This is a genomic window from Rhodococcus sp. MPR-R1B, from assembly GCF_058793255.1.
Genome location: NZ_JBXAFO010000017.1, coordinates 1 through 55,856, shown reverse-complemented (window position 1 = coordinate 55,856; position 55,856 = coordinate 1). Strand labels below are relative to the sequence as shown.

Genomic DNA, 55,856 nt, shown 5'->3' with positions numbered 1-55,856 from the left:
GAACGGTGCGTCGGGCAGGGTCACGGGCTGTCCGGGTTGCAGACGCGCAACGTGCATCGCGGCGTACTTGTTCTTGATCCGGATTGCCGAGTGATCGGCGTACGCGTCCATGCCCGACGCGACGGGAACCAGTCCACCGGCAAGCAATTCGGCGTCGATCTCCAACTGCTCGTATCCGGGCGTGATTCCGGCCTCGTCGGGGACGACCCACATCTGGATGAAGTGAACCGGGTCGCTGTGCTTGTCGGAATGCGCACCCGCCACGTCACCGAGTCGCCACGAATCGTTCTTCTCCGAATGCAGGATTCCCGTTCCAGCGCTCATCCGCTGGGCGAGACCGGGGTAGATGACGCCCGAATGCCCCATCGAATCCTGATGTACGAGAGAACCTCTCAGTACCCAGGTGACGATCTCCATGTCCTGGTGCGGGTGGGTGTCGAATCCCATTCCGGGCGTGACGATGTCGTCGTTGTTGACCAGGAGAAGACCGTGGTGAGTGTTCTTCGGGTCGTAGTGATTGCTGAACGAGAACGAGTGCTTCGAGTCCAGCCAGCCGGCATTGGACTTGAAGCGATCCCCGGATCGACGGATATCGAGGTTCGGCTGAGACAGAGTGGAGGTCATGGTGTGCCTTCCGAATGGTATGGGGGAGAGCAAGTTTTCAGAGGACGTGATTGCCGTACATCTCACCGAGTGGGTCTGCGATCAGTTCGAGTCGAGCGCCGTCGGGATCGCGGAAGTACAGCGAAACCTCACTGTGCTCGATCAGTTCGACGCCGGCCTCGGTCAGTCTGGTACGTAGCTTCGCCCACTTGGCAGGTTCGACGCTGATCGCGATGTGGTGGAGGCCGCCGAGTACTTCTTGGTACGGGCCCACGTCGAGTCCCGGGAAATCGAAGAAGGCCAGGAGGTTCCCGTTGCCGATGTCGAAGAAGAAGTGCGAAGACCCGGGATAGTCGCGGTTCTCGATCAGCTCGGTGAGAGGGAAGCCGAGGAGATCTTGATAGAACTTCACGGTTCGTTCGACGTCGCTGCTGATCAGGGCCGTATGGTGCAGGCCGCGTGCGGTCGATGCGGGTCGTTTGTCGGCGGGGAGCAGATGTCGATCCCTGATCTCGGCCCGGCGTTCCTCGAACTGCACTGCGTTGTTGTCGCTCATAGCGCCCGCCTCTCGGTTGAACCTTCTCTTCGAACAGGTAGTTGACTGATCAACTACATTGAGAATAGATCATTTGATTTCGTTGTCAACTACTTCGGATATGCTGGTGTCATGGAATCGACGCGGTGGTTGAGCGACTCGGAGCAAACGGCCTGGCGGGCGTATCTGGACTCGACGCGACTGCTGCAGCGTGTGCTCGATCAGCAGTTGGTGCGAGACTCCGACATTTCCTTCACCGATTTCGAACTGCTGGTCGCTCTCGCCGAAGCGCCCGGCCGGCAACTGCGCATGAGTGAGCTCGCCGACGCTGTGATGGCTACCCGAAGTGGTGTGACCAGGGCCGTAAATCGATTGGTCGGTGCCGGGTGGGTGCGCCGGGTCGAGTGTGTCGACGACAAGAGGGGCGCTAATGCGGAGCTGACCGACTCGGGTGCCGAGAAATTGGCGTCGGCAAGCCCGGCGCACGTGGCCGCTGTACGGGAGAGCATGTTCGACCTGCTGAGCCCGCGAGATGTCGAGCGGCTGGGTGTGGTCTTCGGTGAGATGCGTCGGCACCTTCTCGAGGCCCAAGCAAGTAATTGACAGAGCAACGGCCCATGTCACGTAGTTGGTGAGGGCTGCGAACGGACTGCCATCATTGTCTGGTGACCCGTATTCGTATGTTCGCAACCGACCTCGACGGCACCCTGCTGCGCTCCGACCGAACGATTTCGGCGCGCACCGCGCAGGCCATGGAGAACGCGCGGCTCGCGGGGATCGAAGTTGTGTGGGCGACGGCCCGGGCCAGGCATTCGGTACACACGTTGGCGAGCTCGTGCGGATTTCGCGGTAAAGCTGTGTGTGCCAACGGAGCTGTCATTCTCGACCTGGCGGACGGGACTCCGGAGATCGTCGACACCGTTTCGATCGAAACATCTTTGGCTGCAACAGCTATGGAGCAGGTTCGTGCTCTGATTCCTGGCGTCGTGTTCGCGAACGTCGGACCCACGCAGTTCTTTGCCGAGCCGGAGTATGCCGCTCTGTGCGAGTTCGCGGACCATCACCGGCACCTGCACGAGATGGTGCTCGCCGATACGCTGCCGCTGGACGTGGAGCCGATGGTCAAGATCGTGGCCCGGCATGCCGAGGTTCCCAGCGCCGACCTGTACCGAACTGCGGTCGCTGCGGGCATCGAGGGTGTGGAGTTGACCCACTCCGGGGCTCCGTACATGGAAATGGCTGCAGCGGGCGTCTCGAAGGCCAGCGCTCTCGCGCAGTTGTGCGCGATCGACGGCATCGACGCGTCGGAAGTGGCCGCAGCCGGTGACGCCTTCAACGACGTTGCGATGCTGACCTGGGCCGGAACAGCTCTGGCGCCGGCCAACGCCAGAACCGAGGTCATCGAGCTCGCCGACCGAATTTTGCCCACGAACGACGAGGACGGCGTGGCGAGCTACCTCGAAGAGTTGGTTGCGGGGCGCTAGTTCAGCTGCTGACGGCCTTGGGTCCGGTGCCGATACCGACTCCGCAGTCCGTCATGAATTCGGAGAAGACACGGTCGAAGCGATCCGGGTAGTCAAGGTGCGGGAAATGTCCGGCGCGCTTGAAGATCTCCACCCGCCCCAGCGGTAGTTCGGCGCGAGCGTTCTCGGTGTGGGCGTTGGGGATGATGGTGTCTTCCTCACCCCACACCAGTAGTGCCTGCAGATTCTTGAAGTTGGCGAAATGCGGAGTGGCATTGACGGTTTGACCGTTGTAATTGATGACCGATCGTGCCGTCGCCAGAAATGCCTGACGCGTCGACGCGTCCGACACCGAAGCAAAGCTCTTACGGGCCTCACTCGCGCTGGCACCGAGCTTGAACAGGCCGATCTTGTTGAAAAGTCCGAGCGCTTTGTCTGTCACGTCGGTCAGCGTCCGGGACGCGAGGACGGGAAGTACCAGTTCGCTGCCGGGCAGAGTTGCTGCACGCAGGAGTGGGCTCACCTCGGGGCCGAGTCCGCCGCTGGCTACCAGGCACAGCCGCTCCACACGCTCGGGGAAGAGATACAGTGTCTGCATCGCGATCCCACCACCGAGGGAGTGGCCGACGAGGGTGGCCGACGGAATGTCGAGGGCCTCGAGGAGGTCACGCACAGTGGCGGCGTGAGCGCTGAGTGAGTAGTCGCCGGCAGGCTTGTCCGACGCACCGTGTCCGAAGAGGTCAGGAGCGATGACACGGTAGTGGCGCGAGAGTGTCTCGATCTGCGGCTCCCAATTGGAGTGCGCGCCCAGTAGGCCGTGAATGAGCACCACAACGGGGCCACTGCCTTGGTCGACGTACTTGAGCTGGTCGCCGTGCAATACAACCGTCTGCAATTGGTCGGTTGCCATGATTGAACCTTTCGGAGCCGCCAGTGTCTGTGGCTGCTCGCGTGTTGTCGGACCGCACCCGCCCCGACGCGGATCCACGGGTATTTGTGACCGGGAGTAACCCCAGTTCCCTCAGTATGCCCACCGCGGGGCCCGATGTCGTCGCCATCGGGCGTGTTGTGACGAACCGTGAGCCGTCGGCTGAGGGGAGACGTACAACTCACCGCCGCGTGTCGGCGCCGCTGATCAGGCGAAATCGACCAGTTTGCCGAAAGTGAGGTTGATGTCCCACGGTGTGACGCCCCACGTCTCGATCGCTGATACCGCGAAGATTCCGGCAGCCTCGATGGTGTCCTGTGAGGCTGGTGCCGAAACGGAAACGCCGGTTTGTCCGCTCGGAACCTCCGGCCAGACGCCGGTTCCGGCGGGCGCGGGGGTGGCCTCCATGACCGCGTTGGCCAGTCCCGATTCGTCGACGGTAGTGAAGAGGCAGTTCGGCTCGTGGGGGGAATCCCACCCGCCGAGTTCCGCGAGCCAGAATTCGCCGCGTCCAGCAGCGGAGATCGCTATGGACGCGAGTACCGATTCGAGATCTTCCCAAGCGTCGCCGGTCGGGGAGGACGCGTCGGTGAGCTTGAACGGTGCGGCAAGTGCAGTGCTGTCAGGGGAAGCGAAGCGCGGCTGCACAGTGAGGGCCTGGGTCTGGGTATCCAGAAACGCAACCTCTCGGAACTTGTTGTCCGGCAGGGTCGTACGGGCTACGAGACCGCGTCCCAACAGTGCGCCGAGCGCCGCGGGATCGTCGACGCTCCACAAGCGGGTCTCGTCCTCGGACCAGGTGCGAATCATTCCGCCGACGACGGGACTGATCAGCACGGGCTCGAGGTTCGTAGTGCCTGTTGACTCGCTCACCGCTGGCTCCCCACCGCACGTCGTACCGCCGGACGGGTTCCCGGCGGCCAGTTAAGTATGCCGCCTCGCTGCTGTGCGCCTTTGTTAACCGCCGGGGGTTAATAAAGGCGCACAGCAAGTGGTCACATATGCGTGCCGCCGTCGATGCGGATTTCCGTTCCGGTGACAAACGAGCCGTCCTCGGAAGCGAGCATCGCGATCACGCCGGCGACCGCGGACGGGGGAGCGAAACCCTCACCGATTGCCGGGGCCAGCTTGCCGAGCAGCGTGAAGTCGATGTCGGCCGGGAAGCCGGGATCGGAGGTCATGCCCGAAGCGATGCTGCCGGGTGCGACGGCCACGGCGCGAAGGCCCTGCTTGCTGTACTCGAGTGCAAGTGCGTGCGTGAAGGATTGGATTCCACCCTTCGACGCCGCATATGCCGTCATGTACGGGTGGGCGAAGGTCGCCGATGTGGAACTGAAGTTGACCACGACGCCTGCTCCGCTTTCGAGCAGTGCCGGCAGGGACTCCCTCGTCATGAGGAATGTTCCGGTGAGGTTGACCCCGATGACGGTGTTCCAGAAATCGAGTGTCATCTCGTGGGTGTGCGCGGAGCGCAGAATGCCCGCCGCATTGACCAGCACGTCGAGCCCGCCCAGAGCCTTGATCGCAGCGCCGACCTGTTCGCGAACAGACTCTTCGCTGGAGATGTCGACCTTCACCGTGGTCAGGCGATCGGAGTGTCCTGCGTCCTTCGCGGTGTTCAGCGTCTGTTCGAGGCCGGTCTCGGAAATGTCGGCGGCGACGACGGTGCCACCTTCTGCCAGGATGCGGGCAACGGTGGCCTGGCCGATTCCGGATCCAGCGCCGCTGATGAGGACGCGCTTGTCGTCGAATCGATTCACGAGAAAACTCCGGTCTGTGGGATGGACAGCTGTCTGGTGACCGATTCTGCGCGATCCAGAGCTATTAATCTGCTGGGCATTCCACTGACTGGGCACCAGTGGTGCTTGTCCGCTCGCAATCCCGAGCGAACAAGCACCGACGTCTCCTAGAGGCCCGCTGCCCGCGCGAGGCTCGGCAGGTAGGTGCTCGGCTGACCGAAGAGCTGAGCGCTGCCGTGTGCACGCTTGAAGTACAGCTGAGCGTCGTGCTCCCAGGTGATTGCGATTCCGCCGTGCAACTGAACCGCTTCGGAGGTGATCTGCTGCAAGGCTTCCGAGCAGTAGACCTTCGCCACTGCCGCGTCGTCCGCCGACTGCGTCGCCACGGCGGCGTACGTCATCGACCTCGCCGTCTCGACCAACGTGTACATGTCGGCCATCCGGTGCTTGAGGGCCTGGAAAGAACCGATCGCGCGACCGAACTGCTTGCGCGACTTGGTGTATTCGACGGTCTGCTCGACGATCGCTGCGGCCGCTCCGACCTGTTCAGCAGACAAGGCGATCAGAACGACGGTTCGGATCCGATCGACCAGATCTTCGGACCACTCCAGTGGCCGACCACGAACACCGGAGAACGTGACCTCCGCCAGCGTTCGCGTCGGATCCATGGTGGGGACGCGTCGGCGGGAGACGCCTTCGGCCGCTGGATCCACTTCGTAGAACCCGTCGGCCGTGAGAACGAGCAGGGTGTCTGCGACGTGTCCGTCGAGGACGTACGACGCCGTGCCGGTCAACGCGTCTTCGGTTGCCTCGACGCCGAAGGTGCTCCAACCCGCGGCACCTGCCCAGCACAGAGCGAGCGTGCTCTCGCCGGACGCGACACCGGGCAGCAGTCGCGAGCATGCGTCGTTGTCACCGGAAAGCAGCAGTGCCTGTGCGGCAAGAATCGCCGAACCCAGCATCGGTGACGGGGTCAGCGTGCGGCCCAATTCCTCCTGGACCACGTGTACTTCGCCCAAACCTGCTCCGACGCCGTCGAACTCCTCCGGAATCGCCAACGCGGCGACGCCGATCTGCTCGCACAGCTTGCTCCACAAAGCGGCGTCGTAGCCGATCTCGGTGGTGATGGCGGCGCGGACGGCAGCGGAGTCGGAATGCTTGCTCAGGAGATCGCGTACCGATGCGCGCAATGCTGCCTGGTCTTCGGTGTCGATGCTCATGATGCAACCAGCGCTTCGACGACGCGTCCGCGATGCTCGGACGGTGTGCCCCACGCGGTGAGCAGCGCCCGTACCTTGGTGAGCCACAAGGAGAGATCGTGTTCCATCGTGTAGCCGATGGCGCCGTGAACCTGGAGTCCGACGCGAGCGGCCTTGTACGCAGCATCCCCGCACGCGACCTTGGCCGCAGAGATGTCACGCGAGGCGTCGGCCGACTGATCGCGAACCGACAGGGCGGCGCCGTGCAGCAGGGGGCGAGCCATCTCGAGGGAGACGGCAACCTCGGCCAGGTGGTGCTTCATGGCCTGGAACTGTCCGATGACCTTGCCGAACTGCTTGCGCTGCTTCGCGTATTCGGTGGTGACCTCGAGCAGTGTCTGTCCCAGGCCCTGCAACTGCGCGGCAGTGGCAAGAGCGCCCATGTCGAAGGCGGCCGAGAAGTCGGCGGAGCCCAGTGATTCGCCGGCGGAAACCTCGTAGAGCTTGCGGGAGAGATCCACCGATGCCTTGGCTTCGCCAGGGACGCCGAGTGATACGGCACCGTCCTGCGCGAGCAGAACCAGATCCACAGCATCGGCGTCGAGCGCGAACGGTGTGCGCGGGGGAGCTGCGACGGTTGCCAGCGAACCCTCGGCGAGAGCAGAGAGACGTTCCGGTGCAACGGAAGCCAGGAGCGTCGGCGCCACGGCGATCGTTTCGACGACCGGTCCGGGTACTGCGTGCCGACCGAGCTGTTCGAGCGCAACGACCAGGTCGACGGCGTCGGCGCCGAGTCCGTCGTGCTCTTCGGAGATGACGAGACCGTTGACGCCGGTCTCGGCGAGGCGCTGCCAGAGCTTCTTGCCCGGCTCGGTGTCACCGTCGTTCCACGAACGGATGACGGCGGGCATGTCGGACTTGGTCAGCAGTGCATCGATGCTTGCAGCGAAGTCCTGGTGGGAGGAGTCGAGCGCGAATCTCATCGGTCCGCCTTCGGTAGGCCGAGCAGACGCTCAGCGATGACGTTTTTCTGAATCTCGTTGGTGCCTGCGTAGATCGGGCCGGACAGGGAGAACAGGTATCCGTCCATCCAGTTGTCGGCCAACTCAGCTTCAGGGCCCTGAAGTTCGAGAGCAGTCTCGTGGGTGGCGATATCCCACTCGGACCAGAAGACCTTGTTGATCGAGGATTCGGCGCCGAGCTGTCCACCGTCGGCCAGACGGGTGACGGTGCCGAATGTGTTGAGTTGGTAAGCGCGAGCGCCGATCCAGGCGTCGGCGACCTGGTTGCGCAGAGCGCTGTCGTCGGTGCGTCCGCTGGACTTGTACAGCTCGAGCAGGCGGTCGACGGTGGCGAGGAAGCGGCCGGGGCTGCGCAGCGAGAGGCCGCGCTCGTTGCTCGCGGTGCTCATCGCGACGCGCCAACCTTCGTTGACGTTGCCGATCACACCCGACTCACCTGGGTTGGCCGGGTCGTCCGGAACGAAGACGTCTTCGAGGAAGATCTCGGCGAAGCCGGGCTCACCGTCGAGCTGATCGATCGGGCGAACGGTGACACCCTTCGACCGGAGGTCGAACATGAAATACGTGATGCCCTTGTGGCGCTGCGCATCCGGATCGGAGCGGAACAAGCCGAAGCCCCAGTCGGCGTAGCTGGCACGCGAGCTCCACGTCTTCTGCCCGTTGAGCAGCCAGCCGCCGTCGACCTTCTTCGCACTCGAACGCAGGCTAGCGAGGTCGGAACCGGATTCGGGCTCGGACCAGGCCTGGGCCCAGATGTCGTCGGCACGAGCCATGCGCGGCATGATGCGAGCCAACTGCTCGGCATTTGCATGCTCGAACAGTGTGGGAGCCAACAAGAAGATGCCGTTCTGGCTTACGCGGCCGGGCGCGCCCGAGCGGTAGTACTCCTCCTCGAAGATGACCCATTCGAGCAGGGACGCATCGCGTCCGCCGAGTTCCTTGGGCCAGGAGACGACGGCGTAGCCGGCATCGGCGAGTGTGTGCTCCCACTGACGGTGCTCTTCGAAGCCTTCGGCGGTATCCATCGACTTCAGGGGAGTCGCGGGCACATTCGCTTCCAGGAACGAGCGAACCTCGTCACGGAATGCGGTTGTGGCGTCGTCGAATACGAGATCCACTAGTTTGTTCCTTCCTGCGGTGCGCGAGCACTGGCAGCCATAGCTTTGGCGTCGAGACCACCAAGCGAGTCTTTGCCGACTTCGGCGTTGTGAGCGTGAGCGAAGTGATGCAGACCGAAGACGGAGTCGATGCCGTTGCGCATCCCCATCTGATCCTCGCACTGATTGACGGCCTTCTTGGTCAAAGCCAGTCCGAAGCGCGGCATCTCGGCGATACGTCCGGCGAGCTCGAACGTCTCCTTCTCGAGATGCTTGCGGGCGACGACGCGGTTCACCATGCCGATTTCGTATGCACGTTGCGCGGTGAACCGATCGCCGGTGAAGAGCATTTCCTTGGCGAATCGTGAACCGACCATCCACGGGTGCGCGAAGTATTCGACGCCGGGGATGCCCATGCGGACAACGGGATCGGAGAAGAAGGCGTCGTCGGCCGCGACGATCATGTCGCAGACCCAGGCGAGCATGAGCCCACCGGCAATGCAGGCGCCTTGGACCATCGCGATGGTGGGCTTGGGGATCTCCCGCCAACGGCGGCACATGCCCAGGTAGACCTCCATCTCGCGGGCGAAACGCTGGTCACCGCCTGGCTTGTCGACGTGATCCCACCACATGGTGGCCTTGTTCTCGTACTCGACGTGATGGTCGCGTCCCGGAGTTCCCAGGTCGTGTCCGGCGCTGAAGTGAGGTCCGTTGCCTGCCAGGACGATCACCTTCACGTCGTCGTCCTCGACGGCGCGCTGGAATGCCGCGTCGAGGGCGTACGTGACCACCGAGTTCTGGGCGTTGCGGTAGTCGGGTCGATTCAAGGTCACGACGGCGACCGAGTCACGAACCTCGTAGGTCACGACGTCGGCTTCGAAGGGAACGGTCATGATTGTTCCTCGCGCAGAACCGTTTTGAGGACCTTGCCCGAAGGGTTACGGGGCAGATGATCTACGAAGCGCACCTCGCGGGGCACCTTGAAGCCTGCGATCTTCTCCTTGAGGAAAGCGATCACCGACTCTTCGGTGAGGCCGGCACCGTCGAGTTGGGCGATGTAGACGCGGCCCACCTCTCCCATCCGGTGATCGGGGATGCCGATGGCAGCAGACTCGTGGACGCCGGGCAGGCGAGCCAACATGCCCTCGATCTCGGCGGGGTAGACGTTGAATCCGCCGCTGACGTACATGTCTTTCAGACGGTCGGTGATGTCGAGATAGCCACGCTCGTCGAGGGTTCCGACGTCTCCGGTGTGCAGCCAGCCGTCGGCGTCGATTGCCTTGGCGGTGGATTCGGGGTCGTCGAGGTATCCGAGCATGACGTTCGGTCCACGAAGCAGGATCTCACCCTGGTCGCCGATCTTGACCTCGAAATCGGCTGTCGCGCGGCCGGAACTGGTGGAGACGGTGACCGGGTCGTCGTCGGTGCGGCACATGGTCGCGACCACTGCCTCGGTCAAACCGTATGCCGTGAGGACGGCGTCGAAAAGCTCTGCTTGCATGCGCTCGACGAGAGCAACCGGCACGGGTGCTGCGCCCGTGATCGCGATGCGGAGCGAGGACAGGTCGTATTCGCTGCGGCGGGGATGATCGAGGATGGTCTGGTAGATCGTCGGGGCGCCAGGCAGGATGCTGATCTTCTCGCTGCTGACCAATGCGAGGGTGTCGTCGATGTTGAAGACGGACACCGGCACGATCGTCGCACCGTTCAACAGGCAGACCAGGATTCCGGCCTTGTACCCGAAGGTGTGGAAGAACGGGCTGATGATGAGGAAGTTGTCGTCGGCGGTGACCTCGGCGCATTCACCCCACGACTTGGCGACAGCGATGGACTGACGATGCGCGGTGATCGCGCCCTTGCTGCGCCCCGTGGTGCCGGAGGTGAAGAGGATGTCGCTGACGTCGTCTGGCTGCACCTTCGCAGCACGCGCGTCGGCTTCGGTGCGGGCGGCGTCGGTGGCGAGCGCGAGGAAGTCCTCGAACTCGATGACGCCGTCACGGTCGTCGTCCCCGTCGATCGGTACCTGGATGACGGTGGGGATCCTCAGGTCCGGATTGGCGTCGAGCAACTGCTGGTACCGGTCGGCCTTGAGGAACGTGCCGACGACCACCAGGGCAGCTGCGTCGACGCGCTCGATGATGTCGAGTGCTTCGGTGCCGGTGTAGCGCGTGTTGATCGGGATGATGGCTGCGCCGGCGTACTGAGCGCCGAGCAGGGCGATCACCCAGTGGTACGTGTTGGGCGCCCAGATGACGACGCGGTCGCCTGCCTTCACCCCACGGTTGATCAGTGCGCCGGCGAAATCGCGGACGCGCTGATGTAGCTGTGCGAAGGTCAGTCGGGTGTCGCCATCGGCGATAGCCGCGCGCTCACCGAACTCCTCGGCGGCCCGGATGAGGGCTGATGGGATGGTTCTCGGTTGTTCGGTCACTGGACTCCTACCTGACACGCTACCTAGCAAGTGCTTGGTAGGTTATCTTACATATGTGGACCAGAGCGAGAGCCCGGACGGGCAGATGACGGACGACGAGTTTGCGGCCACGGTCGCGCAGTGGTTGGCCGAGAACTTGACGGGCAAATTCGCCCAGCTCAAGGGTAAGGGCGGCCCCGGCAGTGAGCACGAGTTCTTCGAGCAACGACTCGAGTGGGACAAGCACCTCGCAGCGTCGGGGTGGACGTGCCTCGGGTGGCCGAAGGAGTTCGGCGGGCGGGGAGCAAGCATCTCCCAGCAGGTCATCTTCCATCAGGAGTACGCGAAGGCCGGTGCGCCCGCTCGCGTCAGCCACATCGGTGAAGAGCTGCTCGGCCCGACGCTGATCGCGTACGGCACCGACGAGCAGAAGCGCCGATTCCTTCCTGGCATCAACACGGTCAGTGAACTGTGGTCGCAGGGCTACTCCGAGCCCGGCGCCGGTTCCGACCTCGCGAACGTCTCCACGACCGCACGCCTCGAAGACGGCAAGTGGATCATCAACGGCCAGAAGGTGTGGACCTCACTGGCTCACGTCGCGCAGTGGTGCTTCGTGGTCTGCCGCACCGAGGTGGGCTCCAAGCGTCACCAGGGGTTGAGCTTCCTGCTTGTCCCGTTGGATCAGCCCGGTGTGACAGTTCGGCCCATTCAGCAGCTCACCGGCACATCGGAGTTCAACGAGGTCTTCTTCGACGACGCCGTCACCGATGCCGATCTGGTGGTCGGGGAACCCGGCGAGGGCTGGAAGATCGCGATGGGGCTGCTCACCTTCGAGCGCGGTGTATCCACGCTCGGACAGCAGATCGGATTTGCCCGCGAGCTCCAAGGCGTCGTCGACCTGGCGAAAGCCAATGGCAGTGACCAGGATCCGCACATTCGCGAAAAGATCGCCCGCGCGTGGGTCGGACTGCGCGTGATGCGCGCCCACGCGATGCGCACTCTCGACGCGGTCGACGCCGGAACCGGTGGCGGAGAAGCGTCCGTCGCAAAACTGTTGTGGGCCAACTGGCATCGTGATCTGGGACAGCTGGCGATGGACGTGCAGGGTGCGTCGTCGTTGGTTGCACCGTGGGCGGATTCCGAAGGCAATGCCTCGGACATTACCGATCCCGAGCACCTCGAGCTCGACGAATGGCAACGCCTCTTCCTCTTCACCCGCGCCGACACGATCTACGGCGGCTCCAACGAAATTCAGCGCAACATCATTTCCGAGCGCGTGCTCGGTCTTCCCCGAGAGGCCCGTTAATGTCTGACACCAAAGCCGCGTCCCCGCTTTCCGTTGCGCCGGAGGAAACCCCGGGCCACGGACTGCTCGCGGGCAAGAAGGCGATCATCACCGCCGCAGCCGGAACCGGCATCGGTTTCTCCACTGCGCGCAGGGTGCTTCTCGAGGGCGGCGACGTTCTCGTCTCCGACTTCCACGAGCGTCGACTCGGCGAGACGGTGGAGAAGCTGAAGGCCGAATTCCCCGGTCAGCAAGTCGAATCGATCATCTGCGATGTATCGAGCACCGAGCAGGTCGACGCGTTGTTCGTCGGCGCCGCCGAGAAGTTGGGACGTATCGACATCGTCGTCAACAACGCGGGCCTTGGCGGCGAGACGCCCGTCGTCGACATGACGGACGATCAGTGGGATCGCGTTCTCGACATCACACTCAACAGCACCTTCCGTTCGACGCGCGCCGCCCTGCGGTACTTCAAGAGCGTTCCCCACGGCGGTGTTCTGGTGAACAACGCGTCCGTTCTCGGTTGGCGCGCGCAGCATTCCCAGGCGCACTACGCCGCAGCCAAGGCCGGCGTCATGGCGCTGACTCGGTGCAGCGCCATCGAAGCAGCGGAGTACGGAGTCCGTATCAACGCGGTCTCGCCTTCCATTGCGCGTCACGCGTTCCTGGCGAAGGTCACCAGTGAGGAACTGCTCGACCAGTTGGCTTCCGGTGAGGCCTACGGCCGCGCCGCGGAGGTCTGGGAGATCGCAACGGTCATCGCGATGCTCGCCAGCGATTACTCCACTTACATGACCGGCGAGATCGTCTCCGTTTCTTCGCAGAGGGCCTAGCGTCCCCGTGCGCGGTTAAGGAGTCCCTGGACTCGCTGACCGCGCACAGGGGAAGGCCCTGGATAGGATTGAATACATGACGCCACCTCGAAATTCCGACGAATCAAACGGCAAGTCCGGGCGCCGCGACGAGCTGCTCGAGATCGCGGCGGGGCTCTTCGCCGATCGCGGAGTGCGCGCGACGACCGTCCGCGACATCGCCGACGCCGCCGGGATCCTGTCCGGCAGCCTGTATCACCATTTCGATTCCAAGGAGTCGATGGTCGACGAGATCCTGCACCAGTTCCTCGACGAACTCTTCGGAAAATACCGCGAGATCGTCGCGGCGGGGTTGGACAGTCGCGCGACGCTCGAAGCACTGGTCGTGACGTCGTACGAGGCCATCGACGCCTCACATTCGGCTGTGGCGATCTACCAGGACGAGGTCAAGCACCTCGTCGGGAACGAGCGCTTCGCTTACCTGGCCGAGCGCAACACCGAATTCCGGGACCTGTGGGTCGGCGTCCTCGAAGCCGGCGTCGCGGACGGGACCTTCCGCTCCGACATCGACGTCGAATTGGTCTTCCGCTTCATGCGCGACACCGTGTGGGTCGCGGTTCGCTGGTACCGCCCGGGTGGATCCCTCTCGGCGCACGCCGTCGCGGCTCAATATCTCGCGATCGTGCTCGACGGGCTCTCCGATCCGGCCACAACTTCAGACGCTATTGCTGAATCAACTTCAAGAACTATTGCTGCACAACGAAACTAGGAGCTAACGCTATGTCCGAGGTTTACATCGTCGACGCCATTCGCACACCGATCGGCAAGAGGGGCGGCGCGCTGTCCGGCGTGCACCCCATCGATCTCGGTGCGCACGTCGTCAAGGCACTGGTCGAGCGCACCGGTATCGACCCCAGTGACGTCGACGACGTGATCTTCGGTTGCGTCGACGCCATCGGCGGCCAGGCCGGCAACATCGCCCGTATGTCCTGGCTCGCAGCGGGATTCCCGGAGCACGTTCCCGGGGTGACCGTTGACCGTCAGTGCGGTTCGAGCCAGCAGGCAGTGCACTTCGGCGCTCAGGCCATCCTGTCGGGCACTGCGGATCTGATCGTTGCCGGCGGCGTTCAGAACATGAGCCAGATTCCGATCTCGGCAGCGATGATCGTCGGTCAGCAGTACGGATTCGACACGCCGACTTCGGGTTCGGTCGGTTGGACCGAGCGCTACGGTGACCAGGAAGTCTCGCAGTTCAAGGGCGCCGAAATGATCGCCGAGAAGTGGGACATCAGCCGCGAAGAGCTCGAGAAGTGGGCCCTGCAGAGCCATGAGCGCGCCAAGGCTGCAATCGCCGCGGGTCGCTTCGACAACGAGATCGTTGCCATGGGCGACGCGACCGTCGACGAAGGACCCCGCGAGACCAGCCTCGAGAAGATGGCGACGCTCAAGGTTCTCGTCGAAGACGGACGCATGACCGCGGCAGTGGCCAGCCAGATCTCCGACGGTGCGAGTGCGCTGCTGCTGGCGTCGGCGGAAGCGGTGGAGAAGTACAACCTCAAGCCCCGCGCCCGGATTCATCACCTCAGCGCACGCGGCGACGACCCGATCTTCATGCTCAGTGCGCCGATCCCGGCCACGAAGCATGCTCTCGCGAAGGCCGGCCTGAGCATCGACGACATCGACATCGTCGAGATCAACGAAGCTTTCGCCCCGGTCGTCCTGGCCTGGATCAAGGAAATCGGCGCAGATCCGGCCAAGGTCAACGTCAACGGCGGCGCGATCGCACTCGGTCACCCGCTCGGCGCGACCGGCACCAAGCTGATGGCAACCCTGCTCAACGAACTCGAGCGCACCGGCGGTCGTTACGGCCTGCTGACCATCTGTGAAGGTGGCGGCACCGCGAACGCGACGATTATCGAGCGGCTCTGACGCCTTGCTGTGCGCCTTTATTAACCGCCGGCGGTTAATAAAGGCGCACAGCAGTTAGTTGTTCGGCACATCCGCAACCTTGATGTCGAAGTTCGCACTTTCACCGTCAACGCTGGTCACGGTAGCTGTGACGTCGTATTCGGTGCCCTGCTCGGTCAGGATGCACGTGATCGATGCGCCGACTTCGGCGTCGAGGTTCTCCGGACACGTCACGTCGTCGGGTGGCTCGCCGATCTTCTCGGCTAGTTGAGTGGAGATCTGACTTGCGACTTCGGACTTGTCCACTTGCGGCGTCCCGACGCTTGCCGAGCAAGCTCCCGTGGCCAATGCCGCCGAGAGTAAGACGATTCCCACTGCAGGCCTCTTTGTCATGTGAACTCCCAGGGTGCGCCGGTGCTCGCTGCTGCCACCTCAGGGATTACCGCATTCGGGACTGTTTCAACCGAGTTGCGCGACGCAGTTTTGCGAGGTCAGCGTCGGCGGACCGTCAAGTTGAAGCCTTCGGGCATCAGGGTGAGCCGTTCGGCTACCTTCAACTCGTAGTCCGGATCGGCCTCGATCGTGTATTTCTGCAAGATGGTGCCCAACACGAGGACCGCTTCGTGAATAGCGAATTGTCTTCCGATGCAGGCGCGTTCACCTGTTCCGAACGGCTTGTACACGTGCGCCGGCCTGGCTTTGATGTTGGCGGGCAGGAAGCGATCCGGATCGAACGCCTCGGGATCGTTGCCCCACACCGGATCACGATGAAGTGAGGGGATGAGCACGAGCATCCAATCGCCCTTCTTCATCGGATACTTGCCGACGAGCGTCGTGTCTTCGAGCGCCGCGCGCCCGTAGGCGGGAGCGGTCGGCCACAGACGCAATGATTCGTCGAGGACGCGTCGTACGTATCGAAGTTTCGCGATCTTCTCGAAGGCGGGCTCCTCGCCCTCCCATACCTTGTCGACCTCGGCTTGCGCCTTGGCCAGCACGTCAGGGTTTCGTGACAGGTAGTACAGCGCGAACGACAATGCGCCGGAGGTCGTTTCGTGTCCGGCGACGAGGAAGGTCACGACCTGATGGCGGATGTTCAGTTCGTCGATACGGTTGGGATCGTTCTCGCGTGCCGCCCGCAGCATCAGTTCGAGAAGATCTTCGGGCCCCGGTTCGGTACTTGTCCGCCGGGCACGGATCACTTCGTCCACAACCTCGGCCATGTACGCCTTGCGGACCTCGTCACGTTGATCGGCGCGACGTGCGAGCACTCGCCCGAGGGCGGTCGACTTCAGGAACGTCGTGCGCTGCGAATGGGAGAGTGCGCCGACCATTGCCTTGACGAACGGATGCTGTTCTTCACGTTCGAAGGAGTCGAACGAGTAGCTGAATCCAGTGCGTCCGATGGTCTCCAGCGTCAGCTTGGTCATGTCTGCGGAGACGTCGATGGGGGAGTCACTTTCACGACTGTCCCAATGGTCGACCAACTCGCCGGCCACGTCGAGCATGGTGCGGTGGTACGAGCGCATCGCAGTCTGGCTGAACGCCGGTGCCAGGAGATTGTGCGCCTTGCCCCAGTTGGGTTCGTGGTTGTACGCCGTGAACAGGCCGTCGCCGCCGATTCCGCGGAGTGCTTTGACTCCAGGTGCAAGGTGCTTCGCGAACCGGGACTCGTCGGACAGTTCTGCCACCATGTCCGCGCCCGAGGTGAAGACGAAGCGATTTCCCAGGACATTTCTCTCGAAGATCGGGCCGAGTTCGCGGCCGATGCTCACGGAGTTCTGCAGCGGTGTCCGGATATTGATCCCGAGAACGTCCCCGAGGACCGGCAGGCGCCAGGCCGGATGCGGGATCCGAGCATCGGTCGTCGCCTCTGGAGTGGTGTCGACGCTCATTGTGTGTCCCCCGGGGTGAGATCGCTTACTGAATTGATGTCTAGTACGCAAAGTACGCCTTACTGAATCGGTGTCAAGTAGTAATCTGACTTGCCTATGGTCGCACCACGAAAACGCCTGGACCGAGAGCAGCGGCGCACGCAGTTGCTCGATATCGGCGCGCAACTTTTTGCCGATCGCTCGTACGAGGATGTGTGGATCGAAGAGGTCGCCGAGATTGCGGGCGTCTCGCGCGGGTTGATGTACCACTATTTTCCGACCAAGCGAGACTTCTTCGCCGCAATCGTCGAGCGCGAATCGCAGCACCTGCTCGAGGTGACCGCACCCGACGCGACGCTACCGGTGCGCGAACAGGTGGCAGCCGGGTTGGACGCCTACTTCGCGTACGTGAAGTCGCACAGCAGGGGAGTGCGCGCCATCAACGTCGGGACGCTCTCGGCCGAGGCCGGTATCCGGGCGATTGTCGAGCGCGAACTCGAACAGCAGCAGATTCGAATCCTCGATGCACTGGGATTCGAGGGCGAAAGAAGACAGCTCGCTGCCGTTGCAGTTCGGGGATGGATCGCGTTCGTCCGAGCTGTCTGCCTCGACTGGCTCGATCAACCTTCCATACCGCAGGAAGAGTTGAGAGTGATCTGTCTGCGGACCCTCTCCGGAGCGTTGGGCATCGACCTCGAAACGTGAAAAGCCGACCGCGCGGGAGCGGCCGGCATTTCCACGGACAAGGCTGATCAGTCGAGCGTCGAATAGAGATCGTCCCAGCCCTTGGCGACGTACATGTTGGTGTAGATGGACCCGTAGTACGTACTTCCTTGCAGAACGGTGACGTTCCCGGCCTGCACAGCCGGAAGTCGTTGCCACAACTTGTTGTCCGAGAGTTGATCGAAGGTGGTGTCACTGCTGTCGGTGACAGAAACCATGAACGCGTCGCAGTCTTGCAAGCGATCCATCTCTTCGATGCTCAGTCGTCCCTGATTGTCGAAACCGGTTGTGCTCAATGTTCTTCCGCCGATATCGGCGAGCGTCATGTCGGTGGGTTGACGATTCTTCTTACCCGTTTCCTCCGACACGGGCAGGCTGTCGATGTAGATCGTGGCCTTGTCCGGACTGTAGGACAAGCTTGCGACGGTTTTGCCCGCGATCGCCGAAGCGTGTCGAGTGCGAATGTCGGTGATCAGAGCGTCGTAATCGGTGATCAGGCGATCCATAGTGGGTGTTCGGCCCAGCCAATCGGAGAGCCGGGTCAGGTTCTCCCGCCACGTCTGCTTCGATTCGGTCGTCAGGACAGGAGCGATGGCTTGGAGCTTTGCAGCGGGCCAGTACTCGTTGTCGGCGTTGACGCAGATGATGAGATCGGGTGCGAGTCCGAGGATCTGCTCCAGATTGGGCTTGTCGCTGAGGTATTCGGCCGAGCCGTCGGCGGGAACCCACTTGGTGACGGGCGAGATGTTGTATCCGAACACCGGTAGTTCCAGGGCAATGGCGAGCTCGAGGTCGGTTCGGGCGTCGACGGCCAAGACCCGCTTCGGGTTGGTAGGTATGTCGTAGGTCCCCAACGGCGTGGTGACGGTGCGCATTTGAGCGTCATCATCGGTACCTGAACCGTCGCTGGAACTGCAGGACGACAGAATAGTTGCGACTGCTGCCATCCCGGCTCCGATGCCGAATTGACGACGGGTAAGTGCGTCGACTAGCTCTTGCCAGACGCGTTCGTCCGGCACGGTAGGTGTGTTGGTCAGCATTTTTTCGATACCCTTCGGTCTGAGTCCGTATCGATCGTAGGGTTGGCGATACCAGATCACCTATATCGAAAACCGCCTGATATTAGTCGATTTCGGCCATGGTCCGTGACTTTCGGGTGATGGCGGCGCCGAAGGCTGCAGCGAGCGGGAACATCAGAACGCCGTACACCGCGGCCGGCACTGCCAATTGCACGTTGTCGAGGAGACTGACGGCGATGGTGATCGCCAACGTGCTGTTGTGGATGCCGATTTCCATGGAACTGGCGATGGCCTGACGATCCTCGATGCCGAATATCCGGGGAACGACGTAACCGATCGAGAGGCTCAGTAGGCAGAACAAGGCAGCGACGACGCCGATGTCGACGAGATAGTCCGCGATGTTCTCGCGCTCGGAAACAACCGTTCCGACGATCACCAGTGCCAGAACCACCGCGGATCCGATGCGGACGGGCTTGTCCATGCGCTCGGCAAAGGCGCTCGAGCGCAATCGAACCCACATTCCGAGGGCGACAGGAATCAGTACGACGGCAAAGACCTGAAGTACCTTCGTGAACTGCAGTCCGAGGGTGCCGTCCGCGTCCCCGGGTTCGAAGTAGCCCAACGCGAAGTTGGTGATGAGCGGAAGGGTGACCACCGCTATCACCGAATTGACCGCAGTGAGTGTCACATTGAGAGCGACATCGCCGCGGAACAGATGGCTGAACAGGTTTGCCGTGGTGCCGCCCGGTGATGCGGCGAGGAGCATCATGCCGACGGCGAGCAGTGGGTCGAGGTCGAACAACGTGACCAGACCGAAGGCCGCGGCCGGGAGCAACAACAACTGACAGATCAGGGCAATCGAGACGGCTTTCGGCGCTTTTGCCACGCGGGCAAAATCTCCGACCGTCAAGGAAAGCCCGAGGCCGAACATGATGATGGCGAGTGCGGCGGGTAGGCCGACGGAGGTGAGTGCAGAGTCCATGAGTTAGTGGCTACTTCCAGTCACTGGGGGAATTTCACTGAAACTACCGTGATGCCCGGATCTGCGTGGCAGTTTGGATACATTGATGTATCGAACCGTGACGGCGTCGGTGAGCAGGGTTATCGTCGAATTATGTGCCGAAACATCACTGAACTTCGTGGACTCGAGCCCGCTGCTACGCCGGAGGAGATCGAGGCGGCCTCTCGCCAATACGTACGTAAGGTGAGCGGAATAGCCAAGGTGTCCGACGCGAACCGAGACGCCTTCGAACAGGCGGTGCGTGAGGTGACCGAAACGACGACGCGCCTGCTCAGTGCGTTGCCGCCTCGCAGACAGCCACCTCAGACCGTCCCTCCGTTGCGTCGCCCGGAAGTACAGGCCCGGATCGCTGCTCGTTCGTCCTGACCCGAGTGGATCTCACAGATATCGACGTATGGGACGTCGAAGCCTTGGATCAACTGTCTGCTGGGTTGGAAGGCGTTCTGGTCGCTCACCGCGTTCGAGACATCCGTCGACGGCTGGATACGCTGCGCAAAGAGGCCGTCGCCGACGACTTGCATATTCGTCAGGATGGGACCGTCTCTGCTGTTGCGCCCATCGCCGACGGTCACCCGCTCCACGTGCACGCCCAGTTGCTCGAGGTCGCAGTTCGAGAACTGATCGGTGAGGCACTGCTGGTCAGCGCGGATCTTCATCATGCGTTGTCTCTGCGGTCTCAGGTCGGCACCGACCTCCGTGACAAAGCTGTGCGTGTGGGGGAGGAGTGGCGAGCGTTCAGCCCTGATCGGCAGCGTCAGATGTTGCGTCATGCACCAGGCCTGATCGCCAACCTCGACGGCATTCCTGCTGCGATTCGCAGCCCGGCCAATCTCGATCGAATTCAATCGGAACGAGCACGGCTGCAAGATGATTCAGTCCGAATCTCGCAAGAACTTCACCGCGAGTTCTTCGGCGGCAGACTGAGTAACACCGGGGCGGGCCAGTGGTACGCCGAACGCAAACTCGAGGATCTGGACGCGCTCGACGAGTTGTTTCGCGCCGAACCTGATCGACGGTTACTGCTCATGGACATGCGCTCGGGCGAACGCGGCTTCGCTGCAATTGCGATCGGTGATCCGGACACAGCGGATCACATCTCCGTGACGATTCCCGGACTGAACACCAACGTCAAGGACTCGATGCGCGGAATGGTCGGAGAGGCAACGCGATTACGAGCCGAGGCGATGCGGCAACTCGAACTGGCCGGCCGAAAGGAAAGCGTGGCCACCATCGCCTGGATCGGATATGACGCGCCACAGGTGATCGGGCCGGGAAAGTTCGACATCGGTCGGGCCAGCTTCGACGTCAGTCGATCGTCCAAAGCAGGCATAGCCGCCGACGCATTGGGTAGCTTCTTTCACGGTCTTCGTGCCGCGTCGGTCAACGACGGAGTCCATATCACCGCGTTGGGCCACTCCTACGGATCCCTCGCGACTTCTCTTGCGCTGCAACGCGGGGCAAGCGCAGCGGTCGACGACGTGGTGTTCTACGGTTCACCCGGGGTGCGAGCCAAGGTGGAGTCGGACCTCGGTATCGCCGACCGGCACGTCTACGTCATGAAAGCGGAAGGCGACAGTATCGCGGGGTTCGGCCGTTTCGGTGGCGATCCGACGCGCACCGAGTTCCATCGGTTGTCCACGGCCGAGGGGATCACCCCGGATGGAGTGAAACACGAGCGGGCGTTCGGGCATGCGGAGTACGCGAGGACAGGGGACAACGGAGAACTGCGGATGTCGGGATACAACCTCGCGGTTGTGGTTGCCGGACTGCCGGAGTTGGCCGTTATGGCCTGACCTGCTGACTTACAGTGGCACTCATGCGTCTGAGGCATTCGGCCAGGGGGTTGGTCGTTGACGACCAGTCCCGTCTTCTGCTTTACCGACTCATCGCGCCCGGGGGCGGGCTGACGGTCTGGTGTCCTCCGGGCGGAGGCTTGGAAGGAGACGAAACCCCGTCCGAGGCGCTCGCGCGCGAATTGGACGAGGAGATCGGCTTGCGCGACTACGGCGCAGCCACCCATGTGTGGCATGAGGAGATCCGTGATCCGGCGATATTGCCGGGTTGGGGTGGTGCGATCAACGACTACTTCCTCGTGCCGGTGGCGACCGCATTCGAGCCCTGCGGGTCGTTGGGGCGCGAAGCGCTGGCCGCCGAGCTGGTCGAGCACTTCGAGTGGTGGAGTGTTGACCGCCTTCTGTCACACAATGGTCGAGAAGTGTTCGGGCCACGCGATTTACCCGAACGATTTGCACGCCTGGTCAAGGATGGGCCATCGAGTGCGCCGGATCGATTTGTTCGGTCGCCGTGAGGGATGCGAGGTAGCGATTGAAAACGAACATTTCGGCATCGAAACACGGCTACGCTGGGGTTATGGAGCACTACGTGCGTAAGGACCCCATCCCGTACGCTTCTACGGCTGCGCCGGTCAGTTCTCACAACCGGTTGGCAAGGACGGCCCAAAAATTGTGGATGGCTCTCCGAGGGCTGATGCGTGATCGGAAGGCGAGTCGGTACACCTCGCTCGCTCCGCGTCATCCCGACGGATCACGTACCGCCGTAATGTCTTTCAACAGCAGCGGCGGAGGGGCCGGATCAGGCGGGGCATGAAGGTCGCTAGTGCGACGCTGCCCGGGGCCCGTCGAATTCTCGACGAACACCGGGCAGTGACGCACTACTCGAACTGGGGTCAGCGGAGGTACTGTCCGCACACCGGCCACGCGCCGGCGCCCTGACCGGCAAGGACGTTTTCAGCAACGCGGACCTGTTCTGCCTGGCTGGCGTTGGCGGCGCTGCCCGCTCCGCCGTAGGCCTCCCACGTGCTCTGGCTGAACTGGAGTCCGCCGTAGTAGCCGTTTCCGGTGTTCGCGGCCCAGTTGCCCGAAGATTCGCATTCTGCGACACCCGACCAGTCGTGGGTGGCTGCGGATGCGGTGCCTGCGCTCAGTCCGAGGGCTCCGGCTGCGAGGGCTCCGGCTGCGGCGACAGAGGCAAGTGCACGGGTAACGGTGGTCTTGGTCATTTTCGGTAAATCCTCTCGAGTCCCGCCGACGGAGGACGGTGACCGTCTCAGCTCCGCTCCCACCACTAGGAATGTTGTCGAGTCCGAACCGCGGGGTGGGACGGGCGGTGGCGATTCGGTAATGCCCGGTTGATCGGGCTGTCACCAACCATAAGAGATGATTACGGATTGGTCACGGGTCGGCGTGTCGACACATGTTTGTGCAACAGAAATGCATCAAAGAGTGTTTTCCCAGGTCGCGTGGCGATATGCCACCTCTCCCGGCGTTACATAAACGAGATAAAATGTGATGCAAGTCACCTGAAACGCGCCTCGACGGCGTCGATATGCGGCGGATGTGACACTCGATAAGCCCGGTTTGTCGGCTTTTCGACCCGGTTTCAGTCGTGCTGGAACCCATGTCCAGCCGTGATCTGTTGTCGACCGACCGGCCCGATTTGCCTGTAGGGCAGCAGAATTGACAACGAATAACGCGCCGCTGGCTCAGACGAGATTCTTGCTCGCCTTGATCCGGCGGCGAATGTCGCGCATCTGAATGGTGTTGCCGGCCTGACGAACGGAGCGTGGGATGAACCTGTTGACGAACGACACGAAAATGAAGAGGTGTTCGAACCGGCGGCGGTCGTCTTCGGTCCACTCGAGATCGAGTTGGTCGCGGTAGATCGGTGGAAGGAATCCGACCGTCAGGAACCGCAACAAGTTTCGGAACACCAGGCGTATCGGCCACGCGATCATCTGTAGGTTGACCAAGTCGATCAGGTACTGCTTGGTGCGTTCGTCGATGACGACGCGTTCGCAACCGAGGTTCCAGTAGCGCTCGAAGTCTGCACGTGTGGCCGGCCACATCTCTTCGGTGACCTGCAGCGTCGTTCCCAAAGTTGACGCGGACTTGTAGAACGACTCCGCCTGTTCTTCGGACATCTTGCCGTGCAGCAACTGATGACTGTCTTCGAAACCGATGAACAGGCATGCAGCAACCCATAATTGGAGTTCGCGATCGAAGGCGTTGTACTTGACCGGGCTGTTCGCATCCGACTTCACATGTCGGTGCACCGAGTTCACGGCCTCGCGGTAGGCCTTTCGCTCTTCCGCGTTGCCCAGGATTGCGACCGTCAGGTACTGCGTCGTGGTTCGTGCGCGCTTCCACGGATGCGCTGTCAGAGCACCCGATTCGACCTTGCTCTCCATGACGCCGTACGCCACCTCGGGCCAACCGAGTTGCAGGATGACGTTGGCAGCGGCTCCGGCGAACGACCAGAAATCGAGTGCGTCGGTGATGTGTGCGGGCTTACGTGCCCACCGTCTACGCTCGGCCGTGATGGTGATGCGTGTCTGATCGGTGCGAAGCGACGACTCGGACTTTTCCGAATCCAGGTAGTGAGTGGGCATGGATCTTCCTCCGCGTGTGGTGAGTTACTTGGTCTCGACGTTGCTCACGAGCCACCGGTCGTCCGAGCGGACCAGGGACACGACCATGCGGTACTTCTGTGTGTTTCCCTCTGGCGCTGCGACATTCTTGGCTTGTTGGTCGACGAACACGAGCACCTTGGCCGACGAATCGTCCAGTGATCCGATGCCGACGTCTGTCGCCGTCGCGCTCGCCTGGCCTTGGCCCCCGGCAACGACTTCCCTCAGGGAATCCACCATCGTTCGGTAGGTGCCGGCAAACTCGTCGGTCGACATCGAGGCGATGGTGTCCTTGTTGACATCGAGGTTCTGATAATCGAAGGAGGACATGATGGTCGAGTAATCCCGTGCGGTGTCCAAAGCCTCCTGCCGCAGCGTGTCTTCCTGATTCGCCGAGTACATCTGGAATCCGAGCACCGCCAATGCTGCGACCAGCGCTACCGCCATTAGTGAGATCAATGCGTTGCGTGGCTCCTTCAGGCGGTGAAGTAGCGACGGAGAAGTCGGATGTTCGGCCACCTCGGCTTCTGTCTCGTCGAGTAGTGCGTTGTCACCGTGTGCCATTTCCCAGTCCTTCCAACATCAATCTCCAGTAGTTCAGGGCGTCGACTCCGGTCGGGACGAGAATCGGATCTGCGACGACGGGCGGTCCGATCGGAGTGCCCGGGATGGTCGAGTTCTGCAAACCGAGGTCGTTCGGACGCGGAGCATTCTGTGCTCCGCGTTGGACGAGGTCGTCGGCGGGGGGACAGTACATCGCCAGACTCGGACTGGTGGGAGACAGATCGCCGACCTCACGCCGAGGGGTGTCGTAGTTGCAGACCGGCCCCTGGGTCGCAACCAAGGCAAAGTCGGCGCGATCGCCTTTGACGATGGATGCCAGTTTGGCGAGACCTTCAGGAATCGTGACAAGTCCGGTTTCCAGGGCCTCTGTGCGGTCGGAGATGATCGGTGCGACAGTGACGAGATTGGCCAGGACCGCTCCGAAAGTGTTGTGGTACTTGTCGAACAACTGTTGAGCGCTGTTCAGGGCGGCGGGCGAATGATCGGTGAGGTAGATCAGCACCGGCGCATTGGATTCGAGTTGTTCGGTGAAGTTCTTGGCAGCTGCCATTCCCCGGACGAACGAATCCGATTGTGTCGCCATGGAGTCCACCAACGTGGAGGTTCGCGACAGCAGCGCAGCGAGTTCGGCCGACTGGTCGTTCAACTGCGCCGACATGGTCCCACCGTTGTCGATCATCGTCGCCAAGCTCGGGCCGAGCCCGTTGAACGAATTCCCCAGCTCGGTCCCGATGTCGCTGATCGCTTGTGGATCAATCCCTTCCAAGACACCGGACGCCTGAAGCATCAACTGGCTCATCTGGACCGGTTGCTGATCCGCGGGCATGGGGATCTCGTCGCCGTCCCTAAGATACGGGCCGTGGTCTGTGTTGGGGTAGATGTCGACATTCTGAATTCCGGCTGCGGTCCCCATCGTCACCTTGGCGACGCTGTCGGTAGGTATCTCGGTGTTGTCGTTGAGTGAGAGTTCCACCCGAGCCGTGCGGGTGCCTGCGTCGAGTTCGACTTCACTCACTTTCCCCACCTGTACGCCGCGATACGTGACGACCGTGCCCTTGGTCAGTCCGAAGGCGTCGGACATGTTGGCGTGCAGCCGGATTTGACCCCCGAAACCCTGAGGGCCGACCACGTAGACGATCCCGAAAGGGATGACCACAGCAGCGATCAGAGCGAACAGGACAAGTTGAACAAGCGCAAGGCGACTCAACGCGGACCTCCCTGAAGTAGATCGGTGAGAGTTCCCGCTGGTGCGATCGATTGACCGGCCATACCGCCGCTCCAGAGCTTGTCGATCGTTCCCGGAATATCCAGGGCGCCGTCGAAAACGAGGTAGTCACCCTGCACTGCACCGGTGAAGTTTTCGAGCAACCCGTTCATGTTCGTCAGCGTCTGGCCGATCTCCGAGTTGAACGAATCCAGAGTCCCGACAACGGTCGACGCATCGTGCAGCATCGCGTCGAGGCCGTTGGGAGACGAGTCGAGAATGGTGTTTGCGTTGGTGGCGAGCTGAACGGTCGAGTTCAACAGGCTCGCAATCTGATCCTTCTGTCCCACGAGAATCGACACCACCTGTGGAACGGAATCGAGGTAGTTGTCGACAACTACGCGTTGGCCGGCCAGTTGGGAGGAGACCCGGGCAGCGAGGTCGACGGCCTCGTCGAACTCGCTGCGGTGACTGCTTGCCTCTGCCATGAGCGAGGTGAGGGTCTCGGTCAGAGAACGAACTTCACCGGAGCGCCCGGAAAACGCGGTGTTCAGCTCGCGCACCACGGTATCGAGTTGGTCGATGCCGCTTCCGGTCAGAACCGTGCCGAGGGTGGCAAGCGCACTTTCGACCTGCGGACCGATCTCGGTGCGAGACTCCGGAATTGTGTCTCCGTCGCTGAGCGTGGAGCCGGACGGAACTTCCGGCACCAAGAGTCTGATGAACGGATTGCCAAGTGCGGACGGGAGTTCGACGGAAGCTTCGACGTTGTCGGGCAATGGCGTCGCGGCGTCCAGACTCAGAGTCACATCGGCTCCGACGACATCGGCTGACAGCGCGGATACTCTACCGATGACTTTCTGGCCGCTGCGGACGTCTGCTCCCAACACCAGGCCGTCGGCGCCGGCCAGCTGCAGCGCCACGTTGTACGCGTCACCGTCGGCCGAACGACCGAGGGGTAGGTCTTGAATGCCTGCGCTACAGCCGCCGAAGGCGAACACGGCCGCAGAACCCACACCGATGATCGCGATACCGGCGATTATTCGAACTGATTGCCGCGTCAATTGCCACCTCCGGGGACGGCTCCGCCGGAAATCGCGGAGGCGATGCCGAGCGGATCAGAAGTGCTGAGGGGGAAGGAAATCGGATTCGTGAACCCGGCTCCGGTGCAGATCGGCAACTTGTAGGTGTCGCACAGCGGTTTCGCCACCGCGAACTGAGTCAATGCAGTCGAGACGTTGAGCCGAATGCGCCCGCGCTGATCAGGACCGATTGTCTGGGAGAGGTTCTGCATCATCAACGGCACCAGGTCCATGAACTCGGCGAGGCCGGGTTCTTTGGCAGCCAGAGTGTCACCGAGAACTCGCACGTTGTCGGCTATGGCACCGACATCATCGCCGTGAGTTGTCATGAAACTGTTCAACTGGTCGAAGACCACCTGCAGATCCTGCAGAGGCTGTGAGATGTCCATGTTCTGGCTCGCCCATTGATCACCCAGGACGCCGAGGTCGCCGACAAGTTCGTCGAGGCTGACCTGCCGTGCGTCCAGAGCATTCATCAAAGTGTTGAGATTGTCGACAAGGGCACCGATGTCTTCCGACCGAGCGCCGACAACTCCGGTTGCTGTGCTGAGGTTGCGAATTGCGGTGTTGAATTGATCGCCCTGGCCCTGCCACCCGGCGGCGCCGCGGCTCACGAGATCGCCGAGATTGCCCCCATCCCCGGCAAATGCGTCGGCCAAAGTGCTGACGCTTCCCATCAAGCCGTCGAAATCTATGGGGGAGTGGGCACGTTCGACCGGAATCTGGTCGCCGTCTTTCAGTGTCTCTCCGCCGGTGTACGCCGGGCCGAGTTCGATGTGTCGATCGCTGATCACCGATGGATTGAGGACATAGGCCGAGGCGTCGGCGGGCAGGTCCACGGAGTCGGGCATCGACATCGCTACTCGAACAGAAGTTCCGCGAGGTTCCACCGACGTGACCGTCCCGACGCCGACTCCGAGGACGGTGACCTTGCTTCCCTCGTAGATTCCGCCGACGTAGCTGAAATCGGCGTAGACGGTCTTGGACTGATCTGTTCGTCCGAATATGTACCAACCGGGCAGGGCGATCGCCAAGGTCACTACCAGCATGGCCGTGACGGCTTTTCGTGTATTCACTTGCAGCCCTCCATGATGCCGAGCGCGCAGAGCAGATTGTCCGGGATCACGGCCGCCGGCGCGTTGACGTCGGTCCAATTGCCGGTGCCGGTTGAATCGGTGACCGAACGCAGCGCGGAAGGAAGACGAGTCAACAGCAGGTCGATCTGATCTGCGTCGTTCTTCAGCGTGGTGGTGACCGCGACGAGGTTGTCGGTCATGGCTCCGAACTCGTCCTGACGATCGACGAAAGTGGTGGAGAGCTTCGAGATGATGATTGTCAGGTTGTCGACCAGCTGAGTCAGTGCGTCCTTGCGCATCGCAAGAGTTCGAACGATCGTCTGAGCATTGGCCGCAGTACCGACGATCGAATCGGTTTGTGCCGCAGCCATGTCCGACAGCTCACGAGACATGATGAGAATCTGGTCGATCTGTTCACTGTTCTGCGCGAAAGCCGCCGAGGCGCCGCTGATTCCGGCCAGAGCCCGGCCCACCTGATCGGAATCAGTGGGAATCACCTGCGAAAGGGTGTTCATCATGGACTCCATCGCCTGTAGGTCGACGCCTGTTGCCGCAGTGGTGGCATCACTGCTGACGTCGTCGAGGCTGTACGGCACGGTTGTGCGGGAGAGCGGGATGACCCGCGCCTCGGAGTCGTCGACCACTCCGGCCGGCACGATCTCCAGGTAGCGCTTGCCGAGGACCGTCTTGAGCCTGACCGTCGCCGTGCTCTGGTTTCCCAAAGGCTGGTCCTTGTCCAAGCGGAAGTTGACGACGACGTGGTCGCCGGCAAGGTCGATCGAATCCACTCGGCCCGCGGGAACCCCGGCCACGTAAACCGGATCGGTGTCGGAAAGCCCGCTGGCATTGGCTAACTCGGCTGTGTATGCCGACGTGCGTACGTTGTACCAGAGCTTCGGAATGCCCAAGGCGGCGCCGAGTCCCACCACCAGAACGAAGATTCCGAGACTGCCCAGGGCGAGAGCGGTGCCGCTACCGCTGCGACGGCGATCCCCTTTGAACAGGAAGAGCATGATGCCGACGAACACGTCGATCAGCTTGACCAGGAACATCATGAGCACACCGGCGAGTGTGTCGGACCGAAGATGTTGGCTTCCATGTCGCCTGCCTTCAGAGTGAAATTGCACAGATACAGGCTGATGAAACTTCCGTAACTTCCGATCCGGTTGGCGGCGTCGGCGAACTGGGGAAGGTTGACGAGAAGTCTGTTGAACTCGTCGGTGCTCGCAATCCAACTCCCGGTGACACTTTCGAGTTGTTGCACGGTCTGACCGAATGCACCGTTCGACCCGGCCATGATCTGAGCCAACGACGAGACAGTGCGGTTTCCCTGATCCAAGAGCGAGACCAGTTGATCGTTCTGCCCGACGACGGAAGTACTCAGATCGTTCAAACCGTCCAACAGACCGACCAATTCGGGTTGACGCTCGTCGACGGAGGTGAGAAGAGTGTTCATGTTCGTGAGTAGTTGCGCGAAGACGTCCTGACGGTCGACCAGGCCGGAACTCATGGTCGCGATCTGGTCGAGCAGGGTGGTCATTGCCTGGCCCTGGCCGTTGAAGGTTTCGACAAAACTTCGCGTGAGCGTGTTGACCTGCTCGGGCTGCAGCGCGGCGAACAACGGTTTGAACCCGTTCATCAGGGCCGTCAAGTTGATCGGCGGTGTTGTCTGCGCCAGCGGTATCGTGTCACCTGGTTCGAGCTGTCGTGCGGATACCGTTGTTGCGCTGTCGTCCTGCGTCAGTGCCAGATATCGAGCACCGAGCATGTCGCCGTAGCGCACGGCGGCACGGACATCCGACTCGAGGGAATATCGCGACTCGATTTCGACGTCGACGATCGCCTTGCTCGTCCCGCCTCCGTTGTCGGCGAACGCAACCGAGTCCACGCGGCCGATACGCACACCCGACATGGTGACCGGGTTGCCCGGGTTGAGTCCTTCGACGTCGGTGAACTCGAACGAGTACGAATCGGTGCTTCCGCGAACCGGGACCGACAACGTGTTCGCCACGAACGACGCGCAGGCGACGCCGGTGAGACAGAAGAGTGACAACCGAATTACCTGGCCAGGACGGACCTTCACGGGACGGTCACCTCGTTACCTCTGACCATCGGCCCCAACATCAGTGTTGTTGCCGGGTTGGGGGTATCCGAGGGTTCCGGCGATCCGCCCAGTAGTTGATCTTCGAGGTACCGCAGGGGGGCCGCTTCGGCTACGCCGCCCACGACCGGGGCACTGACGGGTTGTTCAGGCGTCAGGTTGGAGCCCGAACACTGTGCTCCGCGCGAGTCACCGTACTGCGGGCAATCATCACCCGTGTATGGGAGCGGTTCGGCGAACGTGGCAACTGCTGTGATGTCGAACTTTCCGGTGGCGAAGACTCGAGCGCCCGCGGCGCCGAACGTACTGGCATTGGCGAGGGTGGAACGCAGTCCTCCGGGATTGGCCGCGGTGGTTGCGAGTATCTTTCCGGCGGAATCGATCACAGTGATGATGTTTCGGTTGTTCGCCCCGACAAAATCGTCGACGGTAGCGGCGAAGACTGCGGCCGCGCCGATCGAGGACTCGAGATTCGCTCTGTTGGCGACCATGTCGTTCGAGACAGTTGTGGCGGCTGCCAAGGTATCGAGAATGTCGGGGGTCGCACGGTCCAACGCGTCGACGACCGACTTGAATTCGGGTGTCGATTCGAGGAATTGGTGTGCGGCGGGTGTCAGTACGCCGGACGCGGCACTGAGATTGTCTATCGTGGTACCGATCTCGGCTCCGTTTCCGTCGAGTGCCTGGCCCAGCGCAGTCAGGGCTGTCTGCAACTTCTCGGGCTGCATCGCAGTGAGGACGCCCACCAACTTGGTGTACACGTCGTAGAGCGCAACGGCTTCGGGACCGTCGTCCATGTGGATCTCGTCTCCGTCCGCCAGAGTCGTCTGGCCCTGCTCATTCGGACTGTCCACGAGCTGCATGTAGATGTCGCCGAAGAACGTGCGTGGAACAACGCGAGCCACCACGTCAGCGGGAATCTTCGACGCGTCATCGGTCTGAATCTGCAACTGCACAACGGATTCGGCGGTTCCTGATTCGATTTCGCCGATTCGGCCGACGTTGACGCCGTGGTACCGAACCGGAGCTTCACCGCTGATGAGACCGGCTGTGGCTGGAACAGCGACGAAGATGTCGGTGCTCTGCTCGAGATTTCCCGAACCGCGTAGAACCATTGTCACGGCGGCGGCGACGGCTACGACTATGGCGATCGCGCCGCGAAGGGCGTACACGATCTTCGTGCGTGTAGTGAGTCTGTCCACGGCTCAGACCCCCATTCCCGGGATCTGGGGCACGAGGCCCCACAGCGCGAAAGTCATCAGTACGTCGAGGATTCCGATCGCGAGGATCGCAGTCCGGAGCGCGCGCCCGGCCGCTTGCCCGACGCCGGCCGGACCACCGGAGGCATAGTAGCCGTACGCGCAGTGAACCAGCGCGACAACAGCGGCGAACACCACGGCCTTGAGACCCGAGTACAGGAGATCCTGCGGAGAGATCGCCAGATGGAAGAAGTAGTCGTAAGTACCTGCCGATGCGCCGTTGAAGAACACGACGACCAGTCGGGTCGAGAGGTAACTGGCCAGGAGTCCGATCATGTAGATCGGGATGACACAGATCATGGCAGCGATCACCCGGGTACCCGCGAGGAAGGGGATCGATCGGATCGCCATCGAGTCCAGCGCGTCGATTTCGTCGGAGATACGCATGGCCCCGATCTGGGCGGTGAAACCCGTTCCGACCTTGGCGGCCAACGCGATCGCGACGACAACAGGGGCCAGTTCACGGGTGTTGGCAACCGCGGACAGCATGCCGGAGAGCGAGGTCATCCCGACAAGCTCGAGGCCCCGGTGGGTCTCGACGCCCAACATCATCGCCGCGGCCAGCGACATCGCGAAGACGATCCCGATGGTGCCGCCGCCGGACAACAAGGAGTTCGTGCCGAAGCTGACCTCGCTGATCTGACCGAGTACATGCTTGCGGTACTTGGTGAGCGCAAAGGGGATCGATGCGATAGTGCGGACGTAAAAAGTGACGTGTTGACCGAGGGAGACGAGGCCGTCGCCCGCGGTTCGCAGGGGTCTGCTCGCTTGACGTGCTCGAACACGGAGATCGACGAGCGACATCAGAATTCACCGACTGCCGGGACGATTACGGTGTAGAGCGCGGACAACACTGTGTTCACGATGAAGACGAGCGCGAACGCGATGACCACGGCTTCGTTGACTGCGTCGGCAACGCCGCGTGGGCCACCTTTTGCATGTAGACCTTTGAAGGTGGCGACCAAAGTCGAAGCGATGCCGAAGACCGCAGCCTTCACCAAAGCCATGACGAAGTCGGAAGATCGCCCGTACTGACTGAACGTTGCCATGAACGTTCCGGCCGGAAGATGCTGGACGTAGATGTGGTACAGGTAGCACGCGATCACACCGCCGAAGGTGACCATCGAACACAGTGCAAGGGAGACGATCACTGCCGCAACCAATCTCGGTGCGACGAGGCGCTCGATCACGTCGATGCCCATCACTTCCATCGCGTCGATCTCTTCCCGGATCTTTCGTGAACCCAAATCCGTGCAGATCGCCGATCCTGCGACACCGGCCATCATCAACGCGCACACCAGCGCCGCGGCCTGACCGACGATGATGAAAGCTACGACAGCTCCGGAATATCCACCGGCTCCGATCCGGCCGGCCAGTTCACCGACCGAGACGGCGATGAATACACCGATCGGAATCATGAGAAGCAGCGACGGGCCGGTGCTGACGCGACCGATGAACAGGGTCTGAGTAACCGTCTCGTGCAATGAGAGTCGTCTGCGCAGGATTGCCGTGAACAGGCCGAAGAGTGCCTGAACCGAGAATCCGATCAGATAGCCCCCCTGTAACGCTACGTCTCGCACCGGGCCCTTCGCGGCTGGCAGCTCGTACGTCATCTAATTGAATTCCTTTGCAGATCAACAGTGTTCGGCACGGAGTTCGAACTGTTCGAGCGCTGGCGGTCGAGCGAACTGCCTGTGAAGCATCTCACACATATATGTGTCCAAGCAAGCATTATGTGAACCGAAATTCTCGTCGAACTGTCAGCCCTGTTGACCGAGTTTCCTTCATTGACGTGGAGATATCGGAACTGTTCATATCGACATCCTGTGTATGTTTACGAATATTCCGAATCTGTCAGTCGGATTGCTTCGTGGATGCGGGCTGGATGCTTCGAGCGGTGACCCTACCCACTGCTGGTGGCCACAGGCAACGTTTTGTTAACGAAGATTCTCGGTGGAAGCAACGGGGGAGGTGGCGAAGGGCGAGTGATGTGTTCTGATCAAAGTCAGCGTTACCTGCATGTATGAAACTCTAGACGCGCGATGTGCTGAAATCGGTGTACGAGTTTTCAGAATCATGCTTATGCTGATTCTCGTCTGATGAGCAGGCGGATCGAAGTGCTTTGTGCGTGAGGGCTGGAGAGTGGGGTACACGGTGAGCCTGAACGATCAGTTCGTCGACGCGCAGACGTCGAATGGGATTGTTCGGCAGCCGAGGTCCGACTCCGTCAAGAGGCGACCGAAGGACCGCAAGGCGCAGATCGCGGCTGCAGCGGCAATCGCGTTCAGTGAGCGCGGATATCCTGCTGTCAGTGTCGACGACATCGCGTCGGCGGTCGGTATTTCGGGTTCGGCGCTCTATCGGCACTTTCCGAACAAGTACGCGATGTTCCGCCACGCGGCACTGGAGTTGACCGGAGCGCTCGCCAGTGCCCTCGATGCCGTTTCGGTTGCGCCTGCGGCAACCGATGCGCAGCGGTTGCGCGAAGATCTGATTGCAGTGATACGAACGACGATCCGCAATCGGCGTACGGCCGGAATCTATCGTTGGGAGAGCCGGTTTCTCGACACCGATGATCGGAAATCCGTTCGAGCGCAAGCCAGTACGGTCAATCGCCGAGTAGCCCGGTATCTTTCGCGCTCCGAACCCGCGATGACGGCGAGGGACGAGACCCTTGTCGTGGCAGCGATGTTCAGCGTCATCGGCAGTATCACCGTCCATAACCTGTTGATGCCCCAGCGAGCGATGGAGAAGGTTCTGCTCGACGCGTGTCTGGCGATAGATCAAGGTGAGGGTGCAATCACCGCTAGCCGCTTGGAGCAGTCCTCGTTACCTCGAACCGTGACCACGAACAAACGTGAACGTCTCTTGCAGGAAGCCGTGCGCCTCTTCGACTCTCGCGGGTATCACGACGTCAGCATCGAAGAGATCGCCGCGGCCGCCGGCTTGAACGCGTCCGGTATGTACCGCTACTTTCCCAGCAAGGCAGAGCTTCTCGGCGCCGTGTTCTATCGAGCTGCAGATCGCTTGGACTTGGCGACGGCAGCGGTCTTCGACTCCGCGACTTCGCACGAACAAGTGCTCCGGTCACTGTCGGCGATGTACGTGGAGTTGTCGTTTGCACAGCACGAATTGATGTCGGTCTACTTCTCCGAGATGAACAACCTTCTGCCGAGTCATCGAAGCGATCTGAAGAATCGCCAGAAGCTTTACGTGGTCGAATGGGCGCGAGTGCTCGGCGAGATTCGTCCTGAGCTGTCGGCAGTAGAGGCGAAGTTCGTAGTTCACGCTGCGCTCAACCTGGTCCCGGATGTCGGCCGCATGATGAAGTTCGACGCTGCCGCAGAGAACGCGGCCATGTTGCAGGTGTTCATGTCGGCAGTACTGTTCGGCCGTCGGGCTTCGGCCGCCTGAAGCGTGTCGGTGAGTGTGCGTAGTCTGGCCCACTATGAGCGAAGTCGTGTCACTGGCAGTTGCCCGTCGCATAGCGCTTGCCGCTCAGGGATTCGGCAAATCGCATCCCACGACGGTGACGCGTCGCAATCTGGTCGGCGTGATGGACCGGCTGCAGGTGCTGCAGATCGACTCGGTCAATGTCTTCGAACGCAGTCACTACCTACCCGTTTATGCGCGATTGGGCGCCTACGACAAATCCAGACTCGATCAGCTTGCCTTCGCCCCCGGTTCGGGATACCTCGAATACTGGGGCCACGAAGCAACGTTCTTGCCGGTGGACATGTGGCCGTTGTTCCGTTGGCGGATGGACCAGTTTCGCGCCAAAGCGTTGAGTGACAAGGACGGGTGGGCTTCCGATCGGAGTGTCTTCCTCGATTGGTTGCGGCAGGAGTTGCGCGACAACGGTCCGATGGCGGCGAGCGAGATCGAACACGAGGCGAACACACGGCGCGGTCCGTGGTGGGGGTGGTCCGACGTGAAGGTCGGGCTGGAGACGCTGTTCCGTTGGGGCGAGGTGGTCTCGGCGGGGCGCGCCGGTTTCGAGCGTCGTTACGGCCTGGCCGAGCAGATGCTTGCACCCGAGATACTCGACGCACACGTCGAGCGGTCGGAGGCGATACGCGAACTGGTGCTGCGGGGTGTGAAGGCACACGGTCTCGGCACCCTCGACGACATCGCCGACTACTTTCGTCTGCCCAGCGCAGAAGCACGAACGGCATTGCAGGAACTCGAAGATGCCGGCAGTGTGCGCCGGGTGTCCGTCGACGGCTGGGAGCGTCGAGGCAAGGCAAGGGAGGTGTGGATCGATCCGCGAGCGAAGCGTCCCAGGTCCATCCGTGCGGAAGCGTTGTTGTCACCCTTCGACCCGGTAGTGTGGGCACGCGATCGAGCGTTGCGGCTCTTCGACTTTCACTACCGGATCGAGATCTACACTCCGGCGCACAAGCGAGTTCACGGATACTACGTGCTTCCGGTCTTGATCGACGACAAGATCTGTGCCCGAGTCGATCTGAAGAACGACCGTCAGAACCGTCGACTGCTTGTCCGCGCGGCGTGGGCCGAACCCACCGCGGACGCCGACACTGCGCCGCGGTTGGCGGAACTCCTTCGGAGAACTGCGCATTGGCAGGGCTGCGACACCATCGAGGTGGAGAACAAAGGCACGTTGTCTCAGCAGTTGGCCGCCGCCATGAGGTGAGCCTTCAAGGCCGCGAGGGAGATTGTCATTCGGGAACGGTTATCCGCCCGTCGATTGCGGCCCTGCTGATGGAATCTCTCAATGCGGAACAACTTGCGGATCGAACTCTCGGCGTCCCAGGGTCCGCGCGGTACTCCAAACACGCGGTACGCGAATCTGATCGCCACTGGGTCGACGTGTGATGCCAGCTGTTCTTCTCCACGAGGACGTATGTTCCGCACCGCTCGCAGTCCAGCGGTTCCATGGTCATTGCCCTACTCCTGTGGCGGCCCTGCGTGCGATGTTGTCAGCGACTTCCTGCTTCCACACTTCGATGGGTTTGCTTGTGTCCATCTCGAATTCGAAACGGTCGACCATGTCCGGGGTGATGTCGGCGACGTCCACGTAGAACTGTTCGTACCAACGGCGTAGTTGGTAGACCGGGCCGTCCTCGGTGCAGAGCAGTGGATTGTCGATACGGGTCTTGTTCTTCCAGATCTCGATGTCCTGTTCGAATCCGACGCCGATGTACCCGATCATTGCGTCGACCAGTTGATCGGCGAACTCGGCGGGCATCTCTGCGGACTTCTGGACGGTAATGCCGTACATGAGTACGAATTTGTTCGGGCTCACCGGGTAGTGGCAGTTGATCAGCACCGAATCGGTCGTGAAGTTCTCGTAGACGTAGCGCAAGTCGTCGATCATGAACGACGGTCCGTGGTAGGCCGCTGTCGAAAGATTCGACACCAACTTCGGTACGTCGGGGTCGGTCCAGGTCACGATGTCGTCGCGGTTGATGCCGCTCTGCTCCTGGATGGCGACGTGTCCTTCGAAGACGTTCTTGAAATAGGTGGGGAACGAGAAGTGCACGTAGAAGAAGTGAGCCATGTCAACGACGTTGTCGACGATTTCTCGGCAGTTCGTATCGATGACTATCGACTTCCAGACCCAATCGGTCCACTCGTGCTCCGCAGACTTGATGATCGGTATAGCGACTTCGGCAAGAGGCGGATTGCCTTCGGGGTCGTGCCAGACGAAGAGCAGCCCGTCTTGTTCGAGCGCAGTCCAAGCGCGGGTCTTGGCAAGCGGGGGGACACGTCGAGCATAGGGAATCGCGGTGCACTTACCGTTGCCTCCCCACCTCCAGTCGTGGAAGGGGCACGCGATCGAATCGCCCTTGACCGTGCCCTGACTCAGGTCGCCGCCCATGTGACGGCAGTACGCGTCGAGGATCTTCAGTTCGCCATGCGAGTCGGAGAAGACGACCAGTTTGGTACCGAAAGCTTCGACGGAATGCGGGTTCCCGTCGCTGTAGTCCTTGGCGAGGCCGAGGCAGTGCCATCCGCGGGCAAATCGAGTGGGAGGTTCTCCCTGGTCGATGATGCGAACCTCTTCCGATTCATTGACATCCGCAATTGTCATGTTCTTCCTTTCGTGAGTGCACCCGGTGGGCTGGACCGAGCGACGTTGTACGACAGTCGAAGGGGTGTGAATCTCTGGGCAAGTCACATACGTTGCGACGAGATGTTGCCGCCGTCGACAACCAATTCCGTTGCGGTGATGTAACTTGCTTCGTCGGACAGCAGGAAGCGGACAGCGTGTGCGATTTCCTCCGGGCGACCGAGCCTGCCGAGGAGGATGCGTCGTTCGAATGCCCCGTCACCCAATGCGTCTACGGTCGGCTGAAGCAGAGGGGTCAGAATCTGTCCGGGAGAGACACAGTTGATCCGAATGCCGTCCGGGCCCAGTCGGTCCGCCAGCGATCGGACCATCGACAACATCCCACCCTTTGCAGCGGAGTAGACAGGGTTGATTGCATTGCCCAAAGTTGCGTTGATCGAAGCGATTCCGACTATTGCCGAACCGGGATTGGCCGTGAAATCAGGCATCAACTGTTGAACCAACAGGATGAGCGGACGTAGATGGGTGTTGATACCCGTCTCCCACACGTCGAGCGTCACTCCTTCGAGGGATCCGATATCGACGACCCCGGCGGAGTGAACAAGTCCGCCGATGGAGGGAAGTGAGGAACGGGTTGTGGCCAATGCGGCCGCGTAGTCGTCCGCTCTCGTGAGATCGATTCCCACTCCGATGGCGTCGATGCCGAATTCGGAGGAGATCACTGCTGCCTGATCGACCGCTTTTGCCTCGTCGATATCCCAGAGAGCGACTGGTCGTCGGATCGCCGCGAGCGCGCGGGCGGAGGCCAATCCGATTCCGGATGCGCCGCCGGTGATGATCACGCCTGTCGACGGGGATGAAGCATTCATGTGTCCTCCTGATTTTGAAGCGTTCTGCTCGGCGCCGCATGATCTGATGGGCTCCGGTCATCACTGTGACGAGGGATGGATTCGGGCTCAACGAACATGACCGATCATCGGTATAGGTGCTGGTGAGAGCCCATGCAGATGCATCTCCCGCTGCGTGGGAAACGTACTGGCGTCGTGTGTCCACGGAAGCTCAGATGGGCGGAACGAATGTTGGCTGCCGAAGCGGCGGGCCACCGGAACGGAGACATCGATGTTGATCGGACCGATCACCGAAGAGTCCATCCCCATGTCAACTCTCGACAGACTGTCGGTGGTGGTGGACTGCTTTCGTGACGCGCCTCGGCTGACATTGGGGGAGGTGGCGCGCCGAACCGGGATTCCGCGATCGTCCGTGCACCGGATGCTACTGAAACTCGTGAGGATGAACTGGCTACGCCGCGAAGGACTCGAGTACGAGATAGGCGACAAGCTAGGAGATCTGGGCGCGCTCTCGCTGTATCGAAACAAAGTGGATCGAGTGGTTACGCCCCTACTTCAGCAATTACATTTCGTGACTGGACACGCCGTGCACCTCGGGGTGTTGGAAGGAAACCATGTGCGCTACATCCAGAAGATCGGGAGCCTGATGGTCCCCGACCTTCAGACTCGCGTCGGCTCACGTATCCCAGCGCAAGCGTCGACCATCGGGAAGTCACTGTTGAGCGCCGGTCACAGATCGGTGGCATCGTCGCACAACGCCAATGGCGTTCGCCAACACGCAGTTGCGTTCGGAATCTGCAATTCCGGGATGGGCTGTATCGGCGCGCGAATCGGGGTGCTCGACCACATGCCAGTAGGTCTCTCGATTTGTGGGCCCTTGATTCGCGGCACGATAGACAAGAGGAACGCCGCTCCCGTACAGATGGCGGCAGCAGCGATCTCGCAGTATTTCGGAATGATCGACGGGTTCGAGCAGGAGAAGACGGGATAGTCCGACAAACGCAAAGAGCGCGCCTCCTCCGACTCCGCGTAAAGCGCAGTGGGGGAGACGCACTCGGATGAATCTGCGTCAGCGAAGAGCCGCAAGCGCGTCGATACGCTTGGCCGCGTCCTCCATGATGTTCTCGATCAGTTCCTTGCAGCTGGGCAGATCGTTGATCATTCCGACAACCTGACCCGAGGCAAGCACGCCGGCTTCCGTATTGCCCTCGACCAGTCCGGCCTTGAGCAACATCGGTGTGTTGGCTGCCATGATGATCTGCATCAGCGTGCGGTCACCCGACCGCTTCATCGCGAGACCGTCCTTGGCGAGGGTCGACCACTTCATGCCCGTCATGGCCTTGAACTTCGTGGCATTCTTGGCCGCGGCGATCAAACCGGTTGCATAGCTGGAACCTTCGAGGCTGTTGACCAGGTCGGTGTTGAGCACACGATGAGGCATGCCGTCGACCTTGCGGGAGACAGTCGTATCCGTCAGTCCGCGCTTGAGATACTCCTGTTTGACGGAATCGGGCACCGAAGAGTCGCTGGTGAGAAGGAATCGCGTTCCCATCGCGACACCGGCAGCGCCGTACGCCAGTGCGGCAGCCAGCCCGCGGCCGTCGAAGAATCCGCCACCGGCGATGACCGGAATATCGACCGCGTCGAGAACCGAGGGGAGAAGCAATGTCGTGGCCACACCGCCGGTATGGCCACCACCTTCGCCGCCTTGGACGATGACGGCGTCCGCGCCCCAGGATGCAACCTTGACCGCGTGCTTCGCGGCACCGATCGAGGGCACGACGACGATGCCGTGGTCCTTGAGCTTGGCGATCAGTTCCTTCTTGGGAGCCAACGCAAACGACGCGACCTTGACGCCTTCACGGATCAGCAGATCCGCGCGTTGCGGGGCGTCAGTGGCGTCGGCACGCATGTTGACGCCGAACGGCTTGTCCGTGAGCTGCTTCGTCTTCTTGATCGCGTGCTCGAGCTCGTCGTACGTCATCGTGGCCGAAGCCAGGATGCCGAGACCACCGGCGTTAGCCGTTGCCGACGTGAGGGCGGGACCGGAAACCCAGCCCATACCCGTCTGCACGATCGGGTACTCGACACCGACCAGTTCGGTCAGCGCGGTCTTCAGGGTGGGGGTCATGCCGAGACCTCACGGTCCCGGAGGTTGCGCGGATCGAGGGTTTCGCGGATGAGGTGAAGTTCTTCGGCGGTGGGGTCACGGGTGATACCGGCCTCGGCGAGTCCGGCAACCTCGAACGAGGTGTTCTCGGCTACCTCTTCGGCGGTGACGCCGGGGTGAAGGCTCAACGCGCGGAAGGTGTTTCCTGGTCCGCCGAAGTCGAAGACACCGAGGTTGGTGACAACGCGGGGGATGTTCAGGTACTTGTAAGCCGGGTTCTCGGGATCGATCTGGTCGTAGCCGACACCGCACACCACGTCGACCTTGTCGACGAACACTCGCTTGGAGTGCTTGGGGACGAAGTAGCTCGTCGCGTGGTTGATGGTGTTACCCGGGGCGCCGCGCACACCGAACATCTGACGCGTCGGCTGCTGAAGCGGGCCGAAGGCGGAGAGGTTCTGGTTGCCGTGGCGATCGAGCTGATTGGCGCCCATGACAACGTGGCGACGGCCGGAAGCGACGACGTCGAACACCTTGCGGAACGGCATCCATCCTTCGACGGGGCCCTTCGTTCCGACGGCCGGAGTGTCCTCGAGAATGAGGGCTTCACCATCGGTGATCAGCAGGTCGGGTTCGGTGGTGAGTCGAGCCAGGCGAGCGCCGATGGTGGACGACGTCGACATCGGGCTGGCCATGATTTCGCCTGCACCGGAGAAGATTTCAGCGCAAGCGAGAACAACGTACTCTGCGCGGGTGACGGTGGATTCGCTCATTTTGCCTGCTCCCCTGCCTTTGATGAATCGGCAAACTTCTTTACTGCGGCTTGGTAGTCCTCTTCGCTGCCGGAGAGGAAGGTGTCGACGAACGCCTGCCACGACTCGGGGGTCTTGGCGGACTCGGCGTAGTGACGCTGGAACTTCTCGTCGCGGCCGTAGCTTTCGCCGGCCAACGTGAAGTGCGCACCATTGGGTGCCTCGACGACGGCGTCAACCATCATGCGGTTGAGCAGAAGGTTCTGCAGTGGAACGGATTTGACCAGTTCCTCGGTCTCGACAATGCGTTCGACGGAGACGTAACGCTTTTCGGCGGCCATGCAGTACAGGTCGTCGAAGTACGGGTCGACACCGTTGTACGCGGCATTGCCGTGCTTGTCACCGAGATTGAGGTGAACGAAGGACGCATCGAGGTTGAGTGCAGGCATCGCGATCAAGGTCTCGGAGCGGCCGTCGGCCTCGGGGTACGGGGAGGTGACGGTCTTGAGTTCGTCGCCCCAGAAGTTGCGGACGTCCGAACCCAGGCCGGCGCGGATCGGGAGGAAGGGAAGGCGAGCGGCAGCTGCTTCGAGGCCGCACTTGACCATGCCCTCGTCCATCTCGCGGACTTCGATCTCACCGGCGGTGCGTGCCTTGGCAAACCACGGGTCGTAGAACGGCGCGGAGTCGAGGGACACGAAACCGTAGTACGCCTTCTTGACCTTGCCGGCCGAGCACAGCAGTCCGAGATCCGGTCCGCCGTAAGTGACCACGGTCAGGTCCTTGATGTCCGAACGCAGAATCGCACGAACGAAGGCCATCGGCTTGCGGCGAGATCCCCAGCCGCCCAAGCCGATAGTCATTCCGCTGCGGAGTTCGCCGACTACCTCGTCGAGCGACTTCGTCTTGTCACGCTTGCTAGCCATGTTTGTCTCAGCCTTCCTTCTGGGTTGCGTTCTCGCGCGGCTTGCCGGTGGCGACGAACTCGTCGCGGTGTTCGTCGGACACGCCGAGGAGGTTGAGTTCGAAGGTGTAGCCCTGCTCGAGGCGGTAGCTGCCCTTGACGTCCACCGGGTCGATGCCGTTGATGGCTTCCTTGGCGCACCGGATGATGCGGGTGTCCTTGGCGGCGATCTTCGCGGCGATCTCGCGAGCGCACTCGTCGAGCTTCTCGCGTGGGACCACGTCGTAGACGCTGCCGAACTGCTTGAGTGTGTGCGCGTCGACGCTCTGTGCGGTGTAGTAGAGCGTGCGCATCATGTGCTGTGGCACCAGCCTCGACAGGTGTGTGGCAGCGCCGAGTGCGCCGCGGTCGACCTCGGGGAGGGAGAAGATCGCGTCGTCGGAAGCGACGATCACGTCCGCGTTGCCGACAAGTCCGATGCCGCCGCCGACACAGAATCCGTTGACGGCCACGACGACGGGTACAGCACAGTCGTAGACGGCCGCGAAGGCCGCGGCGCAACCGCGGTTGGCGGCGACCAGCGCGTCGAATCCCTCGGTGGCCTGCATCTCCTTGATGTCGACGCCGGCGTTGAATCCGCGTCCCTCGGCTCGCAGGATCACTACGTGAGTGTTGAGATCCTTGCCCGCGTCGAGGATGGCGTCGGCAAGCTCGAACCATCCCTTGGACGGGATTGCATTGACCGGCGCGTAGTCGATGGTGACCGTGGTGATGCCGGTTCCGTCGGAGGAGGTGCTGATGCCCATATCGGGATTCCTTACGTCTGTGTACCAAACCAAGCGATTGCTTGGTAAGTTAGCACACAAGCGGAGCCGACAAGCCCGAGCAGAGTGCATTAGGAGACAAATATGAGTGGATTGGTCGACGGACGCGTAGTCATCATCACCGGGGCTGGCCGCGGTATCGGACGTGCGCATGCATTGGCATTTGCTGCCGAGGGCGCCAAGGTCGTCGTCAACGACATCGGTGCGGGTGCCGACGGTTCCGCGACCGGTGAGAGTCCGGCCGAGCAGGTTGTCGCGGAGATCATCGCCGCCGGTGGCCAAGCAGTGGTCAACGGAGACGACGTCGCCGACTGGGCGGGCGCCGAGAATCTGATCAAGACCGCGATCGACACCTTCGGTGGCCTGGACGTACTCGTGAACAACGCAGGCTTCCTGCGGGACCGCATGCTGGTCGGCATGAGCGAAGGCGAGTGGGACGCGGTGATTCGCGTGCACCTCAAGGGGCACTTCGCGCCGCTCCGTCACGCTGCTGCCTACTGGCGCGCCGAGGCCAAGGCAGGCAAGACCGTCGACGCACGCATCATCAACACCAGTTCGGGTGCAGGACTGCAGGGTTCGATCGGCCAGGGCAACTACGCCGCGGCCAAGGCCGGCATCGCCGAGATGACCATCCAGGCCGCCGCCGAGCTCAAGAATTACGGAGTCAGTGTCAACGCGATCGCGCCTGCTGCGCGCACACGCATGACTGTCGGCGCGGGCGGGGCGATGGCAGAAGCGATGGCAGCTCCGGAAGAGGGCTTCGACGCCATGGCTCCCGAGAACATCTCGCCGCTGGTCGTCTGGCTCGGTAGCGCCGAGTCCAAGGACGTCACGGGCCGGGTGTTCGAGGTAGAGGGCGGAAAGATCACCGTCGCGGAGGGCTGGCGTCACGGCCCGAGCGAGGACAAGGGAGATCGCTGGGACCCGAAGGAGATCGGGCCCGTCGTGGCAACGCTGTTGGAGAAGGCGGAGATTCCGACGCCGGTGTACGGGGCGTAGGGCCTCCGGCCCTGTGAGTGGTTAAGGAGTGCAGGAACTCCTCAACCACTCACAGGCGGCGTGCCGCCTACGCGGGCGCCCGAACCACCAACACGGTGCCGGGGAACTCAGCTGCGAGTTCGCGCCGCGAATGCTTCACGCAGGCGGTGCCGTAGCCCTTCTTGCGAGATTCCGGCGCGATCCAGATCGCCACGTTCACCTCTTGGCCGTCGAGTTCGCCGAATACCAGGCCGACGCTCTTCGGGCCGTCACCGGAGACGTCCTCGGCGACGAACCAGGCAGCGCTCTCGTCGTCGATCCGACCGAGACCGCCGACGCGCTCGGCTTCGATCCGATCCTCGCTCCACGGCTTGCCGTCTTCGCCGAGCTGCTCGGCCGAGCGAATCGTGAACAGTGCCTTGTCTTCTGCGCTGTCGCTGAACGGACGTAGGGTGAAGTTCTGCCCGCTGCTCGCGGGACGATCGAGCGTCGTCCATTCGAGAGTGGCGTCGAGATTCTCCAGCTCGCCCTGGATGCGATCGCGCGCTGCCTTGGTCAGTGCGCTGAACTTGAGGCTCAGAACTGCTTCGGCATTTGCTTCCGACGTGCCGAGGAGTTCCGCGACGGTGGTCAGTGCCTCCTGGTGGTCCTTGCTGTCGACCACTGCGTCCAGCACCTCGTGGCGACGCTCCAGCGCACGCACGAGGGCTGAGGTGATCTCGCGTCGGTCCAGGATTTGATCTTGAATATGCGTCGTCATATATGCGACTCCTTGCTGTGTTCGAGGCTCTGTCGAAACGCCGTGCGGACCGTACGAGTCAATAGTGCTCCAACTCGCCGGTTATGGCACGCGTTCAGCCTCCGGTGCGGCGAACGAGCCGTTCGTAGCGCTGGCGGGCGGCTTGAGTGCTTCCGAGTCCCAGCCCGAAAGCGATGTCCTGCCAGGTCATGCCCCGTTCGCGGGCAATCCCGAGGAACAGTGCTTCCAGCTGTTCCATTTCGGCTCGGGCCTTGGGGATCAGAGTCAACGCGGCCATGACGTCGGCATCGTCGACCTCGGGTTCGTTCGGCTGCGGTGTGTCGGTGCCACCCGCAAGACGAGCCACGACGCGCACCGCGCCGTAGGGCTCGAGCATCTCCGGATGAGATTGCCGCGCGCGCTGGCTTGGGGTCGCGCCGTGGCGCTCGCTGATTCGAAAGAGTCCGGCGTATTCGCGATGTGCGCGTTCGCGGCCGGAATCGATCGGTCTGAACTGGTCATCGGTCATGAACCCAGGGTGGCACGAACCCGGGTCAATGTAAACATTTTGTTGTAAACAGTTCGTTTAACTCTTCAGTGGCTCGCACACGATGACGGGAATGACCCGGTCGGTCCAGGCCTGATAGTTGTCGAAATCCGGATACATCGCCCTCAACATCGGCCACAGCCGAGCGCGCTCGTCCTCGGCCGCGACGCGGGCTTTCATCGAGCGGATCCGACACTTGATCTGCACCGTCACCACCGGGTCTGCCTTGATGTTGAGGTACCACATCGGGTTCTTCGGAAGACCGCCTTGCGACGCCACCAGAATCACGTTCTCGCCGTCCTCGAGGAACAGCAACGGACTGATCCGCTCCTCGCCGGATTTGCGACCGGTGGTGGTCAGCAGGCAGATCGGCAGCCCGCGAGGGAACGCGCTGCCGACCCGCCACTTGCTACCCAGCCGCCCGTCGGTGGCGCGATACATGGCGACGTTTGCCTTCGACATCCACTTGATGATCTTGACCGTCGCCGGAGCGTCGAGTCCCTTGGGTTTAGCTGGGGGAGTAGTCATCTCAGATACGCTCGATGATGGTTCCGGTGGCCAGTGCGCCGCCGGCGCACATCGTGATCAGAGCAGTCGAGCCGTTGCGACGCTCGAGTTCGTGCAGTGCGGTGGTGATCAGGCGAGATCCCGTGCTGCCGACCGGATGGCCCAGAGCGAGCGCGCCGCCGTTGACATTGACGTTGTCGAAGTCAGGTTCGTGAACCTGAGCCCAGGACAGTGCGACGGATGCGAATGCTTCGTTGATCTCGAACAGATCGAGGTCGCCGATCTTCATTCCGCTCTTCTCCAGGACACGGCTGGTTGCCTGCACCGGTCCGTCGAGGTGGAATTCCGGTTCCGAGCCGACCAGCGCCTGGGCGATGATGCGGGCGCGCGGCTTCAATCCGAGCGCGCGAGCCTTGTCCTCGTCCATGAGCAGGACTGCGGCCGCGCCGTCGGAGATCTGGGAAGACGTTCCGGCCGTGTGAATCCCGCCTTCGAGGACGGGCTTCAGTCGGGCAAGGGACTCCGCCGTCGTATCGCGCAGGCCCTGATCGCGATTGACGACCTTGGTCTCGCCCGTGAGGTTTCCTTCCTTGTCGACCTGGGGTGCCGAGAGTTCGAGAACCTCGCGGTCGAAACGTCCTTCCTCCCAAGCCTGCTTGGCCAGCGCCTGCGAGCGGACGCCGAGGGCTTCGACGTCGTCGCGGGTCAGTCCGCGTCGACGCGCGATGCGTTCTGCAGCTTCGAACTGGTTGGGCATGTCGATGTCCCACGTCGCGGGTCGGCGCGGTCCGGCCTGATCGCCGACGTTGGCGCCGAGGGGAACCTGGCTCATGGCTTCGATGCCGCAGGCGATACCGGCGTCGATGGCGCCGGTGGCGATCAGACCGGCGATCAGATGGTTCGCCTGCTGGGCCGAACCGCACTGGCAGTCCACGGTGGTTGCGCCGGTCTGCCACGGAAGTCCGGCGTGCAGCCAGGCCGTGCGCGTGATGTTGTTGGACTGAGCGCCGGCCTGGGTGACGCAGCCGCCGATCACCTGCTCGATCAGCAACGGGTCGATTCCCGACCGGTCGAGAACTCCCTTTTGTGCAGCTCCGAGGATCTCGGCGGCGTGCAGACCGGCGAGCCAACCTCCGCGCTTGCCGATCGGTGTACGGACAGCCTCGACGATTACTGGTGTGCCCACAGCGGGCTCCTTTCCTTGTAATGAAAAAGTAGAACAGGTTCTCTGCGGGAAGCAAGACCTGCCGACGTTTCCTTTCCTAGTAAGCAGGCTTGTGTTTCAATGAGAGTAGAACGTGTTACACATCACGGATCCCCATCACCCCTGTGATGAAAAGGCTTAGGGCAGGAGACATCAGTGGCACAGCCCGCATTCCCCGAGGGAATCGACTTCACGGACCCCGACATCTACGCGGAACGCATGCCGTTCGAGGAGTTCGCCGAACTCCGGAAGACGGCCCCCGTGTGGTGGAATCCGCAGCCTCCGGAAATCGGTGGATTCCAGGACGAGGGCTTCTGGGTGGTCACCCGTCATGAAGAGGTCAAGGAGGTCTCGCAGCGAAGCGACATCTTCTCGACCCACGAGAACACTGCGATTCCTCGCTTCGCCGACGACATCCCGCGCGAGAACGTCGAGATGCAGCGATTCATTCTCATCAACAAGGACGCTCCGGAGCACACCAAGCTGCGCAAGCTGGTATCTCGTGGATTCACCCCGCGCGCCATCAACAGCCTGCGCGAGGAACTGACCGAGCGTGCCGAAAAGATCGTCACGACCGCGGCTGCCGGCGGTGCCGGTGACTTCGTGGTTCAGGTCGCGTCCGAACTTCCGCTGCAGGCAATCGCCGAGCTTCTCGGTGTGCCGCAGGAAGATCGAATGAAGCTCTTCGACTGGTCCAACCAGATGACGTCGTACGACGATCCCGAGTTCGACATCGACCCGCAGGCAGCGTCGATGGAGATTCTGGGATACGCGTACCAGATGGCGGATCAGCGCAAGAAGTGTCCCGCCGATGACATCGTCACCAAGCTCATCGAAGCTGACATCGACGGAAATGAGCTCTCCCCAGAGGAATTCGGCTTCTTCGTGATCCTGCTTGCGGTCGCGGGTAACGAGACCACTCGCAATGCCATCACACACGGCATGGTTGCCTTCCTCGACAATCCCGACCAGTGGGAGCTGTACAAGAAGGAACGCCCCAAGACGGCGGCCGACGAGATCGTTCGTTGGGCGACCCCGGTGACTTCCTTCCAGCGCACCGCGCTCGAAGACACCGAACTCGGCGGACAGAAGATCAAGAAGGGCGATCGCGTCGTGATGATGTACGCGTCGGCCAACTTCGACGAGGACGTCTTCGAGAACCCGACGAAGTTCGACATCATGCGTGACCCCAATCCGCACCTCGGATTCGGCGGCACCGGTGCGCACTACTGCATCGGCGCCAACTTGGCCCGTCTGGAAATCGATCTGATCTTCAATGCGATCGCCGATCACCTACCCGACATCACCAGGCTCGGGGATCCCCGACGCCTTCGCTCGGGCTGGCTCAACGGCATCAAAGAGTTTCAGGTTGATTACAAGACATCGGGCTGCCCGGTCAAACACTGATCCGGACATATACTGACCTGGTAACCGGCGAGTAGGTTCTGTGTAGGTTTTCGGGAGTTGCCTCTGCACTCTCGAACACGCAGAACTACAGTAGACGTTCCGGGAAGCCACTTGTTGGCAACCTGGAACTGCGGCGGCGTCTGCGGGATCCCTCATCTCCCGTAGGCGCCGCCGTTTGTAGTTCAATCTCCAATTCAGCCGCCGTACGGTTTGGTGATGGCTTCCAGGAAATGTCCCGACGGGTCGAGGAAGTAGACCCCACGCCCACCGTCGTTGGTGTTGAAGCCGGTACTCGACTGGCGCGGATCGGCCCAGTGATCCAGTTTCAACGCCTGTATCCGCTGGTAGATGCCGTCGAAGTCATCCTCGGAGACGAGGAAGGCATAGTGCTGAGACGCAACCTCGGCGCCTTCTTCCACCTGTGCGAAGTCCAACGTCACGCCGTGCTCGAGTTCAACGCCGAGAAAGTAGCCGGCTTCGACTGGGCCTGGAAGACCGAACATGTGAGTGAAGAACCACGCAGACTCTTGTCGGTCTTTTGCGGCGATGATGGTGTGATTGAACGAAATGGTCATGAGTGACCCCTTGCGGTACGACGCCTCCATGCCTGACGCAGTCCGTCATCGACACGCGACGTTGGGAACCAGGAAACCATTTCGAGGTTCTCGGTGCAAGTACGACAGGCTGATTCGAATACGACGAGCGCGGCCCCGGTCGATGACCGGGGCCCCGCGCTCGTACTGTGGGTTCTCAGGCTTTGCGTGCCGTCTTCATCGCACGGTCCACTTCCCAGAATGCTCGAAGCGACGCGATCTTGCCGTCGTCGTTCACGCGATAGACGAACACGCCCTCGGCGTCGATGATCGAGCCGCCGATGGTGGTCCGGATCTTGCCGATGTTGACGTTCTCGTTGCCGCACACCAGTGAATCGTCGATCAGAAATTCGAGCTTGTCCGCGTTCGCGATCGTCATGTCGTAGAACTTGGAGATCGCTTCGCGCCCGTGATGGCCTTTGCCTTCGGGATCGAAGCCCGAAGGCCCGACCGGATCCTCCACCCAACCGTCCTCGGCGAAGAGGTCCAGCCAGGCTTCCTTGTTCTTGCCACTCGCTGCGGCGCGCGAAGCGTTACCCGCGACGCGGGCGGGGTGTTCGTCAGTCATCGCGACTCCTCAGTTGATGTACTGCTCGGCGAATTTGCGCATCGAATCCTGCTTTGCCTCCAGCGGGGCATCGAATCCGATTCCGTCGAAAACCCAAGGCACGGTGATGATGTCCGTGACGCCGGCATCTTCGAGCTCTGCGTAACCGTCCTTGCCGAAACGGTCGATGCACACCGTCTGGATTTCGAATGGCTCGTTCTCGCGGCCGTACTCGGCGCGCAGTTCGCGTAGTCGTGCGATCACACCCACCAGGTCGTCGAACTTGATCATCGCCGAGGTCCAACCGTCGCCGACTCGCGCAGCACGCTTGAGTGCGACCTCGGTGTGGCCGCCGACGTAGAACGGAACCGGCTTGGTGGGGGCCGGGCTCATCTGCAGGCGATCGAAATCGAAGAACTCACCGTGATACTCGACCATGCCGCCGCCGAGGATCAGTTTGAGGACGTCGATCATCTCGTCCACACGTGCGCCCCGACGCTTGTACGGAGCGCCGCACCACTCGAACTCTTCCGGAGCCCAGCCGATTCCGACGCCGAAGCCGAAACGGTTGTTCGTCAATGCCGCCACGGAACCGACCTGCCGCGCGAGCAGGACGGGATTGCGGCTACCCAGCTTGAGCACCTGGGTGTAGAACTCGATCTTCTCGGTCACCGCGCCCATTGCAGCCGCGGCGATGAGCGGATCGACCCAGGGGGTCTCGGCATTCCACATCCGAGACCCGTCCGGGGTGTACGGGTAATCCGCCGCCTGCGTTTCCATGAAGAACAGTGAATCGGGGAGAGCGATCGACGAAAAGCCGCATTCCTCGGCAGTTTTGGCGATACCGGCTAACTGGTCCAAGGGGTTCATGGCAACCCCGACGGTGTACTTCATCTTCGGCCTCTTCCTGATCGGCGTGTGTGCTGCTGCTTACGTGGTGGGACGTTCGGAGCCGACGACCCACATCGAGAAGTACTGCGAGCCACCGCCGTAGGCATGGCCGAGCGCCTTGCGAGCATCGGCCACCTGGTGATCGCCGGCGCGGTGCATGACCTGCATCGCCGACTCGGCAAAACGGATCATGCCCGAGGCGCCGATCGGGTTGGAGGAGAGAACACCGCCCGAGGCATTGACCGGGAGCTTGCCGCCGATCGCGGTTTCACCCGCCTCGGTGAGCTTCCAGCCCTGGCCTTCCTCCGCGAAGCCGAGGTTCTCGAGCCACATCGGCTCGAACCACGAGAACGGGACATAGATTTCGGCGCAGTCGATCTCGTTGAGCGGATCGGTGATTCCCGCTGACTTCCACAGTGCTGCTGCAGCGTCGCGGCCGGCCTGCGGATTGACCTGATCGCGTCCGGCATAGAAGGTCGGCTCGGTGCGCATCGCCGTCGCGTGGATCCCCGCGACCGAACGACCCTCGGCCTCGACCTGTGCGGCCGCTTCCTCGTTGCCGATCACCAGAGCGCACGCGCCGTCCGAGGACGGGCAGGTCTCGTCGTAGCGGATCGGATCCCAGAGCATCTGAGATGCCTGTACCGATTCGAGAGTGATATCCGGCTGCCGCAAGTGCGCATACGGATTGAGGCTGCCGTTGAGCCGATCCTTCACCGCGACGAGGTAGCCGATGTGCTCCGGTGCGCCCGATCGACGAATGTACGAACGGACGTGCGGGGCGAAGTATCCACCGGCACCGGCGCCGACGGGCATGTTGAACGGAACCGGTACGGACAGCGCCCACATGGCGTTCGACTCGGACTGCTTCTCCCAGGAAACCGTCAGAACCCGCTTGTGGACACCGGATTTGACCAGGCTGGAGGCGACGATAGCCGTCGAACCGCCCACCGATCCGGCAGTGTGAACACGCAGCAACGGCTTTCCGTTTGCGCCCAGAGCATCCGACATGGCGAGTTCGGGCATCATCGAACCCTCGAACAGGTCGGGGGCCTTTCCGATGACGACGGCGTCGATGTCGTCCCAGCCGACGTTGGCGTCGAGCATCGCGGCGTCGATGGCTTCACGAACCAAGCCCGCCATCGAGACATCGTGACGCTTTGCGACGTAGTGAGTTTGGCCGGTGCCGAGCACGGCCGCGAGTTGAGGCGTTCCGGCCATCAGTTCCGTCCCTCCAAGACTGCTACCAGGTTCTGCTGCAGCACAGGGCCGCTTGTTGCATGGGCCAGAGCGCGATTCGCCTGGCCGTCGAAGATTGCCTTGGCGGCGTGGCCGATTCGTTCCAGACCACCGGCGAACAGTGGGTTGCCGCTGAGCGGACCGCCGGACGGATTGATCGTGGTGGCGTCGGTCAGGCCGATCGCTTCCTTCAAGATCAATTCCTGGTGAGTGAACGGTGCGTGCAGTTCGGCGACGTCGATGTTGCCGACCTCGCCGCCCGTTGCCGCCTTGGCTGCCGACGTAGTGGACGGTGAGGTGGTCAGGTCACGTGCACCCAGGTTGGGGGAGTCGATGCGATGCTCGAGTCCGGTGATCCACGCCGGCCGCTCGCAGAGATCGCGGGCGCGGTTACCCGAGGCCAGGACGATTGCTGCCGCGCCGTCGGTGATGGGCGCACAATCGTGTGCGCGCAACGGATCTGCGAGGAAGGGGCTGGCGAGAAGGGCCTCGATGTCGACCTCGCCTGCGAGCTGAGCCTTCGGATTGCTCAGCGCGTGACGACGGCTACGAGCGGCAACCTCCGCCATGTCCTCGTGCGTCCACTTACCCGCGTCGAGTCCGAGTCGGGCTTGAAGTCCGGCGATCGAGACGGAGTCCGGCCACAGCGGAGTGACGAGGTACGGATCGAGCTGCATGGACAGGATCTTGCGCAGGTGCCCGGCGGAGGACTTGCCGAATCCGTACACCAGCGCGGTCTCGACCTCACCGGTCAAGATCTTGATCCACGCTTCGTAGAAGGCCCACGCAGCGTCCATCTCGACGTGAGATTCGTTGATCGGCGGGACCGCTCCGATGGAGTCGATGGCCGAGATGAAGGAGAACGCTCGTCCGGCCAGGTAGTCGGAAGATCCGGAGCACCAGAAGCCGATGTCTGACTTGGTGATTCCCAGATCGCTGTAGAGCTGCTGGAAGCACGGGACGAGCATCTCGACGCCGTTGGTGGTGCCGTTGGTTTCGCGGACGTGGGGTGCCTGAGCAAAGCCCACGACTGCTATGTCTGCAGAAGTCATTTCAGGAGCCTCACAGGTGGTGTTGGAAGGTGGAGTACTCGGCGTCGGGTTCACCTGTCGGCCGGAAGTATTCGATGTTCTCGAGGGTGTAACCCCACTCTTCGCGAGGCTTCCACTTGGCTTCGACGCGCATGCCCATCCGTACGTCCGCGGCATCACATTCGAGAATCAAGTGCAGGAACGGAATGTCAGCCCCGTCGAGAAGCACGTAGGCGGCCACGTAGGGCGGTTTGATTCGCTGCCCGAGGAACGGGACGTTGACGATGCAGAAGGTGGTGACAATTCCCTTGTCCGGCAGTTCGATCTGCTCGCTCGTCGGCTTCCCGTTGGTGGGATTCGCGCCGCGCGGTGGGATGTAGATCTTGTCTTCGGGTCCGCTGCGACCACCGATGAGCTTGCCTTCTGCGAGACCGCGGAGGTAGAAACTCTCCTCGGCCGAAGCGGAATGCATGAAGTGCAGGTCGACAGGCGTCGTGATCATGGTGACAGGATCGGCGGTGGAATCGACTGTCGCGATTCCATTTTCGCTCTCACCTGGTTCGAAGCACTCGATGTCCTTGATCTGCCCGATCCGCTCCGACGCCCAGCGAGCACGGACCCGCAGGCCGGTGCTGATGTCGTCGGGGGAGTCGACGTCGACTGCGTGGAGCATGGACGTGTCCGCGCCGTCGAGCTTGATCAGGGCCCACGCGAAAGGCTTCGTCAGTGGTTGACCCTCGATGGGTTCGGGCATCCACGTCCAACTCACGACCGTTCCGCCGTCGGAGACTCCGACGAAGTCGGTCAGTGGTTCGGCCGTGTCCGGATCGAATTCCGGTGGCGGCACGAAGACACGACCGTTCGACCCGCGTGCGCCGATCACCTTGCGATCACGCAGGGCAGTCACGAACGCGCCGATGGTCGGTCCCGTCGATCTGGTGTAGTCGAAATGGAGATTCAATGGTGCGCTCAGGGGCTTGTCGGCCACCCCGCTCTTTCCGATGGTCACAAGATCGAGTAGAACAGGTTCTAGAGATTGTGGCAAGAGTCACTTCTGATCACCGGCAATGTGGAGGCCTGCGATGAAGCTTGGGTTGCAACTCGGATACTGGGGCGCACAGCCGCCGGCAAACGCCCCGGAACTGATCGAGGCCGCGGAAGGCGCGGGATTCGACGCGGTCTTCGCAGCGGAGTCGTGGGGCTCGGACGCTTTCACCCCGCTCGCCTGGTGGGGATCGCGCACCGAGAACGTCCGTCTCGGCACCTCCGTCGTACAGATTTCGGCGCGAACACCGACCAGCTGTGCCATGCACGCGCTCACTCTCGATCACCTCAACGGTGGGCGAACGATCCTCGGGCTCGGCGTATCCGGACCGCAGGTCGTCGAAGGTTGGTACGGCCAGCCGTTCGAGAAGCCGCTCGCGCGCACCCGCGAATACGTCTCGATCGTGCGCCAGGTCCTCGCCCGTGAAGCGCCCGTCACCAGTCCCGGTCCCCACTACCCTCTGCCGTATGCGGGACCGGGTAGTTCGGGACTTGGCAAGCCGCTCAAGCCCATTACGCACCCGCTGCGTGCGGACATCCCGATCTGGCTCGGCGCCGAAGGGCCGAAGAACGTCGCGCTCGCCGGTGAAATCGCCGACGGCTGGCTGGCGATCTACTACACCCCGCGCCTGGCCCCGATGTACAACAAGTGGCTCGACGAAGGGTTCGCGCGCGCCGGGGCCCGTCGCAGTCGCGAAGACTTCGAGGTGGCCGCCACGTGCCAGGTCATCGTGACTGACGATCGCGCCGCTGCCATCGCCGCTCTCAAGCCGATGACCGCCCTCTACGTGGGCGGAATGGGCGCCCCGGAGTTGAACTTTCACGCGCAGGTCTACAAGCGGATGGGCTACGAGAAGGAGGTCGACGAGATCGGTCGCCTCTTCATGTCGGGCCGCAAGGACGAAGCTGCTGCCGTCGTCCCCGACGAGATGGTCACCGAGACCATGATCATCGGCAACGTCGACGAGGTGCGCGCAGACGTGAAGCGTTGGGAGGAAGCCGGAGTCACGATGCTGCTGGTGACCTGCCGCGACGCCGACCATGTGCGAGAGCTCGCGGCCGCGGTGGGTGGTTGAGCGGGGCACCCCCTTTTTTTTCGAGCGGTACCCCCCTTTTTTCGAGCGAACGGCACGTTCAGCGCATCTGAGGCGCTGAACGTACCTTTCGCTCGCCCAAAGTTATCCACAGGCGCACCGAAACCCCAGTTCGCCGCCGGGGCCCGCGCTGATGCTCGAGTCATGCTGCAACCATGCGGCGAGGAACGTGGGGCGATGATCTGGACGCGATTTACCGCGTCAGTCGAAGCGGAGTGATCCGAACGGCGGAGTTGGCGCGATTGGGCGTGTCCAACTCCGCAGTGCACACCCGGTGTCGGGTAGGTGGACCGTGGCAGCGCATATTGCCGGGGGTCATTCTGCTCAGAAACGGTCAACCGACGCCACGTCAACGCTCGATCGCTGCGCTCATGTTGAGCGGTGACGATTCCCTGCTGACCGGGCGATCAGCCATGTCGGAGTACGGATATCGAACGCACTCGGGGGATGTGCAGGTGCTCATCCCCATCGACCGTCGAGTTCAATCGGTTGGGTTCGTCACGGTGGAGCGCACTGTTCGACTGCCCGAGCCGGAGATTCGGAACGGTCTGCGCTGTGCTCCGCTGCCGCGAGCGTTACTCGACGCTGCGAGGCGGTACAAGGCGCTCGATCCCACACGGGCGCTCATCGCTGAGGCTGTTCAGCGCGGCGATGTCTCGGTGCGCGAACTTGCGAAGGAACTCGAAGCGGGTAGCAGTCGGGGTTCCGCGCTACCTCGGGTCGTGTTGCGCGAAGTGAACGCGAACGTCCACTCGGTTCCGGAGGTTCACGCGCGAAAATTGTGGCAGCGGAGCGGGCTGCCGGAAATGTTGTTCAACCATGAGATCCGGGATGCCAACGGGGACTTCATCGCAGTTCCGGACGGATGGATCGATTCGGTTGCCTTCGCGTGGGACATCGACTCCTTGGAATGGCATGCCGCGCCGACGGACTACAAGCGCACGGTGGAGCGTCGGACGCGTATGCAGAATGCGGGAATCATCGTGTTGCCGACGGTGCCCAGTGCACTGCGAACGGACCCTGATCGCGTGATCGAGGACCTGCGTGCGCACTACAGATTGGCGCAGTCACGTCCCCGGCCGCAGGTGTTCGCGAGGTCGAGATGGGTGAAATTGGACGAAACCGGCTGAGCGAAAGTGCCTTTCGGCGCACTGAAGGCGCCGAAAGGTACGTTCGCTCGAAAAGGGGGTGGGTGGGACCGAGAGCGGACAGGAAA

General features: G+C 62.1%; 57 protein-coding genes and 1 pseudogene (1 of these 58 running past the window's edge). 17 read left to right on the top strand and 41 right to left on the bottom strand.

The genetic code is table 11. From position 1 onward, the window contains the following. Together AC1Q61_RS22105 and AC1Q61_RS22100 are read right to left on the bottom strand one after the other, a co-directional pair. Nucleotides 1–624, bottom strand: the 5' portion of a protein-coding gene (locus AC1Q61_RS22105) for a pirin family protein (protein ID WP_020906267.1). It extends 165 nt beyond the left edge of the window; only the first 624 of its 789 coding nucleotides appear in the window; it begins with the start codon at nt 622–624; the stop codon falls past the left edge of the window. 37 nt (nt 625–661) lie between these two features. Further along, nucleotides 662–1,159, bottom strand: a complete 498-nt coding sequence (locus tag AC1Q61_RS22100; RefSeq protein WP_007734170.1) for a VOC family protein — start codon at nt 1,157–1,159, stop codon at nt 662–664. A gap of 111 nt (nt 1,160–1,270) precedes the next feature. Here AC1Q61_RS22100 and AC1Q61_RS22095 point away from each other — a divergent pair, with 111 nt between their 5' ends. Both AC1Q61_RS22095 and AC1Q61_RS22090 read left to right on the top strand, forming a co-directional pair. After that, nucleotides 1,271–1,741: a MarR family winged helix-turn-helix transcriptional regulator gene (locus tag AC1Q61_RS22095; protein WP_007734171.1), complete on the top strand. Its 471-nt coding sequence runs from the start codon at nt 1,271–1,273 to the stop codon at nt 1,739–1,741. Nucleotides 1,742–1,803: 62 nt separating this feature from the next. Then, nucleotides 1,804–2,622, top strand: a complete 819-nt coding sequence (locus AC1Q61_RS22090; protein ID WP_031332850.1) for an HAD family hydrolase — start codon at nt 1,804–1,806, stop codon at nt 2,620–2,622. Nucleotide 2,623: 1 nt separating this feature from the next. Here AC1Q61_RS22090 and AC1Q61_RS22085 read toward each other — a convergent pair whose 3' ends face one another. The 8 genes from AC1Q61_RS22085 to AC1Q61_RS22050 all read right to left on the bottom strand — a co-directional run bounded on the left by AC1Q61_RS22085 (nt 2,624) and on the right by AC1Q61_RS22050 (nt 11,017). Further along, nucleotides 2,624–3,511, bottom strand: coding sequence for an alpha/beta fold hydrolase (locus AC1Q61_RS22085; protein ID WP_007734173.1), 888 nt, complete (start codon nt 3,509–3,511; stop codon nt 2,624–2,626). Nucleotides 3,512–3,736: 225 nt separating this feature from the next. Continuing rightward, the gene (locus tag AC1Q61_RS22080; protein WP_042920471.1) at nt 3,737–4,402 is read right to left on the bottom strand and encodes a hypothetical protein; all 666 of its coding nucleotides are present in this window, start codon (nt 4,400–4,402) and stop codon (nt 3,737–3,739) included. Nucleotides 4,403–4,524: 122 nt separating this feature from the next. After that, the gene (locus AC1Q61_RS22075; protein ID WP_042449451.1) at nt 4,525–5,289 is read right to left on the bottom strand and encodes an SDR family NAD(P)-dependent oxidoreductase; all 765 of its coding nucleotides are present in this window, start codon (nt 5,287–5,289) and stop codon (nt 4,525–4,527) included. Between the two features lie 146 nt (nt 5,290–5,435). Beyond that, nucleotides 5,436–6,488, bottom strand: coding sequence for an acyl-CoA dehydrogenase family protein (locus AC1Q61_RS22070; protein WP_215515649.1), 1,053 nt, complete (start codon nt 6,486–6,488; stop codon nt 5,436–5,438). Beyond that, a complete protein-coding gene (locus AC1Q61_RS22065; protein ID WP_492651051.1) occupies nt 6,485–7,450 on the bottom strand; it encodes an acyl-CoA dehydrogenase family protein in 966 nt (321 codons plus the stop codon). Before AC1Q61_RS22065 ends, AC1Q61_RS22070 begins: the two co-directional genes overlap by 4 nt. Further along, entirely contained in the window at nt 7,447–8,607 is a 1,161-nt protein-coding gene (locus AC1Q61_RS22060) for an acyl-CoA dehydrogenase family protein (protein ID WP_007734181.1), read from the bottom strand. The genes AC1Q61_RS22065 and AC1Q61_RS22060 overlap by 4 nt, the downstream gene beginning before the upstream one ends. After that, a complete protein-coding gene (locus AC1Q61_RS22055) occupies nt 8,607–9,479 on the bottom strand; it encodes an enoyl-CoA hydratase (RefSeq protein WP_054188068.1) in 873 nt (290 codons plus the stop codon). The genes AC1Q61_RS22060 and AC1Q61_RS22055 overlap by 1 nt, the downstream gene beginning before the upstream one ends. Next, nucleotides 9,476–11,017: a FadD3 family acyl-CoA ligase gene (locus AC1Q61_RS22050; protein ID WP_007734186.1), complete on the bottom strand. Its 1,542-nt coding sequence runs from the start codon at nt 11,015–11,017 to the stop codon at nt 9,476–9,478. The genes AC1Q61_RS22055 and AC1Q61_RS22050 overlap by 4 nt, the downstream gene beginning before the upstream one ends. A 55-nt stretch (nt 11,018–11,072) precedes the next feature. Here AC1Q61_RS22050 and AC1Q61_RS22045 point away from each other — a divergent pair, with 55 nt between their 5' ends. From AC1Q61_RS22045 to AC1Q61_RS22030, 4 genes are all read left to right on the top strand, one after another. Further along, on the top strand, nt 11,073–12,302 hold the full coding sequence (locus AC1Q61_RS22045; RefSeq protein ID WP_007734188.1) for an acyl-CoA dehydrogenase family protein: 1,230 nt from the start codon (nt 11,073–11,075) through the stop codon (nt 12,300–12,302). After that, a complete protein-coding gene (locus tag AC1Q61_RS22040; RefSeq protein ID WP_003945582.1) occupies nt 12,302–13,114 on the top strand; it encodes an SDR family oxidoreductase in 813 nt (270 codons plus the stop codon). The genes AC1Q61_RS22045 and AC1Q61_RS22040 overlap by 1 nt, the downstream gene beginning before the upstream one ends. Nucleotides 13,115–13,190: 76 nt before the next feature. Then, nucleotides 13,191–13,862: a TetR/AcrR family transcriptional regulator gene (locus AC1Q61_RS22035; RefSeq protein ID WP_003945807.1), complete on the top strand. Its 672-nt coding sequence runs from the start codon at nt 13,191–13,193 to the stop codon at nt 13,860–13,862. A gap of 11 nt (nt 13,863–13,873) precedes the next feature. Further along, the gene (locus AC1Q61_RS22030) at nt 13,874–15,022 is read left to right on the top strand and encodes an acetyl-CoA C-acetyltransferase (RefSeq protein WP_007734192.1); all 1,149 of its coding nucleotides are present in this window, start codon (nt 13,874–13,876) and stop codon (nt 15,020–15,022) included. 54 nt (nt 15,023–15,076) lie between these two features. Here the strand turns inward: AC1Q61_RS22030 and AC1Q61_RS22025 are convergent, their stop codons facing one another. Both AC1Q61_RS22025 and AC1Q61_RS22020 read right to left on the bottom strand, forming a co-directional pair. Beyond that, nucleotides 15,077–15,394 (bottom strand): DUF4333 domain-containing protein, encoded by a 318-nt coding sequence (locus AC1Q61_RS22025; RefSeq protein ID WP_020906277.1) that lies wholly within the window; start codon nt 15,392–15,394, stop codon nt 15,077–15,079. A gap of 98 nt (nt 15,395–15,492) precedes the next feature. Next, the gene (locus tag AC1Q61_RS22020; protein WP_492651050.1) at nt 15,493–16,893 is read right to left on the bottom strand and encodes a cytochrome P450; all 1,401 of its coding nucleotides are present in this window, start codon (nt 16,891–16,893) and stop codon (nt 15,493–15,495) included. A gap of 96 nt (nt 16,894–16,989) precedes the next feature. On the opposite strand from AC1Q61_RS22020, the gene AC1Q61_RS22015 reads away from it, so the two are divergent. Further along, on the top strand, nt 16,990–17,577 hold the full coding sequence (locus AC1Q61_RS22015; RefSeq protein ID WP_003945528.1) for a TetR/AcrR family transcriptional regulator: 588 nt from the start codon (nt 16,990–16,992) through the stop codon (nt 17,575–17,577). A gap of 47 nt (nt 17,578–17,624) precedes the next feature. Here AC1Q61_RS22015 and AC1Q61_RS22010 read toward each other — a convergent pair whose 3' ends face one another. Further along, on the bottom strand, nt 17,625–18,635 hold the full coding sequence (locus AC1Q61_RS22010) for an ABC transporter substrate-binding protein (RefSeq protein WP_256520365.1): 1,011 nt from the start codon (nt 18,633–18,635) through the stop codon (nt 17,625–17,627). An 82-nt stretch (nt 18,636–18,717) separates the two neighbouring features. Continuing rightward, the gene (locus AC1Q61_RS22005) at nt 18,718–19,596 is read right to left on the bottom strand and encodes a bile acid:sodium symporter family protein (RefSeq protein ID WP_192711939.1); all 879 of its coding nucleotides are present in this window, start codon (nt 19,594–19,596) and stop codon (nt 18,718–18,720) included. Nucleotides 19,597–19,728: 132 nt separating this feature from the next. On the opposite strand from AC1Q61_RS22005, the gene AC1Q61_RS22000 reads away from it, so the two are divergent. Genes AC1Q61_RS22000 through AC1Q61_RS21990 form a run of 3 tightly spaced genes read left to right on the top strand, consistent with a single transcriptional unit; the run spans nt 19,729 to nt 21,943 of the window. Then, nucleotides 19,729–20,001, top strand: a complete 273-nt coding sequence (locus AC1Q61_RS22000; protein ID WP_003945457.1) for a DUF2277 domain-containing protein — start codon at nt 19,729–19,731, stop codon at nt 19,999–20,001. Nucleotides 20,002–20,006: 5 nt separating this feature from the next. Continuing rightward, nucleotides 20,007–21,428, top strand: coding sequence for an alpha/beta hydrolase (locus AC1Q61_RS21995; protein ID WP_042449462.1), 1,422 nt, complete (start codon nt 20,007–20,009; stop codon nt 21,426–21,428). A 23-nt stretch (nt 21,429–21,451) separates the two neighbouring features. After that, nucleotides 21,452–21,943 (top strand): NUDIX domain-containing protein, encoded by a 492-nt coding sequence (locus tag AC1Q61_RS21990; protein ID WP_128637858.1) that lies wholly within the window; start codon nt 21,452–21,454, stop codon nt 21,941–21,943. 384 nt (nt 21,944–22,327) lie between these two features. Here AC1Q61_RS21990 and AC1Q61_RS21985 read toward each other — a convergent pair. The 11 genes and pseudogenes from AC1Q61_RS21985 to AC1Q61_RS21935 form a co-directional block, all read right to left on the bottom strand. After that, nucleotides 22,328–22,654: pseudogene (locus tag AC1Q61_RS21985) on the bottom strand (transglycosylase family protein); the annotation flags it as partial. A gap of 483 nt (nt 22,655–23,137) precedes the next feature. After that, nucleotides 23,138–24,043, bottom strand: coding sequence for an oxygenase MpaB family protein (locus tag AC1Q61_RS21980; protein ID WP_042920462.1), 906 nt, complete (start codon nt 24,041–24,043; stop codon nt 23,138–23,140). A gap of 24 nt (nt 24,044–24,067) precedes the next feature. After that, entirely contained in the window at nt 24,068–24,625 is a 558-nt protein-coding gene (locus tag AC1Q61_RS21975; RefSeq protein WP_042920461.1) for a hypothetical protein, read from the bottom strand. Then, complete coding sequence (locus tag AC1Q61_RS21970) at nt 24,612–25,832, bottom strand: MlaD family protein (protein ID WP_042920459.1); 1,221 nt, start codon at nt 25,830–25,832, stop codon at nt 24,612–24,614. The genes AC1Q61_RS21975 and AC1Q61_RS21970 overlap by 14 nt, the downstream gene beginning before the upstream one ends. Continuing rightward, complete coding sequence (locus AC1Q61_RS21965; RefSeq protein ID WP_042920457.1) at nt 25,829–26,893, bottom strand: MCE family protein; 1,065 nt, start codon at nt 26,891–26,893, stop codon at nt 25,829–25,831. Before AC1Q61_RS21965 ends, AC1Q61_RS21970 begins: the two co-directional genes overlap by 4 nt. Next, nucleotides 26,890–27,987 carry an MCE family protein gene (locus AC1Q61_RS21960; RefSeq protein ID WP_042920454.1) on the bottom strand — a complete coding sequence of 366 codons (1,098 nt, stop codon included), beginning with the start codon at nt 27,985–27,987 and terminating at the stop codon, nt 26,890–26,892. Before AC1Q61_RS21960 ends, AC1Q61_RS21965 begins: the two co-directional genes overlap by 4 nt. Continuing rightward, a complete protein-coding gene (locus tag AC1Q61_RS21955) occupies nt 27,984–29,039 on the bottom strand; it encodes an MCE family protein (RefSeq protein WP_042920550.1) in 1,056 nt (351 codons plus the stop codon). The genes AC1Q61_RS21960 and AC1Q61_RS21955 overlap by 4 nt, the downstream gene beginning before the upstream one ends. Continuing rightward, entirely contained in the window at nt 29,039–30,070 is a 1,032-nt protein-coding gene (locus tag AC1Q61_RS21950) for an MCE family protein (RefSeq protein WP_042449469.1), read from the bottom strand. Before AC1Q61_RS21950 ends, AC1Q61_RS21955 begins: the two co-directional genes overlap by 1 nt. Next, nucleotides 30,067–31,290: an MCE family protein gene (locus AC1Q61_RS21945; RefSeq protein ID WP_007734237.1), complete on the bottom strand. Its 1,224-nt coding sequence runs from the start codon at nt 31,288–31,290 to the stop codon at nt 30,067–30,069. Before AC1Q61_RS21945 ends, AC1Q61_RS21950 begins: the two co-directional genes overlap by 4 nt. 3 nt (nt 31,291–31,293) lie before the next feature. Next, nucleotides 31,294–32,151, bottom strand: coding sequence for an MlaE family ABC transporter permease (locus AC1Q61_RS21940; RefSeq protein ID WP_003945491.1), 858 nt, complete (start codon nt 32,149–32,151; stop codon nt 31,294–31,296). After that, nucleotides 32,151–32,960 carry an MlaE family ABC transporter permease gene (locus AC1Q61_RS21935; protein WP_003945485.1) on the bottom strand — a complete coding sequence of 270 codons (810 nt, stop codon included), beginning with the start codon at nt 32,958–32,960 and terminating at the stop codon, nt 32,151–32,153. Before AC1Q61_RS21935 ends, AC1Q61_RS21940 begins: the two co-directional genes overlap by 1 nt. A gap of 541 nt (nt 32,961–33,501) precedes the next feature. Here AC1Q61_RS21935 and AC1Q61_RS21930 point away from each other — a divergent pair. Further along, entirely contained in the window at nt 33,502–34,761 is a 1,260-nt protein-coding gene (locus tag AC1Q61_RS21930; RefSeq protein WP_454836591.1) for a TetR/AcrR family transcriptional regulator, read from the top strand. 34 nt (nt 34,762–34,795) lie between these two features. Further along, entirely contained in the window at nt 34,796–36,001 is a 1,206-nt protein-coding gene (locus AC1Q61_RS21925; protein WP_161120939.1) for a winged helix-turn-helix domain-containing protein, read from the top strand. A 246-nt stretch (nt 36,002–36,247) separates the two neighbouring features. On the opposite strand, the gene AC1Q61_RS21920 is transcribed toward AC1Q61_RS21925, so the two are convergent. Both AC1Q61_RS21920 and AC1Q61_RS21915 read right to left on the bottom strand, forming a co-directional pair. Beyond that, a complete protein-coding gene (locus AC1Q61_RS21920; RefSeq protein ID WP_454836593.1) occupies nt 36,248–37,402 on the bottom strand; it encodes a 3-ketosteroid-9-alpha-monooxygenase, oxygenase component in 1,155 nt (384 codons plus the stop codon). 83 nt (nt 37,403–37,485) lie between these two features. Then, nucleotides 37,486–38,250: an SDR family NAD(P)-dependent oxidoreductase gene (locus AC1Q61_RS21915; protein WP_007734247.1), complete on the bottom strand. Its 765-nt coding sequence runs from the start codon at nt 38,248–38,250 to the stop codon at nt 37,486–37,488. Between the two features lie 250 nt (nt 38,251–38,500). Between AC1Q61_RS21915 and AC1Q61_RS21910 the strand changes: the two genes are divergently transcribed. Further along, on the top strand, nt 38,501–39,220 hold the full coding sequence (locus tag AC1Q61_RS21910; RefSeq protein ID WP_065351946.1) for an IclR family transcriptional regulator: 720 nt from the start codon (nt 38,501–38,503) through the stop codon (nt 39,218–39,220). 78 nt (nt 39,221–39,298) lie between these two features. Here AC1Q61_RS21910 and AC1Q61_RS21905 read toward each other — a convergent pair whose 3' ends face one another. Genes AC1Q61_RS21905 through echA20 form a run of 4 tightly spaced genes read right to left on the bottom strand, consistent with a single transcriptional unit; the run spans nt 39,299 to nt 42,801 of the window. Next, entirely contained in the window at nt 39,299–40,360 is a 1,062-nt protein-coding gene (locus tag AC1Q61_RS21905) for an NAD(P)H-dependent flavin oxidoreductase (RefSeq protein ID WP_019746967.1), read from the bottom strand. Next, on the bottom strand, nt 40,357–41,112 hold the full coding sequence (locus tag AC1Q61_RS21900) for a CoA-transferase subunit beta (RefSeq protein WP_003945796.1): 756 nt from the start codon (nt 41,110–41,112) through the stop codon (nt 40,357–40,359). Before AC1Q61_RS21900 ends, AC1Q61_RS21905 begins: the two co-directional genes overlap by 4 nt. Then, nucleotides 41,109–42,017 carry a cholesterol ring-cleaving hydrolase subunit IpdA gene (ipdA, locus tag AC1Q61_RS21895; protein WP_003945662.1) on the bottom strand — a complete coding sequence of 303 codons (909 nt, stop codon included), beginning with the start codon at nt 42,015–42,017 and terminating at the stop codon, nt 41,109–41,111. Before ipdA ends, AC1Q61_RS21900 begins: the two co-directional genes overlap by 4 nt. A 7-nt stretch (nt 42,018–42,024) precedes the next feature. After that, the gene (gene echA20 / locus AC1Q61_RS21890) at nt 42,025–42,801 is read right to left on the bottom strand and encodes a (7aS)-7a-methyl-1,5-dioxo-2,3,5,6,7,7a-hexahydro-1H-indene-carboxyl-CoA hydrolase (RefSeq protein ID WP_003945611.1); all 777 of its coding nucleotides are present in this window, start codon (nt 42,799–42,801) and stop codon (nt 42,025–42,027) included. A gap of 102 nt (nt 42,802–42,903) precedes the next feature. Here echA20 and AC1Q61_RS21885 point away from each other — a divergent pair, with 102 nt between their 5' ends. Then, complete coding sequence (locus AC1Q61_RS21885; protein WP_003945561.1) at nt 42,904–43,818, top strand: SDR family oxidoreductase; 915 nt, start codon at nt 42,904–42,906, stop codon at nt 43,816–43,818. Between the two features lie 67 nt (nt 43,819–43,885). Here the strand turns inward: AC1Q61_RS21885 and AC1Q61_RS21880 are convergent, their stop codons facing one another. From AC1Q61_RS21880 to AC1Q61_RS21865, 4 genes are all read right to left on the bottom strand, one after another. Next, on the bottom strand, nt 43,886–44,557 hold the full coding sequence (locus tag AC1Q61_RS21880; protein WP_003945460.1) for a GNAT family N-acetyltransferase: 672 nt from the start codon (nt 44,555–44,557) through the stop codon (nt 43,886–43,888). 94 nt (nt 44,558–44,651) lie between these two features. After that, nucleotides 44,652–45,065 carry a hypothetical protein gene (locus AC1Q61_RS21875; RefSeq protein WP_007734258.1) on the bottom strand — a complete coding sequence of 138 codons (414 nt, stop codon included), beginning with the start codon at nt 45,063–45,065 and terminating at the stop codon, nt 44,652–44,654. A gap of 57 nt (nt 45,066–45,122) precedes the next feature. Then, a complete protein-coding gene (locus AC1Q61_RS21870; protein WP_136471320.1) occupies nt 45,123–45,611 on the bottom strand; it encodes a nitroreductase family deazaflavin-dependent oxidoreductase in 489 nt (162 codons plus the stop codon). Between the two features lies 1 nt (nt 45,612). After that, nucleotides 45,613–46,776 (bottom strand): steroid 3-ketoacyl-CoA thiolase, encoded by a 1,164-nt coding sequence (locus AC1Q61_RS21865; RefSeq protein WP_003945509.1) that lies wholly within the window; start codon nt 46,774–46,776, stop codon nt 45,613–45,615. A 174-nt stretch (nt 46,777–46,950) separates the two neighbouring features. On the opposite strand from AC1Q61_RS21865, the gene AC1Q61_RS21860 reads away from it, so the two are divergent. Then, complete coding sequence (locus AC1Q61_RS21860; RefSeq protein ID WP_007734267.1) at nt 46,951–48,201, top strand: cytochrome P450; 1,251 nt, start codon at nt 46,951–46,953, stop codon at nt 48,199–48,201. Nucleotides 48,202–48,395: 194 nt separating this feature from the next. On the opposite strand, the gene AC1Q61_RS21855 is transcribed toward AC1Q61_RS21860, so the two are convergent. The 6 genes from AC1Q61_RS21855 to AC1Q61_RS21830 form a co-directional block, all read right to left on the bottom strand. After that, nucleotides 48,396–48,776 (bottom strand): VOC family protein, encoded by a 381-nt coding sequence (locus tag AC1Q61_RS21855; RefSeq protein ID WP_020906296.1) that lies wholly within the window; start codon nt 48,774–48,776, stop codon nt 48,396–48,398. A gap of 175 nt (nt 48,777–48,951) precedes the next feature. Continuing rightward, the gene (locus tag AC1Q61_RS21850) at nt 48,952–49,362 is read right to left on the bottom strand and encodes a nuclear transport factor 2 family protein (RefSeq protein WP_007734269.1); all 411 of its coding nucleotides are present in this window, start codon (nt 49,360–49,362) and stop codon (nt 48,952–48,954) included. A 9-nt stretch (nt 49,363–49,371) separates the two neighbouring features. After that, entirely contained in the window at nt 49,372–50,235 is an 864-nt protein-coding gene (locus AC1Q61_RS21845; protein ID WP_019746978.1) for a TIGR03619 family F420-dependent LLM class oxidoreductase, read from the bottom strand. 36 nt (nt 50,236–50,271) lie between these two features. Further along, on the bottom strand, nt 50,272–51,453 hold the full coding sequence (locus AC1Q61_RS21840; protein ID WP_492654902.1) for a thiolase family protein: 1,182 nt from the start codon (nt 51,451–51,453) through the stop codon (nt 50,272–50,274). Beyond that, the gene (locus AC1Q61_RS21835) at nt 51,453–52,523 is read right to left on the bottom strand and encodes a thiolase family protein (protein ID WP_007734273.1); all 1,071 of its coding nucleotides are present in this window, start codon (nt 52,521–52,523) and stop codon (nt 51,453–51,455) included. Before AC1Q61_RS21835 ends, AC1Q61_RS21840 begins: the two co-directional genes overlap by 1 nt. A 10-nt stretch (nt 52,524–52,533) precedes the next feature. Continuing rightward, nucleotides 52,534–53,511, bottom strand: coding sequence for a Zn-ribbon domain-containing OB-fold protein (locus AC1Q61_RS21830; protein ID WP_021342921.1), 978 nt, complete (start codon nt 53,509–53,511; stop codon nt 52,534–52,536). 73 nt (nt 53,512–53,584) lie between these two features. Here AC1Q61_RS21830 and AC1Q61_RS21825 point away from each other — a divergent pair, with 73 nt between their 5' ends. Then, nucleotides 53,585–54,622 carry an LLM class F420-dependent oxidoreductase gene (locus tag AC1Q61_RS21825; protein ID WP_019746980.1) on the top strand — a complete coding sequence of 346 codons (1,038 nt, stop codon included), beginning with the start codon at nt 53,585–53,587 and terminating at the stop codon, nt 54,620–54,622. A gap of 173 nt (nt 54,623–54,795) precedes the next feature. Then, nucleotides 54,796–55,770 (top strand): hypothetical protein, encoded by a 975-nt coding sequence (locus AC1Q61_RS21820; protein ID WP_042920440.1) that lies wholly within the window; start codon nt 54,796–54,798, stop codon nt 55,768–55,770. The last annotated feature ends 86 nt before the right edge of the window (nt 55,771–55,856 follow it).

Excerpts from the sequence above, each read along its gene's own strand:
- AC1Q61_RS22100 (WP_007734170.1), bottom strand. The coding sequence starts at position 1,159 with ATGAGCGACAACAACGCAGTGCAGTTCGAGGAACGCCGGGCCGAGATC.
- AC1Q61_RS22015 (WP_003945528.1), top strand. The coding sequence starts at position 16,990 with ATGGTCGCACCACGAAAACGCCTGGACCGAGAGCAGCGGCGCACGCAG.
- AC1Q61_RS21870 (WP_136471320.1), bottom strand. The coding sequence starts at position 45,611 with ATGACTACTCCCCCAGCTAAACCCAAGGGACTCGACGCTCCGGCGACG.
- AC1Q61_RS21935 (WP_003945485.1), bottom strand. The coding sequence starts at position 32,960 with ATGACGTACGAGCTGCCAGCCGCGAAGGGCCCGGTGCGAGACGTAGCG.
- AC1Q61_RS21980 (WP_042920462.1), bottom strand. The coding sequence starts at position 24,043 with ATGCCCACTCACTACCTGGATTCGGAAAAGTCCGAGTCGTCGCTTCGC.
- AC1Q61_RS21955 (WP_042920550.1), bottom strand. The coding sequence starts at position 29,039 with ATGTTCCTGGTCAAGCTGATCGACGTGTTCGTCGGCATCATGCTCTTC.
- AC1Q61_RS21920 (WP_454836593.1), bottom strand. The coding sequence starts at position 37,402 with ATGACAATTGCGGATGTCAATGAATCGGAAGAGGTTCGCATCATCGAC.
- AC1Q61_RS21875 (WP_007734258.1), bottom strand. The coding sequence starts at position 45,065 with ATGACCGATGACCAGTTCAGACCGATCGATTCCGGCCGCGAACGCGCA.
- AC1Q61_RS21820 (WP_042920440.1), top strand. The coding sequence starts at position 54,796 with ATGCGGCGAGGAACGTGGGGCGATGATCTGGACGCGATTTACCGCGTC.
- AC1Q61_RS22005 (WP_192711939.1), bottom strand. The coding sequence starts at position 19,596 with ATGGACTCTGCACTCACCTCCGTCGGCCTACCCGCCGCACTCGCCATC.
- AC1Q61_RS22035 (WP_003945807.1), top strand. The coding sequence starts at position 13,191 with ATGACGCCACCTCGAAATTCCGACGAATCAAACGGCAAGTCCGGGCGC.
- echA20 (WP_003945611.1), bottom strand. The coding sequence starts at position 42,801 with ATGGGCATCAGCACCTCCTCCGACGGAACCGGCATCACCACGGTCACC.
- AC1Q61_RS21825 (WP_019746980.1), top strand. The coding sequence starts at position 53,585 with ATGAAGCTTGGGTTGCAACTCGGATACTGGGGCGCACAGCCGCCGGCA.
- AC1Q61_RS21990 (WP_128637858.1), top strand. The coding sequence starts at position 21,452 with ATGCGTCTGAGGCATTCGGCCAGGGGGTTGGTCGTTGACGACCAGTCC.
- AC1Q61_RS21925 (WP_161120939.1), top strand. The coding sequence starts at position 34,796 with ATGAGCGAAGTCGTGTCACTGGCAGTTGCCCGTCGCATAGCGCTTGCC.
- AC1Q61_RS21850 (WP_007734269.1), bottom strand. The coding sequence starts at position 49,362 with ATGACTGACGAACACCCCGCCCGCGTCGCGGGTAACGCTTCGCGCGCC.
- AC1Q61_RS22065 (WP_492651051.1), bottom strand. The coding sequence starts at position 7,450 with ATGAGATTCGCGCTCGACTCCTCCCACCAGGACTTCGCTGCAAGCATC.
- AC1Q61_RS21915 (WP_007734247.1), bottom strand. The coding sequence starts at position 38,250 with ATGAATGCTTCATCCCCGTCGACAGGCGTGATCATCACCGGCGGCGCA.
- AC1Q61_RS21835 (WP_007734273.1), bottom strand. The coding sequence starts at position 52,523 with ATGACTTCTGCAGACATAGCAGTCGTGGGCTTTGCTCAGGCACCCCAC.
- ipdA (WP_003945662.1), bottom strand. The coding sequence starts at position 42,017 with ATGGCTAGCAAGCGTGACAAGACGAAGTCGCTCGACGAGGTAGTCGGC.
- AC1Q61_RS21840 (WP_492654902.1), bottom strand. The coding sequence starts at position 51,453 with ATGGCCGGAACGCCTCAACTCGCGGCCGTGCTCGGCACCGGCCAAACT.
- AC1Q61_RS21845 (WP_019746978.1), bottom strand. The coding sequence starts at position 50,235 with ATGAAGTACACCGTCGGGGTTGCCATGAACCCCTTGGACCAGTTAGCC.
- AC1Q61_RS21880 (WP_003945460.1), bottom strand. The coding sequence starts at position 44,557 with ATGACGACGCATATTCAAGATCAAATCCTGGACCGACGCGAGATCACC.
- AC1Q61_RS21885 (WP_003945561.1), top strand. The coding sequence starts at position 42,904 with ATGAGTGGATTGGTCGACGGACGCGTAGTCATCATCACCGGGGCTGGC.
- AC1Q61_RS22010 (WP_256520365.1), bottom strand. The coding sequence starts at position 18,635 with ATGCTGACCAACACACCTACCGTGCCGGACGAACGCGTCTGGCAAGAG.
- AC1Q61_RS22000 (WP_003945457.1), top strand. The coding sequence starts at position 19,729 with ATGTGCCGAAACATCACTGAACTTCGTGGACTCGAGCCCGCTGCTACG.
- AC1Q61_RS22085 (WP_007734173.1), bottom strand. The coding sequence starts at position 3,511 with ATGGCAACCGACCAATTGCAGACGGTTGTATTGCACGGCGACCAGCTC.
- AC1Q61_RS22020 (WP_492651050.1), bottom strand. The coding sequence starts at position 16,893 with ATGAGCGTCGACACCACTCCAGAGGCGACGACCGATGCTCGGATCCCG.
- AC1Q61_RS22025 (WP_020906277.1), bottom strand. The coding sequence starts at position 15,394 with ATGACAAAGAGGCCTGCAGTGGGAATCGTCTTACTCTCGGCGGCATTG.
- AC1Q61_RS21900 (WP_003945796.1), bottom strand. The coding sequence starts at position 41,112 with ATGAGCGAATCCACCGTCACCCGCGCAGAGTACGTTGTTCTCGCTTGC.
- AC1Q61_RS21940 (WP_003945491.1), bottom strand. The coding sequence starts at position 32,151 with ATGTCGCTCGTCGATCTCCGTGTTCGAGCACGTCAAGCGAGCAGACCC.
- AC1Q61_RS22070 (WP_215515649.1), bottom strand. The coding sequence starts at position 6,488 with ATGAGCATCGACACCGAAGACCAGGCAGCATTGCGCGCATCGGTACGC.
- AC1Q61_RS21910 (WP_065351946.1), top strand. The coding sequence starts at position 38,501 with ATGTTGATCGGACCGATCACCGAAGAGTCCATCCCCATGTCAACTCTC.
- AC1Q61_RS21905 (WP_019746967.1), bottom strand. The coding sequence starts at position 40,360 with ATGACCCCCACCCTGAAGACCGCGCTGACCGAACTGGTCGGTGTCGAG.
- AC1Q61_RS21975 (WP_042920461.1), bottom strand. The coding sequence starts at position 24,625 with ATGGCACACGGTGACAACGCACTACTCGACGAGACAGAAGCCGAGGTG.
- AC1Q61_RS22055 (WP_054188068.1), bottom strand. The coding sequence starts at position 9,479 with ATGACCGTTCCCTTCGAAGCCGACGTCGTGACCTACGAGGTTCGTGAC.
- AC1Q61_RS22030 (WP_007734192.1), top strand. The coding sequence starts at position 13,874 with ATGTCCGAGGTTTACATCGTCGACGCCATTCGCACACCGATCGGCAAG.
- AC1Q61_RS22095 (WP_007734171.1), top strand. The coding sequence starts at position 1,271 with ATGGAATCGACGCGGTGGTTGAGCGACTCGGAGCAAACGGCCTGGCGG.
- AC1Q61_RS21855 (WP_020906296.1), bottom strand. The coding sequence starts at position 48,776 with ATGACCATTTCGTTCAATCACACCATCATCGCCGCAAAAGACCGACAA.
- AC1Q61_RS22040 (WP_003945582.1), top strand. The coding sequence starts at position 12,302 with ATGTCTGACACCAAAGCCGCGTCCCCGCTTTCCGTTGCGCCGGAGGAA.